The organism is Subtercola vilae (assembly GCF_004923255.1).
Lineage (GTDB): Bacteria > Actinomycetota > Actinomycetes > Actinomycetales > Microbacteriaceae > Subtercola > Subtercola vilae.
In genome coordinates, this window is the sequence record NZ_QYRT01000021.1 from 1 (window position 1) to 57671 (window position 57671).

The 57671-nt window shown below is 66.5% G+C and carries 50 protein-coding genes and 1 pseudogene (1 of these 51 running past the window's edge); 25 read left to right on the forward strand and 26 right to left on the reverse strand.

Annotated features, from left to right (window positions below; translation table 11 throughout):
* The 3 genes and pseudogenes from D4765_RS19215 to cofD all read left to right on the forward strand — a co-directional run.
* Nucleotides 1-305 (forward strand): annotated as a pseudogene (locus tag D4765_RS19215) (hypothetical protein); the annotation flags it as partial.
* A 55-nt stretch (nt 306-360) separates the two neighbouring features.
* On the forward strand, nt 361-1284 hold the full coding sequence (locus D4765_RS11385; RefSeq protein ID WP_201799294.1) for an LLM class flavin-dependent oxidoreductase: 924 nt from the start codon (nt 361-363) through the stop codon (nt 1282-1284).
* 29 nt (nt 1285-1313) lie between these two features.
* Nucleotides 1314-2351 (forward strand): 2-phospho-L-lactate transferase, encoded by a 1038-nt coding sequence (gene cofD, locus D4765_RS11390; protein ID WP_136642426.1) that lies wholly within the window; start codon nt 1314-1316, stop codon nt 2349-2351.
* Nucleotides 2352-2394: 43 nt separating this feature from the next.
* On the opposite strand, the gene D4765_RS11395 is transcribed toward cofD, so the two are convergent.
* Nucleotides 2395-3429, reverse strand: a complete 1035-nt coding sequence (locus tag D4765_RS11395; RefSeq protein ID WP_136642427.1) for an alpha/beta fold hydrolase — start codon at nt 3427-3429, stop codon at nt 2395-2397.
* Nucleotides 3430-3546: 117 nt separating this feature from the next.
* Here D4765_RS11395 and D4765_RS19470 point away from each other — a divergent pair, with 117 nt between their 5' ends.
* Complete coding sequence (locus D4765_RS19470; protein ID WP_201799295.1) at nt 3547-4473, forward strand: hypothetical protein; 927 nt, start codon at nt 3547-3549, stop codon at nt 4471-4473.
* A gap of 24 nt (nt 4474-4497) precedes the next feature.
* Here D4765_RS19470 and D4765_RS11405 read toward each other — a convergent pair whose 3' ends face one another.
* From D4765_RS11405 to D4765_RS11425, 5 genes are all read right to left on the reverse strand, one after another.
* Nucleotides 4498-5325: a CofC family guanylyltransferase gene (locus tag D4765_RS11405; protein WP_161580427.1), complete on the reverse strand. Its 828-nt coding sequence runs from the start codon at nt 5323-5325 to the stop codon at nt 4498-4500.
* Nucleotides 5322-6116, reverse strand: coding sequence for a coenzyme F420-0:L-glutamate ligase (cofE, locus tag D4765_RS11410; RefSeq protein WP_136642429.1), 795 nt, complete (start codon nt 6114-6116; stop codon nt 5322-5324). The genes D4765_RS11405 and cofE overlap by 4 nt, the downstream gene beginning before the upstream one ends.
* Nucleotides 6116-7117: a TIGR03557 family F420-dependent LLM class oxidoreductase gene (locus D4765_RS11415; protein WP_136642430.1), complete on the reverse strand. Its 1002-nt coding sequence runs from the start codon at nt 7115-7117 to the stop codon at nt 6116-6118. Before D4765_RS11415 ends, cofE begins: the two co-directional genes overlap by 1 nt.
* Nucleotides 7118-7218: 101 nt before the next feature.
* Nucleotides 7219-7704, reverse strand: coding sequence for a pantetheine-phosphate adenylyltransferase (coaD, locus tag D4765_RS11420; protein ID WP_136642431.1), 486 nt, complete (start codon nt 7702-7704; stop codon nt 7219-7221).
* Between the two features lie 29 nt (nt 7705-7733).
* A complete protein-coding gene (locus D4765_RS11425) occupies nt 7734-9959 on the reverse strand; it encodes an ATP-dependent DNA helicase RecG (protein ID WP_136642432.1) in 2226 nt (741 codons plus the stop codon).
* Nucleotides 9960-10086: 127 nt separating this feature from the next.
* On the opposite strand from D4765_RS11425, the gene D4765_RS11430 reads away from it, so the two are divergent.
* From D4765_RS11430 to D4765_RS11440, 3 genes are all read left to right on the forward strand, one after another.
* A complete protein-coding gene (locus D4765_RS11430) occupies nt 10087-10716 on the forward strand; it encodes an RsmD family RNA methyltransferase (protein ID WP_136642433.1) in 630 nt (209 codons plus the stop codon).
* Nucleotides 10717-10867: 151 nt separating this feature from the next.
* Nucleotides 10868-11515 carry a TetR/AcrR family transcriptional regulator gene (locus D4765_RS11435; RefSeq protein WP_136642434.1) on the forward strand — a complete coding sequence of 216 codons (648 nt, stop codon included), beginning with the start codon at nt 10868-10870 and terminating at the stop codon, nt 11513-11515.
* The gene (locus tag D4765_RS11440) at nt 11512-13107 is read left to right on the forward strand and encodes an MDR family MFS transporter (protein ID WP_136642435.1); all 1596 of its coding nucleotides are present in this window, start codon (nt 11512-11514) and stop codon (nt 13105-13107) included. The genes D4765_RS11435 and D4765_RS11440 overlap by 4 nt, the downstream gene beginning before the upstream one ends.
* A gap of 99 nt (nt 13108-13206) precedes the next feature.
* Here D4765_RS11440 and D4765_RS11445 read toward each other — a convergent pair whose 3' ends face one another.
* Both D4765_RS11445 and D4765_RS11450 read right to left on the reverse strand, forming a co-directional pair.
* Nucleotides 13207-13536 carry a DUF7882 family protein gene (locus tag D4765_RS11445; protein ID WP_323512213.1) on the reverse strand — a complete coding sequence of 110 codons (330 nt, stop codon included), beginning with the start codon at nt 13534-13536 and terminating at the stop codon, nt 13207-13209.
* 150 nt (nt 13537-13686) lie between these two features.
* Nucleotides 13687-14814, reverse strand: coding sequence for a thiamine-phosphate kinase (locus D4765_RS11450; protein WP_136642436.1), 1128 nt, complete (start codon nt 14812-14814; stop codon nt 13687-13689).
* 23 nt (nt 14815-14837) lie between these two features.
* On the opposite strand from D4765_RS11450, the gene D4765_RS11455 reads away from it, so the two are divergent.
* Together D4765_RS11455 and D4765_RS11460 are read left to right on the forward strand one after the other, a co-directional pair.
* A complete protein-coding gene (locus D4765_RS11455; protein ID WP_136642437.1) occupies nt 14838-15503 on the forward strand; it encodes a DUF3515 family protein in 666 nt (221 codons plus the stop codon).
* A gap of 29 nt (nt 15504-15532) precedes the next feature.
* Nucleotides 15533-16057 carry a DUF2809 domain-containing protein gene (locus D4765_RS11460; protein ID WP_201799296.1) on the forward strand — a complete coding sequence of 175 codons (525 nt, stop codon included), beginning with the start codon at nt 15533-15535 and terminating at the stop codon, nt 16055-16057.
* Nucleotides 16058-16143: 86 nt separating this feature from the next.
* On the opposite strand, the gene D4765_RS11465 is transcribed toward D4765_RS11460, so the two are convergent.
* Nucleotides 16144-18183, reverse strand: coding sequence for a M3 family metallopeptidase (locus D4765_RS11465; protein ID WP_136642438.1), 2040 nt, complete (start codon nt 18181-18183; stop codon nt 16144-16146).
* Between the two features lie 142 nt (nt 18184-18325).
* On the opposite strand from D4765_RS11465, the gene D4765_RS11470 reads away from it, so the two are divergent.
* Entirely contained in the window at nt 18326-19159 is an 834-nt protein-coding gene (locus D4765_RS11470) for an aldo/keto reductase (RefSeq protein WP_136642439.1), read from the forward strand.
* Between the two features lie 82 nt (nt 19160-19241).
* Here the strand turns inward: D4765_RS11470 and D4765_RS11475 are convergent, their stop codons facing one another.
* From D4765_RS11475 to D4765_RS11510, 8 genes are all read right to left on the reverse strand, one after another.
* Nucleotides 19242-20327: a D-alanine--D-alanine ligase family protein gene (locus tag D4765_RS11475; RefSeq protein WP_136642440.1), complete on the reverse strand. Its 1086-nt coding sequence runs from the start codon at nt 20325-20327 to the stop codon at nt 19242-19244.
* Entirely contained in the window at nt 20230-21399 is a 1170-nt protein-coding gene (locus D4765_RS11480) for an NAD(P)H-dependent glycerol-3-phosphate dehydrogenase (protein ID WP_136642441.1), read from the reverse strand. The genes D4765_RS11475 and D4765_RS11480 overlap by 98 nt, the downstream gene beginning before the upstream one ends.
* Nucleotides 21399-22127, reverse strand: a complete 729-nt coding sequence (locus D4765_RS11485) for a lysophospholipid acyltransferase family protein (RefSeq protein WP_136642442.1) — start codon at nt 22125-22127, stop codon at nt 21399-21401. The genes D4765_RS11480 and D4765_RS11485 overlap by 1 nt, the downstream gene beginning before the upstream one ends.
* A 10-nt stretch (nt 22128-22137) precedes the next feature.
* The gene (gene murA / locus D4765_RS11490; RefSeq protein WP_136642443.1) at nt 22138-23538 is read right to left on the reverse strand and encodes a UDP-N-acetylglucosamine 1-carboxyvinyltransferase; all 1401 of its coding nucleotides are present in this window, start codon (nt 23536-23538) and stop codon (nt 22138-22140) included.
* An 11-nt stretch (nt 23539-23549) separates the two neighbouring features.
* Nucleotides 23550-24146, reverse strand: a complete 597-nt coding sequence (gene leuD, locus D4765_RS11495; RefSeq protein ID WP_136642444.1) for a 3-isopropylmalate dehydratase small subunit — start codon at nt 24144-24146, stop codon at nt 23550-23552.
* Nucleotides 24147-24149: 3 nt separating this feature from the next.
* On the reverse strand, nt 24150-25655 hold the full coding sequence (leuC, locus tag D4765_RS11500; protein WP_136642445.1) for a 3-isopropylmalate dehydratase large subunit: 1506 nt from the start codon (nt 25653-25655) through the stop codon (nt 24150-24152).
* A gap of 120 nt (nt 25656-25775) precedes the next feature.
* Nucleotides 25776-26474 (reverse strand): PadR family transcriptional regulator, encoded by a 699-nt coding sequence (locus tag D4765_RS11505; RefSeq protein ID WP_136642446.1) that lies wholly within the window; start codon nt 26472-26474, stop codon nt 25776-25778.
* Entirely contained in the window at nt 26471-27349 is an 879-nt protein-coding gene (locus D4765_RS11510; protein WP_237280398.1) for a DUF4097 family beta strand repeat-containing protein, read from the reverse strand. The genes D4765_RS11505 and D4765_RS11510 overlap by 4 nt, the downstream gene beginning before the upstream one ends.
* Nucleotides 27350-27681: 332 nt before the next feature.
* Here D4765_RS11510 and D4765_RS11515 point away from each other — a divergent pair, with 332 nt between their 5' ends.
* The 4 genes from D4765_RS11515 (at nt 27682) to D4765_RS11530 (ending at nt 32476) form a co-directional block, all read left to right on the forward strand.
* Nucleotides 27682-29022 (forward strand): LPXTG cell wall anchor domain-containing protein, encoded by a 1341-nt coding sequence (locus tag D4765_RS11515; protein ID WP_136642448.1) that lies wholly within the window; start codon nt 27682-27684, stop codon nt 29020-29022.
* A 45-nt stretch (nt 29023-29067) separates the two neighbouring features.
* Nucleotides 29068-29997: a ferritin-like domain-containing protein gene (locus D4765_RS11520; protein WP_136642449.1), complete on the forward strand. Its 930-nt coding sequence runs from the start codon at nt 29068-29070 to the stop codon at nt 29995-29997.
* A gap of 105 nt (nt 29998-30102) precedes the next feature.
* On the forward strand, nt 30103-31155 hold the full coding sequence (locus D4765_RS11525) for an ATP-dependent DNA ligase (protein WP_136642450.1): 1053 nt from the start codon (nt 30103-30105) through the stop codon (nt 31153-31155).
* Between the two features lie 49 nt (nt 31156-31204).
* On the forward strand, nt 31205-32476 hold the full coding sequence (locus D4765_RS11530; RefSeq protein WP_136642451.1) for an acyltransferase family protein: 1272 nt from the start codon (nt 31205-31207) through the stop codon (nt 32474-32476).
* A 16-nt stretch (nt 32477-32492) separates the two neighbouring features.
* On the opposite strand, the gene ligD is transcribed toward D4765_RS11530, so the two are convergent.
* A complete protein-coding gene (gene ligD / locus D4765_RS11535) occupies nt 32493-33524 on the reverse strand; it encodes a non-homologous end-joining DNA ligase (RefSeq protein WP_136642452.1) in 1032 nt (343 codons plus the stop codon).
* Between the two features lie 195 nt (nt 33525-33719).
* Nucleotides 33720-38324: an ExeM/NucH family extracellular endonuclease gene (locus D4765_RS11540; RefSeq protein ID WP_136642453.1), complete on the reverse strand. Its 4605-nt coding sequence runs from the start codon at nt 38322-38324 to the stop codon at nt 33720-33722.
* A 393-nt stretch (nt 38325-38717) separates the two neighbouring features.
* Here D4765_RS11540 and D4765_RS11545 point away from each other — a divergent pair, with 393 nt between their 5' ends.
* Nucleotides 38718-39659: a helix-turn-helix transcriptional regulator gene (locus tag D4765_RS11545; RefSeq protein ID WP_136642454.1), complete on the forward strand. Its 942-nt coding sequence runs from the start codon at nt 38718-38720 to the stop codon at nt 39657-39659.
* Here the strand turns inward: D4765_RS11545 and D4765_RS11550 are convergent.
* A complete protein-coding gene (locus D4765_RS11550) occupies nt 39601-39939 on the reverse strand; it encodes a hypothetical protein (RefSeq protein ID WP_161580428.1) in 339 nt (112 codons plus the stop codon). The genes D4765_RS11545 and D4765_RS11550 overlap by 59 nt on opposite strands.
* Before the next feature lie 391 nt (nt 39940-40330).
* Between D4765_RS11550 and D4765_RS11555 the strand changes: the two genes are divergently transcribed.
* Entirely contained in the window at nt 40331-41083 is a 753-nt protein-coding gene (locus tag D4765_RS11555) for an HAD family hydrolase (protein WP_136642456.1), read from the forward strand.
* On the opposite strand, the gene D4765_RS11560 is transcribed toward D4765_RS11555, so the two are convergent.
* Together D4765_RS11560 and D4765_RS11565 are read right to left on the reverse strand one after the other, a co-directional pair.
* The gene (locus D4765_RS11560; protein WP_136642457.1) at nt 41041-42075 is read right to left on the reverse strand and encodes an ABC transporter ATP-binding protein; all 1035 of its coding nucleotides are present in this window, start codon (nt 42073-42075) and stop codon (nt 41041-41043) included. The genes D4765_RS11555 and D4765_RS11560 overlap by 43 nt on opposite strands.
* Nucleotides 42059-43066, reverse strand: coding sequence for an ABC transporter ATP-binding protein (locus D4765_RS11565; RefSeq protein ID WP_136642458.1), 1008 nt, complete (start codon nt 43064-43066; stop codon nt 42059-42061). Before D4765_RS11565 ends, D4765_RS11560 begins: the two co-directional genes overlap by 17 nt.
* A gap of 149 nt (nt 43067-43215) precedes the next feature.
* Between D4765_RS11565 and D4765_RS11570 the strand changes: the two genes are divergently transcribed.
* From D4765_RS11570 to D4765_RS11600, 7 genes are read left to right on the forward strand one after another with little or no spacing between them, the layout of a single operon-like run.
* Nucleotides 43216-44424 (forward strand): dipeptidase, encoded by a 1209-nt coding sequence (locus tag D4765_RS11570; protein WP_136642459.1) that lies wholly within the window; start codon nt 43216-43218, stop codon nt 44422-44424.
* Nucleotides 44424-46040, forward strand: a complete 1617-nt coding sequence (locus D4765_RS11575) for an ABC transporter substrate-binding protein (protein WP_136642460.1) — start codon at nt 44424-44426, stop codon at nt 46038-46040. The genes D4765_RS11570 and D4765_RS11575 overlap by 1 nt, the downstream gene beginning before the upstream one ends.
* A gap of 41 nt (nt 46041-46081) precedes the next feature.
* Nucleotides 46082-47044: an ABC transporter permease gene (locus D4765_RS11580; RefSeq protein WP_136642461.1), complete on the forward strand. Its 963-nt coding sequence runs from the start codon at nt 46082-46084 to the stop codon at nt 47042-47044.
* Entirely contained in the window at nt 47041-47955 is a 915-nt protein-coding gene (locus D4765_RS11585; protein WP_136642462.1) for an ABC transporter permease, read from the forward strand. Before D4765_RS11580 ends, D4765_RS11585 begins: the two co-directional genes overlap by 4 nt.
* Nucleotides 47956-47984: 29 nt before the next feature.
* Nucleotides 47985-49196: a M24 family metallopeptidase gene (locus tag D4765_RS11590; protein WP_136642463.1), complete on the forward strand. Its 1212-nt coding sequence runs from the start codon at nt 47985-47987 to the stop codon at nt 49194-49196.
* 50 nt (nt 49197-49246) lie between these two features.
* Complete coding sequence (locus D4765_RS11595; RefSeq protein ID WP_136642464.1) at nt 49247-50164, forward strand: alpha/beta fold hydrolase; 918 nt, start codon at nt 49247-49249, stop codon at nt 50162-50164.
* A gap of 2 nt (nt 50165-50166) precedes the next feature.
* Nucleotides 50167-51240 (forward strand): Lrp/AsnC family transcriptional regulator, encoded by a 1074-nt coding sequence (locus D4765_RS11600; protein WP_237280399.1) that lies wholly within the window; start codon nt 50167-50169, stop codon nt 51238-51240.
* 18 nt (nt 51241-51258) lie between these two features.
* Here the strand turns inward: D4765_RS11600 and D4765_RS11605 are convergent, their stop codons facing one another.
* The 4 genes from D4765_RS11605 to D4765_RS11620 form a co-directional block, all read right to left on the reverse strand.
* Nucleotides 51259-52266: an adenosine deaminase gene (locus D4765_RS11605; RefSeq protein WP_136642465.1), complete on the reverse strand. Its 1008-nt coding sequence runs from the start codon at nt 52264-52266 to the stop codon at nt 51259-51261.
* A 10-nt stretch (nt 52267-52276) separates the two neighbouring features.
* Nucleotides 52277-53701 (reverse strand): amidohydrolase family protein, encoded by a 1425-nt coding sequence (locus D4765_RS11610; protein WP_201799297.1) that lies wholly within the window; start codon nt 53699-53701, stop codon nt 52277-52279.
* A complete protein-coding gene (locus D4765_RS11615; protein ID WP_136642466.1) occupies nt 53698-55095 on the reverse strand; it encodes an NtaA/DmoA family FMN-dependent monooxygenase in 1398 nt (465 codons plus the stop codon). The genes D4765_RS11610 and D4765_RS11615 overlap by 4 nt, the downstream gene beginning before the upstream one ends.
* Before the next feature lie 82 nt (nt 55096-55177).
* The gene (locus D4765_RS11620; RefSeq protein WP_161580429.1) at nt 55178-55780 is read right to left on the reverse strand and encodes a TetR/AcrR family transcriptional regulator; all 603 of its coding nucleotides are present in this window, start codon (nt 55778-55780) and stop codon (nt 55178-55180) included.
* A gap of 167 nt (nt 55781-55947) precedes the next feature.
* Here D4765_RS11620 and D4765_RS11625 point away from each other — a divergent pair, with 167 nt between their 5' ends.
* On the forward strand, nt 55948-57090 hold the full coding sequence (locus D4765_RS11625) for an ABC transporter substrate-binding protein (protein ID WP_136642468.1): 1143 nt from the start codon (nt 55948-55950) through the stop codon (nt 57088-57090).
* A 45-nt stretch (nt 57091-57135) separates the two neighbouring features.
* Nucleotides 57136-57671, forward strand: the 5' portion of a protein-coding gene (locus D4765_RS11630) for an ABC transporter ATP-binding protein (protein WP_136642469.1). The gene runs 307 nt beyond the window's last position; only the first 536 of its 843 coding nucleotides appear in the window; it begins with the start codon at nt 57136-57138; its stop codon lies off the right edge, out of view.

Below are 57671 nucleotides of genomic sequence, written 5' to 3' on the forward strand. Positions count from 1 at the left end.
GGATGGGCGGGGCTGCAGAATTCGCCGCCGGTGGCGCGAGCGCAGTGGCACCCGGGGTCGGGGCAGAAAATGTTGTGCCCGACGGCATCAACCTGTGGATGCCCGTGGCCGACGAGCGCGCGGCGATGGTGGCTCTGGCGGCGAGCGGTATTCGGGTGGCGGCGGGGTCGTCGTTTCGGGCCGGGCCGAGCGATGACGGGCACTCAGAACTGGGACAGCAGTATGTGAGGATCACGGCCGGTGCCGTGCGCGGCGATGTCGAGGAGGTCGCGGCGCTGCTCGCGGCGGCCTCGCGGCAGGCGTAAGCGCTGGCGGAAGCAGGCCGGGCGCGATGTCGCACCCCCGACCTATGCTGTGAGCATGCGTTACGGAATCGTCATCCTCCCCCAAGACCGCTGGGCCGACGGGCGCCGCAAATGGGTTGAGGCCGAGCAATTGGGCTTCGACCACGCGTTCACGTACGACCACTTGTCGTGGCGCTCGCTGGCTGGCGAGCCCTGGGGTTCAACGATTGTCACGCTCACTGCCGCTGCGGTGGTGACCGAGCGCATTCGGCTTGGCACCTTTGTCTCGTCGCCGAACTTTCGGCATCCGGTGCCCTTCGCGAAAGACGTGGCGTCGCTCGACGATGTGTCGGGCGGCCGGTTCACGCTCGGTTTCGGCTCGGGCGGCACCGGGTTCGACGCATTCGTGCTCGGCCAGCAGGCCCTCAGTGCGCGGCAACGCCACGAGCGGTTCGCCGAATTCGTCGAGTTGCTCGATGCGCTGCTGCGCTTCGAGGCTCCGGATGCCCGGGCGGGCGAAACTCGGGGCGCCGACGTCGAACCCCCGTACGGCATCAGCTTCGATGGCACCTGGTACACCGCACACGAGGCCCGCATGGTGGGGCGTGCGGCGCAGCAGCCGCGGGTTCCGCTGGTGTTGGCGGCGAATGGCCCGAAGGGGCTCGGGCTGGTGGCGCAGTTCGGGCAGGGCTGGGTCACAACGGGGGCCGAGGGGGCGACGGGCGAGGAGTGGTGGCGGTCGGTCGAGTCGCTCTCCGGCCGTCTCGACGACGCCGCGGAGGCCGCCGGGCGTGACCCCGGCAGCATCGACCGGTACCTGTCGGTCGACTCGGGCGGGCAGTACGCCCTGCAGAGTGTGGGGGCGTTCGAGGAGATCGTGGGGCGGGCCTCCGGTGCCGGGTTCACCGACGTGATCACCCACTGGCCGCGGGCCGACGGCATCTACGCGGGATCGGAAGATGTGCTGAGCGAGGTGGCGTCGAGGTTCGTGCGCAGCTGACACCCGCGGTGGGGTGCGAAAATTACAGTGTGAAGATAACTGTTCTGGCCGGTGGCGTCGGTGGCGCCAAATTCCTTCGAGGTTTGCGGGAGCATCTTCGGGCAACCCTGCCTGACGGGCAGGGCGGCACGACAGCCGAGATCACGGCCATCGTCAACACGGGCGACGACCTGTGGCTCACGGGCCTCCGCGTCTGCCCCGACCTCGACTCGATCATGTACACGCTCGGCGGCGCGAACGACGAAGAGCGCGGCTGGGGCCGTCACGGCGAATCGGAGCGGGTCAGCACCGAACTCACCGAATACGGGGTCGGATGGCCGTGGTTCACCCTCGGCGACCTCGACCTCGGCACCCACATCACCCGATCGCACCTGCTGCGCGAGGGCCGCACGCTGTCAGAGGCCACTGCGCATGTGGCTGCGCGGTGGAACCTCGGTATCACGCTGCTGCCGATGAGCGATCAGCCGGTGGAGACGCATGTGGTGGTGGCGGGCGAGGGTGCTGGCGACGGCGGTGCGGCCGGCGGTGCAGGCGCTGGTGCTGAGCGCAGCATGCACTTCGAGGAGTGGTGGGTGCGGTACCGCGCCGGGCTGCCGGCGGTGCGGTTCGAGCAGCGGGGGCTCGAGGAATCCGTGGCTGCGCCGGGGGTGGTCGAAGCGATACTCGGGGGCGACGTGGTGCTGGTGGCACCGTCGAATCCAGTGGTCTCGATCGGAACGATTCTGACAGTGCCGGGCATCCGGAGCGCCCTCGAAAACACAGCGGCTCCGATTGTGGGGGTCTCGCCGATCATCTCGGGGGCGGCTGTGCGCGGCATGGCGCATGCGTGCCTGAGCGCCATTGGGGTGGCAACGGCGGCCGACGCGGTGGGGCTACACTACGGGGCGCGGGCGAGCGGAGGGTTGCTCGATGCATGGTTGGTCGACGAGAGCGATTCGGGGCTGCTGCCGGGGCTAGCTGAGGCGGGGCTCCGGGTGGTGGCGGTTCCGTTGTGGATGAACTCGGTCGAGCACGCGGCGGCGCTTGCTGGTGCCGCTCTGGCGGAGGCGGCTCTGCTGCGCGCGTGACGGCGGCGGGTGCGACGCCGAAGTGATGGCGGCGCTGAAGGGTTCAGCGCATTCCCGCTGCCTTGGTTGGGAGGGATGCTGGAGCGAAGAAGTCCTCCAGCACGGCGTCGGGGCGCTCGATATGGCCGAAGTGGCCAGCGCCTTCGACGGTGTGGGCCGTGAAGTCCGGAATCACAGCATCCAGAAGCGCGTCGTCTGAGTCGGCGACGAAGACGTCTGCGCTGCCGTGCAGGGCGAGAACGGGGCACCGGATGCCCGCCCACACCCGCGCGGCGTCATACTGCCCCGCCCGGGCGGAGGCCTCGGCGAACGACCTCGGGCGGGCCTCTTCGGCGAGTGCCTGCATCACGGTCGCGTCGACGGAGTGCGGGTGAGCGAACAGCGGACTCATGACGAGGCGAAAGAGCCGCGTGTCGCCGGTCGCGTTCACCAGCCGAGTGCCTGAGCGGCCGAGCGCCGCCAGAGTGCGCATGACGAAGAGCATTCCGATGTACGCCGGCAGCCCTCGAAAACGGCGGATCGGATGCCGCACACTCTCGATGACCGAGAAGGTGGTCGCGGAAACCAGCAGAACCTTCTCGGTTGCCCGCGGCTCGTGCGCGGCGAGGTCGAGTGCGACGAAGCCGCCGAGCGAATGGCCGAGGAGCACCCAACTGTCGTAGCCGAGCGCTCGAGTCACCTCGGCGACCGAACTGGAGATGGCCTCGATCGTGCGCTGGTTGGGATCTGCTGGCAGAGCGGTGTCGCCCCAGCCGGGCAGGTCGGGGATGACGAGGTCGCCGAGATCGAGCCCGGCGCGGCGGGCGGCCTGCAGCAGCGGGGTGAAGGTCGACCAGGATCCGGCGGCTCCGTGCAGCAGCACGAGGGCGGTTCGCGGCAGCGCGGCGGGCGGCAGCGAGGTGGGCGGTGCGGGAAGGCTGGGCGCGACAGATCCGGTACGAGGTACCAGAGTCGCAGGTGTCGCGGTGTGCCGCACCGTGACAGCGCCAGCACCGGTGGCGATGACGGAGGTCTTGAGGCCGAAACATCCGGGGTCGGCCACAATACCGAATGGCGCGTACCCCCTGTCGCCCGTCATCACTGTCACTCCCTCTCTTCGCAGCGGAAACCTCTTGGGTTTGCCTTTCCCGCCCCGCCTTACAGTCGCGCGCCCATCGAGGGGGCGGCTGGTGAGGTGGGTTCGTACGATGGGAGGGTGAGCGAAGCAGAGCGGTTCCAAGAGGCCGTGCAGTTGGAGGAACGGGCGCAGTTGGAGGAACGGGCGCAGTTCGAGCAGAGGGTGCGGCGGGCATCCGGAGACCTGACGGGCGCCGGGAGCGCGGCGGAAGCCGAGCGAGTGCTCCGGGAACTGCTGCCCGATCTGGTGCGCGAGCTTCAGTTCGACCGCGCGGCCGGGAGTTTCGGGGCGTGGGGGCTGTCGACGGTGATCGACGAGAACCTCGGGGTGCCCGTGATCGGGCGGGCGCTGTTCGAGGCGCTGCACGCGCTGGCCGGGGTGGGTGCAGCGTGGCCGGTGGGCAACGCCGGGCTGCTGCACGTGTACGGGTACCTGCTGTCGACGGTTCAGACTCCGTACGGGTTGAAGCGCGAGCGGTGGCTGAGCGTCGAGCTGGGGCGGGCGCTCGGGCAGCCGGGCGGGTTTCTGGGGCCTCTCACTGCATCGGCAGACACGAATACGACGCTGCCGTCGGTCGGTGCGAGTGCGGGTGCAGGTGCGGGTGCAGCTGAGAGTGCAGGTGCTGGGAAGAGTGCGACGGCGGGCGGGGTGGATGCTCCGCGGGGGCTCGTGGCCGGCATAACATCGGCCGTGCATCCGGTGCTCACGGCTCCCGGGCACCAGTCTGCAGCACAAGCGTTCATCGACGAGCTGGCCGGCGAGGAGCGCGAGGATGTGGCGCGGGCCGTTCTCGTATCGGCGGCCGGATGCCAAGCGGTGGTCTACGGCATCACGACGGGGTCGACGATGCGAGTGATCACGGCGTTTCCGATCGCGGCTTCGACGTCGGTCGCTGAGTGGATCGAGCGATTCACCGCAGAACCTCCGCGCCTGCGGTTCAACGCAGTGGGCCACGAGCTGCCGGCGCGCTCGGCGCTTGCCGAACGGGTCGTGACGCGCCTCTGATCAGAAACTGCAGCGGGGCGCGGGTCAGAGGGCCGCATCGGTCACGCGACCGAGCAGCTCGGCCGTGCGGGGCCCAAGTGCACCCGACGCCACAGCGGCCACGTCGGCCGGGGTGTCGACGTCGCGGCGGAGGCTCGACGTGAGTGGCACGTCGAGCGGCACGAGCCCAGCCGCCGAATGACGGGCCGCCGAGGCGCCACCGAACAGAGGCCGCAGTGGTTCGCCCGGGCGAGCCGCAATCGTGGTGGTTCCGGTGCCGTCGGCGTCGGCGACGAAGGAGCGCGGATGCCCGGCCGCGCGACCGAGCGCGTCGACGACGTCGGCCGTGTCGAGCGTGGGCAGGTCGGCGGTCATCACGGCGACCCCGGCCGCGGGCCAGCTCCCTCGAGCGAAACGCAGTCCGTCGGCGATGGCGGCGTTGAGACCCGAACCAGCGTCGGGAATCACCTCGACGCGCAGAGGGGACTCTTCAGCGCCCCGACCGAACGCCCCGCCGGCATCGCGCGCACCGGCGCGAAGCGGAAGAGGTATTGCGTCGATCACGGCGCCACGGCCGAGCGCCTTGGCCGAGCCGGACTCGGCGTCGCGCCCGCTGCCCTTACCACCGCCACGCACGGGCGCCGCGTCGAGCCCCGCCAGGGCCGCCGCCGAGGCGGGGTCGTTCGTGACGATGACGACGGCGAGAACATCCGGGGCCCGCAGAATGGCGTCGACAGTGTCGAGCGCAAAGGCGAGCGCCAGGTCACGGCGCTCTGCGACGCTAAGGGGAAAGCTTGCGAGGCGCGACTTCGACTCGTTCGAGCCTTTGACGGGCACGACGACGACCCAGCGGAGGGCAGCGAAGGCTGTCACTGGCTCGCGGCCAGCCCGGCGAGGTATCCGGCCTCGTAGCCGTCGGCGAAGCCCTGCGCGAGGGCTTCGTCGGTGCCGAGCCGAAACATGTCGGTGGGCCCGGTGCGGTTCAGGGCGCGCGCCGGGGTGTCGAGCGACTCGGTGACGAAGTGCGCGAGCCCACGCACGAGCGCCACGGGAACACCCGTCGCCTTGCCCTTGACGAGGTCTGCGGCGGCCGCGATCTCGTCGCCGACAGCCATCTGGGTCACCTGCAGCGTCTGGCCGAAAGTGTCGACGCCGCCACGCAGGTCGTCGACCACCGAGACCCCGGCCGAGCCGATGGCGGCGTCGGTCTGGCCTTCTCGCCAGGCGCGGCCCAAGGTGTCAGAGACGACGATTCCGAGGCGCACGCCGAACCTCTGGCGAAGAGCGGTGGCGAGGCGACGGGCCGACGCGTCGGGGTCGATGGGCAGCAGCAGCACGGTTCCCGCGGGGGTGTTGCTGGCGTCGACTCCGGCCGCGGCCTGAACGATGCCCTGGCGATTCTCGACGATGCGGGTGATGCCGCCCGGATGCTCGCGGGTGGCCACCACGCGCACGGTTTCGGCGGTGATGGCGTCTTCGCGGTCATCCGCTCGCACAGACCTGCCCTCGGCCTTGGAGACGATCTTGCTGGTCACGACAAGAATGTCGCCGTCGGCTGGAGCAACGTCGCCCGCTGCCACGGCATCGCCGATGATGACGTCGAGCGCGTCTCCCGCGCTGATCTCGTCTATGCCCTCAACGGCATATATCGATACCGAGCCCATCAACGCACCACCTTCGGCAGTACGTCGCGCCCGAAGGTCTCGATCCATTCTGCTTGGTTGCGCCCCACATTATGCAGGTAGATGCGATCGAACCCGAGGTCGGCGAATCGCTGGATGTACGCCCTGTGCTCATCGGGTTCACTCGACACCAGCAGCCGCCCCTCGAAGTCTTCGGGGCGAACCATCTTGGCCATCTGCTCGAACTCGAACGGTGAACGGATGTCGGCCTTCGCGAACCGCATGCCGCCATTCGGCCACTCGACCAGCGCGTTCGTGAGCGCTTCTTCATAGGTGGGCGCCCACGAGAGGTGCAACTGGAGCACCTTCGGCATACCGGCGGGGTCTTTGCCCACCTCGCGAGCGCCGTCGGCGAACCGGCTGAACAGCCCGGCGATCTTCTCGATGGGTGCGCCGACGGTGATGAGGCCGTCTGCGTGACGACCGGCTCGGCGCGCCGTCACCGGGCCCGAGGTTGCGACGAGAATCTCGGGAGCGACGAGCGGCATGGTCCAGAGCCGGGTCGACTCGAGAGTGAAGTAGTCGCCGCGGTGTTTGACGTCGCGGCCGGCGAGCGAGGCAGTGAACAGTTTGCTGATGATGTCGACGGCCTCGAACATCCGGTTGATGCGTTCGGGGGCCTCTGGCCAGTACTGGCCGACGATGTGCTCGTTCAGCGCTTCTCCCGAGCCGAGGCCGAGCCAGTGCCGGCCGGGGTACATCGCGCCCATCGTCGCACTCGCCTGCGCGATCATCGCCGGGTGCCAGCGAAACGTCGGAGCAGTGACTCCGGGGCCGAAATCGCCTGACGTTCGCTCGCCGAGCGCGGTGAGAACGTTCCAGACGAATGAGCTCTGGCCCTGCTGGGGCACCCACGGTTGAAAGTGATCGGTCGCCATGGTGCCCGAGAAACCGTGCTTCTCGGCGAGAGCGGCGAGCGCCACGGCCTCTGTCGGGTGAAACTGTTCGAGCATGGCGGCGTAGCCGATCGACAGTTCACTCATACGTCAATCCTGCCATCCCGTCGCACAGTGACGCCCCGGCAGCCCTACAGCACTGCAACCTGCCAGCCCCGCCTCGCGGCAGCATGGAAACCGATCCGCCCTCAGGCGTGCGACGCCAGAAACTCAGCGACCGCAGCGGGAACGTACGGCGACACGTCTCCGCCGAGCCCCGCCACCTGCCGCACCAACGAACTCGACACGTGCGCGTGCGCCGGGTCGGGCAGCAGAAACACGGTCTCAACCCCGGCGAGGTTACGGTTCACGATCGCCATCGGTGTCTCGTACGCCACATCGACCTGCGAGCGAATGCCCTTGACCAGCACTGTCGCCCCCACCTCGACGCAGTAGTCGACCAGCAGCCCCATGCTCCATGACGTGACGACGATGTTCGACGGCAACCCCCCGTCGGCGATGGCCTTCTGAATGAGCACCACCCGCTGGGCAATAGGCAGCAGCGCGGTCTTCCCGGGGTTGTGCACCACGACCACGTGCACCTCGTCGAAGATGCCGGCTGCGCGGGCAATCACATCGAGGTGCCCGAGGGTCACCGGATCGAAGGAACCTGGGACAACCGCAATGGTGCTCATGCCCTCAGGCTACCAACCCCGGCCGACCACTAACTCTTCGCGAGAAACGCACGGTCACTCTCATCGAGGCGTCGCGCCAGTGCGGCACGCAGCTCCGGATGCCCGGCCAACCCCGTGTCGTCTGCGAGTACCTCTGCTGCCGCCTGCCTCGCCTCACCGATGAGGTCGCCGTCGCTCACCACACGAAGCAGCCGCAGCGACGACCGCCCGCCCGATTGGCTGCTGCCGAGCACATCGCCCTCGCGGCGAAGTTCGAGGTCGATCTGCGCGAGCTCGAACCCATCGAGCGTCGACGCCACGGCTTCGACCCGCTCGCGGGCGAGCGTCTCGGGTTCGGCGTAGGTCACGAGCAGGCAGAGCCCCGGAACACCGCCGCGACCGACCCGGCCCCGCAGCTGGTGCAGTTGCGAGACGCCGAAGCGGTCAGCATCCATCACCACCATCGTCGACGCATTGGGCACGTCGACACCGACCTCGATGACAGTCGTTGCCACCAGAACGTCGATCTCACCGGCGGCGAAGGCGAGCATGGTGTGCTCTTTCTCCTCGCTCGTCATGCGGCCGTGCAGTGGCTCGATGCGACGGCCGGCCAGCATGGGGTTGGCGCGGATCTCGGTGAGCATTCCGAGCACCGTGGTCAGCGGCCGGGCGGGGCCCTCTTCGCCGTCGACCGGCTCGAGCTCGTCGGCCGGCTCGGCGACGCTCGGCTCGATGGCCGGGCACACCACGAAGGCCTGCCGGCCCTGCTCGAGCTCTTCGGCGGTTCGCTGCCAGATCCGATTCACCCAGCCGGGCTTGTCTGTGAGCGGCACGACGAAGCTCGAGATGCCCTGGCGACCGGCGGGCAGCTCGCTGATGGTACTGATGTCGAGGTCGCCGAACACCGTCATCGCCACCGTGCGCGGGATGGGCGTGGCCGTGAGCACCAACACGTGCGGCGGCTGAGCGCCCTTCGCCCGCAGCGCCTCGCGCTGTTCGACACCGAATCGGTGCTGCTCATCGACGACGACCAGCCCGAGATCGTAGAACTGAACGTTGTCGCTCAGCAGCGCGTGTGTTCCGACGACGATCTTCGCCTGCCCCGACACCATACGAAGAAGCGCCTTGCGGCGCTGGGCCACCGGCGACTGGCCGGTGTGCAGCGTGGGAACCAGCTCGGCCGCGAGGTCGGGGCCCAGCACCTTCACGATGGAGCGGAGGTGCTGCGAGGCGAGCACCTCCGTCGGCGCGAGCAACGCCGACTGGCCGCCCGAGTCGGCTACCGCGAGCATCGCCCGCAGCGCCACGAGTGTCTTGCCCGAGCCCACCTCACCCTGCACCAGCCGGTTCATCGGCTCGGGCTTCGCGAGGTCGGCCGTGATCTCGCTGCCGACCAGCGACTGGTCGCCAGTGAGGGTGAACGCGAGAGCGCGATCGAACCGCTCGAGGTAGCCACCCTTCTTCGCGACCCGTGGCAACGCCTTCTGGGCGTGGGCGGCCTGGCGCTGCTGAAGCAGCGCCGTCTGCAGAACGAACGCCTCCTGAAACTTCAGGGCGTCTCTCGCACGCCGCCAATCGCTGTCTTTCTCCGGCCGATGGATGCCCTCCAGCGCGGCCTCGAACGACTCGAGCCCGCGCTCTGCCCTGACTGCTGCGGGCACCGGATCTCCGATGTCGCCGAGCGCATCGAGCACCAGCGCCATCGACTTCTGGATCTGCCAGCTCGCCATCGACCCGCTCGCCGGGTAGATGGGAATGGGCATCTCCGCGAACTTCTTGGCCTCTGCAGTGCCAGTGTCGAGCGACAAGTCGTTGAAGAGCTCGTAGTCGGGGTGAGCCAGCTGCAGGGCGCCGCGGTACTCCCCCACCTTGCCGGTGAAGATGCCCCGCACGCCCGGCCGGAGCTCGTTCGAGCGCCACGCCTGGTTGAAGAAGGTGAGCGTGAGAATGCCGTGGCCGTCGGAGATCGACACCTCGAGAATCGACCCACGCCGCGCCTTCATGGGCCTCTCCCGCACGGTGCGCACCTCGGCCACGATGGTGACCGATTCGTTCAGGGGCAGTTCGCCGAGCGCGGTGAGCTCGCCCCGGCGGGCGTACCGGCGCGGGTAGTGCGCGAGCATGTCGGCGACGGTGACGATGCCGAAGGCCTTCTGCAGAGCACCCGCCGTGCGGCCGCCGAGCACGCCCGCGACTTTGGCGTCGAGCGGTGAACCCGCGCCGGTGCCGATGATGACGACCGGGCGGCTCGTCGAAGGCACGGGAGACGCGTTCATATGCCCGATTGTAGGCGCGGGCACTGACACCGCGCAGGCGGTGGCCGAGCATCCATCGCCTGACAGCACGCTAGGGTGCTGGAATGCGCACAACGACCACTCCCCTTCTCGCCGCCGGGGTCACCCGATGACCCGCATCATCGCCGGGTTCGCCGGCTCGCAGCGGCTGGCCGTGCCGCCCGCCGGCACGCGCCCCACCAGCGATCGTGTGCGGGAGGCCGTCTTCTCGGCGCTCGACTCCCGCGGCATTCTCGGGGGCTCGTCGGTGCTCGACCTGTACGCCGGCTCTGGCGCGCTCGCGCTCGAAGCCGTGAGCCGGGGCGCCGCCGAAGCATCGATCGTCGAGCGAGCGCCCGCGGCTGTTCGCGTGATCAAGGCGAACGTGGCGCTGGTTCAGAAGGCCGCGATGGCCACGCGGCCCACTCCGCGCGGCGGCCCGAACGCGCCGGCCAAGCGCGGCGTCGGCAGGCCGCCGAGCGCGAGCCCGCGCATCCATGTGGCAACCCAGTCGGTGGTGGCCTTTCTCGGCCAGACCGTCTCGACGTTCGACGTGGTCTTCATCGACCCGCCCTACGACCTCAGCGAGGCGGAGATCACCGAGGCGCTCACGCTGCTCGCTCCGCACCTGACACCCGGTGCCGATGTGGTGCTCGAGCGCAGCTCCCGCTCGCCCGAGCCGGCGCTGCCGGCGAGCCTGATTCTCGACCGCCGCAAAGACTACGGGGAGACGGTGCTGTACTGGATCACGCCCAGCTGAGTCGAACAGCCGGGAATGGTGGGCGTGCCGGGCCTGCAATCGCGCCGAGTTTTCGGTGAAATTGCAGGCTAAGCAAAATTACATTGTCGCAAATTTGCAGTACAGCAACATTGCAGTTGCGAAACTTTGCACATTGCGCAACAATTGACCCATGACAGTATCTCCCCCGTTGGGCCTTCGCGACAAGAAGCGCGCAGAGACACGGGCCAACCTCGAGCGGGCCGCCGTCGAGCTCGTCGCACGCGACGGCCTCGCTGCCGCAACGGTCGACGCCATCAGCGAAGCGGCCGACGTGTCGTCGCGCACCTTCTTCAACTACTTCGACAGCAAAGAAGACGCCATTCTCGGCCTTCGCGATGCTGTGCTGACCGAAGAAGTCGTCGCTCTGCACATCGCCCGCTACGACGGGGCCGACCTCGTCGAGTCGATCATGAAGCTGGTGTTCGGGGTCATCGGCCCCACGATTGCCAACTCCGACCTGCACGCCATGCGAATGGAGATCGTTCAGGCGCACCCCGAACTCCTCGGCCGTCACATCGCGCAGTTCACCCGCATGGCCGGTCAGATGACGGCGGCCATCCAGACACTCGTGAGGGCCGACAAGACATTCGCTTCCGACGTCGAATCGGCCGCCGATGCCGATCTCGCCGCCTCAGCCGAGCTGCTGCTCGCGCTCTGCAGCGGGGCGGCCCGCGTCGTGATCAAAGAGTGGGTGGCTGCCGGCAGCACGGCAGACCCAGAACAGATTGAAACACGAGCGATCTCGCTCGTCAGAGAGGTAACGAAGAAAATCCAATGACCACCACAATTTCGCCCAAAGCCGTGGCAACTCCTGCGGCCGACCCGGCAGCCAAACGCAACATCCTGCTGGTTTTCGCCGGCCTGATGGTGACGATGCTTCTGGCATCGCTGGATCAGACCATCTTCAGCACCGCGCTGCCGACGATCGTCGGCGAGCTCAACGGGGTTCAGTACATGCTGTGGGTCACCACCGCGTACATCCTCGCGTCGACGATCATGTTGCCGGTGTACGGCAAGCTCGGCGACCTCATCGGCCGCAAGGGCCTGTTCATCGCCGCGATCAGCCTCTTCATCGTCGGCTCTGTCGTGGGCGGCCTGGCACCCGACATGGGCCAGCTCATCGTTGGTCGCGCCATTCAGGGCCTGGGCGGCGGTGGCCTCATGATTCTGTCGCAGGCCATCATCGCTGACGTCGTACCGGCCCGCGAGCGCGGCAAGTACATGGGCATCATGGGCGGCGTGTTCGCACTCTCATCGGTTGCCGGCCCCCTTCTCGGTGGATGGTTCACCGAAGGGCCCGGGTGGCGTTGGGGCTTCTTGATGAACATTCCCCTGGGCATCCTCGCTATCCTCTCGGCAGTCATGTTTCTGCACCTGCCGAAAGGTGGGCAGCAGAAACCGCGCATCGACTTCCCCGGAATGGTGCTGCTCGCACTCGCGTCGACCGGCCTCGTGCTGACCACGACCTGGGGCGGAAACACCTACGCCTGGGATTCGCCCACCATCATCGGCCTCATCGCCGGCACTGTGGTGGCCGCGATCGCCTTCATCATGGTCGAGCGCCGGGCCGTAGAACCGATCATGCCGCCGCACCTGTTCAAAGACCGTAACTTCAACCTCACCACGATCGCCGGTCTCATCATCGGTATCGCGATGTTCGGTGCCCTCGCCTACCTGCCGACCTACATGCAGATGGTCACCGGCGCCACGGCCACCCAGGCCGGGCTGCTGCTCATCCCGCTGATGGCGGGACTGTTGATCACCTCGATCGGCTCGGGCCAGCTGGTGAGCCGCACCGGTCACTACAAGTTCCTGCCCATCGTCGGAACGATCATCACCGCGGTGGCCCTCGGGTTGCTGTCGACCATGACCGCTGGAATGCCGGTCTGGATCATCTGCGCCTACCTTGCCATCATGGGCATCGGGCTCGGTATGTGCATGCAGATTCTGATTCTCATCGTTCAGAACTCGTTCCCGCAGCGTGAAGTGGGTACGGCGACCGCGTCGAACAACTATTTTCGACAGATCGGGGCCTCGCTCGGTTCGGCCGTTGTCGGTTCGCTGTTCGTCGCCAAGTTGACGTCGCTGCTGAGCGAGCGGATGCCCGCCGGAGCCGGCAACGCAGGTGGCAGCAACTCGTTCACGCCTGACCTCGTTCGAGGCCTGCCGTCGGCTGTGCGGGACATCATCGTGGGTTCCTACAACGATGCTCTGACGCCGGTGTTCCTCTACATGGTTCCGCTGGTGCTGGTGGCGACCGTGCTGCTGGTGTTCGTGAAAGAGAAGCCGCTGGCCACGACCATCGAGCGCGACCCGGTGCCACTGGCACAGTCGCTCGAGTTCGACGGCGTCGGTTCAGCAGAGCGGTAACGCAGTACCTCGTGTGGGGGCGGCAGGCTTTCGGGCCGGCTGCCCCCTCACGCGCGTTGGCCGCACTGGAAGAGGTGCGTGCTGGGGTCTCGCTCGGAGTCAGTGCTGGGGGTCTGGCTCGGGCAGCAGTTGCAGGCCGACCGTCGTGCTGGCGCCGAGCATGAGCGCCTCTATCCATGCACGGTTCAGCGAGGGCTCTTTGCTGCCGTAGAACCTGAACTGCAGCGGAATCGAAGGATGCATCCACAGCGAGCCGTGCCCGGCACCCGAATCGAGGCCGGAGGCGTACTGCATGGTGAACGATTCGCCGCGCCGGAGTTTCGTCACGATGACAACACGGAGGTGAGCGAGAACTCGGTCGTCGAAGTCGATGTCGGTTCCGGGGCTCCCGTAGATCAGCTTGCCCATCGTGCGTGTGGCTCCGTTCACCTGCGTCGATGCTGCGACGGTCTTGCGCTTCGTTCGCGCGGCATCCAGAAATTGTAGCGGGCACGCTGGCTGGTTGTCGCGCTGTGGTGGGGGTAGCCTCAGGCGCTCCGGAGCATGGGCAGCGGCGCTCAGGCCCGTAGGCGGTGGCGCTCAGCCGGTGGCGCCGTTCCAGTCGCTGAACGGATCCCACCCGCCGGGCCGCACATACGCCTCGCCGCCAACAGTGACAAGTGGATGCCCAGGTGCGCGCTCGGTGACCACACCGATCATCCGGAAGCCTTCTGGCAGGGCCGCGCCGGATGAGAACGTCGCGAGCATGGCGTGGTCTTCTCCTCCACAGAGCACAAAGTCACGCGCTTGTGCACCGACCACGGGGTCGAGCGCACGAAGTGACTCTGCTTCGGCTTCGATGGCGTCATGCAGAAACTCAATCGACACCCCACTGGCCAGCGCGATGCGCCCCGCGTCGAGAATCAGGCCGTCAGACACATCGAGCATCGCGGTCGCCCCGGCGGTTCCCGCGCGGCGCCCGGCGTCGAGGGGCGAGGTGGGCGCGAGCTGGGCCTCCACCAGTTCGGGGTGCTGCTCGCGCAGCTTCCGTCCGAGTTCGGCATCTGGCTGACCCTCGGGTTCGGGCAATTGCTCAGATGCTGGCGCGGCCGTTTTGTCGGGGCGCGTGGGGAGCACGCTCGTGCCCTCGGCGAACAGCAACCAGATGCCCGCGCCGGCACGGCCGAGTTCGCCGGCGACCGCCACCGTATCCCCCACGGCGGCTCCCGATCGCACAACAGGCTTACGGCCCTCAAGCGAACCGAAGGCGGTGACGGCCAGCGTCAGCGTGTTCGACACCGAGAGATCACCACCCACCACGCCGGTGCCCGGCGCGTGCGCCGCGCAGGCATCTCGGAGGCCGTCAGCGATACCTTCGAGCGTGGCGACAGGGGTGTCGAGCGGGGCCGCGATCGCAACGACGAGGGCAGAGGGAACGGCTCCCATCGCCGCAACATCGGCGAGATTGGTGATCGCCGCCTTCCAGCCCAGGTCGTGCGGGGTCGACCACGCGAGGCGAAAGTCGGGCCCGTGAATCATCATGTCAGTGGTGACGACGAACCGGGCATCCGGTGCCGCCACGACCGCGGCATCGTCACCCGGGCCGAGCAGAGCGCCCGAAGACGCGGGCAACCGCGGGAAGATGCGCTTCAAGGCCTCAACCTCGCCGACCGACGAGAGAGTATCGGTCGGCGGTGAAAGCTGAAGGTCTGCCCCGTGAGTACTCATTTCTAAACGGTAGCCTGTCGGTGATGTTCACCCGCAAACGCCTCCTGGTTCCCGGCGCCCTTCTGGCCGGTCTTCTCGCCGTCGTGGTCACCGGCTGCACACCCACCGTCGCGCTCGACCCGGCGGCCAATGCCACCGATCCGGGCTGCGCCGAAGTGATGGTGCGCCTGCCCGACTCGGTCGCGAGCGAGAGCCTCCGCCAGACGAACGCGCAGGCGACAGCCGCGTGGGGCTCGCCCGCCTCGATACTCCTGCGCTGCGGGGTGCAACCGTATGGCCCCACAACGCTGCCCTGCGACACCATCTCGGGCATCGACTGGATCGAAGACGACTCGCAGGCCCCGTCGTACACCTTCACCACGTTCGGTCGCACACCCGCGACGCAGGTCATCGTCGACTCCAACGCCGTCTCGGCTGTGACGGCCCTCGTCGATCTGCAGAGCGCCTTCGCGGCCACCCCCCAGACCAATAAGTGCGTCGACGCCAACGACGTGCTCGGCGCCGGCGGCACCCCCATCGGCTCCTCCACCGGCACTGCGGCGCCCACCCCGGCTCCGACCGCCGGCAGCACAGGCACTGGCACTGGCACTGGCACTGGCACTGGCACCACAACAGTGCCCACCCCGGCGCCCACCGACACGACAGCGCCCTTCATCATCGAGACCACGCCCCCGGCCGCTGCGGGCTGATCCTGCACACTCGACCGCCGAGGCGGAGGATGCGTCGCACCGCGCTTGCCATTGCCGCCGCGGCCACTGTCGCCGCGGGACTCATCATGCATTACAACGCCGCGGAATGGCTCGCATCGGGGTCGCTCGGTTCGGGGTCGCTCGGTTCGGGCTGGTTCGGTTCGGGCTGGTTCGGTTCGGGCTGGTTCGGCAGCGGCTGGATCGGCGGTAGATCGAGCACGTGGGCGTGGATCCTCGACGCCAGCGGTGATGCACTTTACGCAGCGCTCATCTACTTGCTCCTCGCGCTGATCCTGACCGTCAGACAGAGCCCGAGGCTTCTCGCCGCAGGTCTCGCCCTGGCATTCTGCTGGATCATCGAGTTTCTGCAGCTCACCGACCTACCGGCGCGAATCGACGCCGCCTTCCCGCCCGCCGCACTCGTGCTCGGCAGCACCTTCGCGCCGACCGACCTCGCCGCCTACGCCGTCGGCGTCACCCTCGCCCTGCTCGCCGATGTCGCCGTCTCAACCCTGGCCGGGCATCCTCTCCTCCACGCACGCCGCCCCCACTGACACCGCCTCACCGCCCCGCCGCATCCATCGGCGATCGGCCATCGAGAGGGCAGGGCGGCGAGCGGCGGGCGGGAGAGGTGAGGACGTCAGGGGGTCAGGCCTCGACGGGCGAGGAGGGGCGCGATGTCGGCGTCGCGTCCGCGGAAGTCGCGGTAGGCCTCAAGCGGGTCGCGGGAGCCGCCGACGCCGAGCAGGCGCTGACGGAAGCGGTCACCGTTGGCGCGCGTGAGGCCGCCGTTCTCGGTGAACCACTCCACAGTGTCGGCGTCGAGCACCTCGCTCCAGATGTAGGAATAGTAGCCGGCGTCGTATCCGCCTGAGAACGTGTGCGCGAAGTATGTGCTCGAGTACCGCGGCGGAACAGCCGGGTTGCCGAGCCCGAAACCGGCAAGCGCCGCAGCCTCGAAGGCCGCCACATCCTCGACCGCATCGCCCGCCCCGAGCCGGTGCCACGCCTGGTCGAGCAGCGCCGCAGCGAGGTACTCAGAGGTGGCGAACCCCTCATTGAACCCCGCCGACGCCTGCACCTTCGCCACGAGTTCGGCCGGCATGGGCTCGCCGGTGAGGTGGTGCACCGCGTAGTTCGCCAGAACCTCGGGCCAGAGCATCCACATCTCATTGACCTGGCTCGGAAACTCGACGAAATCGCGAAACACGCTTGTTCCCGAGAACTTCGGGTAGGTCACGCGTGCGAACAACCCGTGCAGAGCGTGCCCGAACTCGTGGAAGAACGTGTTCACCTCGTCGAACGTGAGCAGCGTGGGTGTGCCCTCGGCGGGCTTGGGAACATTGAGGTTGTTGGTGACGATCACCGGATGCCCGAGCAGGGCACTCTGCGACACCAACGAGTTCATCCAGGCCCCGCCGCGCTTCGAGTCGCGCGTGTAGAGGTCGAGCACGTAGAGCCCCACCGCCGAACCGCCTTCGTCGTGCACCTCGAACACGCGCGCCTCGGGGTGGTACGCCCGCAGGTCGGCGCGTTCGGTGAAGGTCACTCCGTAGAGCCTGTTCGCCGCGAAGAAGACCCCGTCGCGGAGCACCCGCTCGGCCTCGAAGTAGGGCCGCATCTCGGCGGTGTCGACGTCGAACCGCGCCTTGCGCACCTTCTCGGTGAGGTACGCCCAATCCCACGCCTCGACAACGTATTCGCCACCGAATAGGCGCTGTAGCGCGGCCTGCTCGACACGGGTATTGCGGGCCGCCGGCGGTGCGAGCCGGCGCAGCAGGGCATCCACAGCCGCAGGCGTTGCGGCCGTCTCATCTGACGTAACGAAGGCCGCGTGCGATTCGAAACCGAGCAGGCCCGCCCGCAGAGCGCGCAGCCGGGTGATTTCGAGCACCAGGTCGCGGTTGTCGAACTCACCCCCGCGGTTACCCCGCGACCGTGACGCGGTGAAGAGTCGTTCGCGCACACGTCTGTCGGTGAGTGACGCGAGGTACGGATGCCCGGTCGGCAGCACGAGCGTCACCACCCACTTGCCCGGCAGCCCCCGCTCTGCCGCAGCCTCCGCAGCAGCGGAGATCTCGCCCGCACCGAGCCCCTCGAGCTCGGTCACGTCGTCGATGACCAGGGCCAGCGCGTTGGTCTCGGCCAGCAGGTTCTTCTCGAACTTCGTCGTGAGCTCAGAGAGCCGCCGGTTGTACTCCCGCAGCTGCTGTTTCTGGGCGTCGCCCAACCCGGCGCCGGCTTGCGTGAACTCAGCGAGGTAACGCTCGACGAGGTACCGCGACTCTGCGTCGAGGCCGCCGGCACCACCGAACTCCGCTGACGCCCGCACCGCCTTGATGCGCGCGAACAGCCGCGAGTCGAGTCGCAGCGCGTCTGCGTGGGCGGCGAGCTTCGGCGCCAACTCTTCTTCGAGTGCGTTCGTCGTGTCGTTGCTGTCGGCCGACGCCTTATTGAAGAACACGGTCGCGACGCGTGACAGCATCTGGCCGCTCCGCTCGAGCGGAATCAGCGTATTGGCGAAGGTGGGGGCATCCGGTGCCGTCACTATCGCCTCGACCTCGGCGAGATGCTCGGCCATGCCCCGCTCGAACGCAGGCCGGTAGTGTTCATCGGTGATCGCCCCGAAATCGGGCAGTTGGTAGAGCAGAGTGCTCGGCTCGAAGAACGGGTTCGTCATGGGCCCAGCCTATGGCCGAGCACAGCAGAGGATATGGCTGCCGGGTTGCACAGCCCTGGCTGCGAGTTCCCCGCCTCGGGCCGAATTCGCAAGCCCCGCGCCGCAGTTCGTGTCGACGGCCGACAGGGAATAGCGTTGACGTATGACAGTTCCCAACGTGACCCTCAACAACGGCGTGCAGATTCCCCAGCTCGGGTTCGGCGTCTTTCAGATCAAACCCGACGAGACGAAGGCTGCGACCCTGGCGGCGCTCGAAGTTGGCTACCGCCACATCGACACCGCCGAGATGTACGGCAACGAGAAAGAGGTCGGCGAGGCCGTTGCGGCCTCCGGCATTGCGCGCGAAGACATCTTCGTCACGAGCAAGCTCAACAACGGCTTCCACGAGCGCGACGCTGCGCTGAAAGCGTTCGACGGCACCCTCGAGGCGCTCGGTTTCGACTACCTCGACCTGTTCCTCATCCACTGGCCGCTACCCGCCGTGGGTGACTACGTCGAAACGTGGAAGGCCATGCAGGAGATGCTCGCCAGCGGCCGCGTCAAGTCAGTCGGTGTCTCGAACTTTCAGCAGCACCATCTCGAGCGCCTCTTCGCCGAGACCGACATCGTTCCTGTTGTGAACCAGATCGAAGTGCACCCGTACCTGACACAGGATGCCCTGCGCGAGTTCGGCGTTGCAAACGGTATCGCCACCGAAGCCTGGTCGCCCATCGCCCAGGGCAAGGTGCTCGACGACCCCGCCATCGTGGCCATCGCCGACCGCATCGGCAAGTCGACCGCCCAGGTCACCCTGCGCTGGCACATCCAGCGCGGCGACATCGTCTTTCCGAAGTCGGTGACTCGTTCACGCGTCGAAGAGAACTTCGCCCTGTTCGACTTCGAGCTCACCGAAGCCGACATCTCCGCCATCACCGCTCTGAACCGCGACGAGCGCACGGGCCCCAACCCCGACGAGTTCAACTACATCCCCAGCTGACCTCGCCGTACGCTCCCCCTGCCCGCCCCTCGCTCCCCTTCCACCTCATCGTGGCCGGGGGCAGGAGGGGCAGCGGGGCGGGCTACTCGAGGGCCAGTGCGATGAGCTCGTCGATGATCTCGGGGTAGGTGACGCCCGAGGCGATCCAGCACGCGGGAAACATCGAGATCGGGGTGAACCCCGGCATCGTGTTGATCTCGTTCACCACGAACCCGGTGGGCGTCAGAAAGAAGTCGACCCGCGCGAGCCCCGCGCCGCCGATCGCGTCGAACGCCCGCACGGCCAGTGACTGCATCTCGCCGAGCTCCTCTGCCGTGAGGTCGGCCGGGCACACCAATTCGATGCCCGCTGCTCCCAGGTATTTCGCGTCGAAGTCGTAGAACTCGCGGCCCGTCATGACCACCTCGCCGGCAACGGATGCCCGGGCAGGCCCCCCGGCGCGGCCCCCCAGTACCCCGCACTCGACTTCACGCCCGACGATGCCCTCTTCGATCAGCACGCGGTCGTCTTCGGTCAGCGCCCCCGCCATGGCAGCCGAGAGCTCTGACCAGTCTTTGACCTTGCTCACACCGACCGACGACCCCGCGCGGGCCGGTTTCACGAACACGGGCAGGGTGAGCTCGCTCACGAGCTCGGAGACAGCAGCGGGCGCCGAAGCCCACTGCCTGGCCGTCACCGTGTGCCACGGAGCAACGGCAATACCGGCCTGGGCGAGAACCGTCTTGGTGAAGTGTTTGTCCATGCCGAGCGCCGACGCGAGCACTCCGTCGCCCACATACGGCAGCCCCACGAGTTCGAGCAGCCCCTGAATGGTTCCGTCTTCTCCGTACGGGCCGTGCAGGATGGGGAACACCACGTCGACCTGGCCGAGCGAGCGCGACTGGCCCCGGGCATCCAGAACCGTGAGCTCACGCGACGAAGCACTCTCGGGCCACCGCACGCGCGAACCGTTGTCGAGCACCACGGGCAGCTTCTGCGGGTCGAGTGCGAACTTCGCCGCGTTGTCGTCTTCGAGCACGAACGCGCCGTCGGCCGTGATGCCGATGGGAATCACGTCGTACCGCGACCGGTCAATCGCTTGGAGAACCCCGCCGGCCGTTGCGCAGCTGATCGAATGCTCGCTGGAACGGCCGCCGAAGAGCAGAGCCACCACGGTTTTGTCTGCCATCGTTCGGCCTTTCGCCCTGGGGTTCGAGTGAGTCTGTTGTGAGATGAGGTGCAATATCTCGCGGGTTCAGCGTACCGGCAAGCACTTGGCTGACCTGTTGCACGATGGGCATGTCGACCCCGCGCGCTGCCGCGAGGGTGAGAATCGGCGCGACAGACGACAGGCCCTCCGCGGTCTGGTGCATGCGCTCGACCACGTCGCTGAAGCTGTAGCCCTGGCCGAGCAGCCGCCCGGCGGTGTTGTTGCGTGACAGCGGCGAGCTCGCGGTCGCGATGAGGTCGCCGAGCCCGGCCAGCCCCGACATCGTCTCGGGCCGCCCGCCGTACGCTACAGCGAAATCGGTCATCTCGGCGAGGCCGCGCGTGATGATCGAGGCCTTTGTGTTCTCGCCATAGCCCACGCCGTCGACGATTCCGATGGCCACCGCGATGAGGTTCTTCAGCACTCCCCCGAACTCGGTGCCGATGACGTCGGTGTTGACGAACGAACGAAAGTAGCGATTGCTCGCGACCATGGCGACCGACTCGGCCGTGCCGAGACTCGCCGACGACACTACGGCGGCCGTGGGCTGTTCCCGGGCGATCTCGAGTGCGAGGTTGGGGCCGGATGCCACGGCGAGCCGGTCGCGATCGATACCGAGGCCCAGCTCGAGCACCTCACTCATGCGGAGGCCTGTGCCCTTCTCTACGCCCTTCATCAGGCTCACCACCACGGTGTTCGGCCCGATCAGCGGCGCCAGAGCAGCGAGGTTCGAGCGCAGCGTCTGGCTCGGAATCGACACGAACACCATCGACGACTGCCCCACCGCATCGGCGAGGTCGGCGGTCGCCCGGATGCTCTGCGGCAGGTTCACGCCCGGCAGGTAGTCGCTGTTGCGCTTGCCCTCGGTTATCTCGCGGGCGAGTTCGGGGCGGCGTGCCCACAGTGTGACGTCGCTGCCCCCGTCGGCCAGGATCTTGGCGAACGTCGTACCCCAACTCCCCGCCCCCAGAACGGTGACGGCGCGCGTCGGAACAGCGACGAGCCCCCGCTTGCCCCGCGCCACGCGGGCAACTCGTTCCGTGCGTGCCATTACAGTGCCCCGTACTCGGTCTGCGAATGCTCTGCCGGGTTCCACCGCTCGGCCGGCGCGGTTTCGCCGCGCAGGTCTTCGAGTAGCTTCGTGATGGCATCCATCACGAGCCCGGTCGCTTCGAGCAGCGCGGCCTGGCTGAGCGCACCACCGCGAAATCGGTCGAGGTCGACGGCGGGGCCGTACTTGATGTGAATCGTCTTGCGCGGAAACAGGCTGATCTTCTTGCTCCATCGCGGCAGCACCGCCTGCGTGCCCCAGTGGGCGACAGGGATGATCGGCAACTCGTTCTCGAGCGCAATACGCACCGCGCCGCTCTTGCCGCGCATGGGCCAGAGCCCGGGGTCGCGCGTCAGAGTGCCCTCGGGGTACACGATGACGCCCTCACCCATCGCCGTGAGGTCGTGGGCCGCCGTCAGCGGGTTGTTACCGTGCGTGCGCCCGGAACGCTCGACCGGGATCTGTCGAATCTGCCGCAGGGCCCAGCCGAGCACGGGCACGCTGAACAGCGATGCCTTCGCGAGAAACCGGGGCACCCGCCCCAGCCGCCACACCGACCAGCCGATGACGACCGGGTCGATGTCGCTGTAATGGTTGGGGGTCAGCACAAACGACCCGGTGCGGGGCAGGTGGTGGGCATCCTGAACCTCAAGCCGACAGAGCGCCGCGATCACCGGAATCACCGGTGCGGCGAGCAGCCGAAACGACAGTGTCTTTTCTGAAGGCACCGTGTGGCCGTTACGCCGCGAAGGAGAAGTCGGCTCCCAGCTTCTGCAGTTTGCCGGCGAAGTCGCCGTAGCCACGGCTGATGAGGCCCACGTTGCTGACCCGCGACTGACCTTGGGCGGTGAGTGCCGCGATGAGGTGGCTGAAGCCACCGCGCAGGTCGGGAACCTCGATGTCGGCACCGTGCAGCTTGGTGGGGCCCGTGATGACCGCCGCCTGCTCGAGCGCGCGGCGAGGTACCCGGCGGTAGCCGCCTTCGAGGCCGTTCTTGTGCACCTCGATGTCGGCGCCCATCTCAACGAGCGCCTCGGTGAAGCCGAAGCGGTCTTCGTAGACCGTCTCGTGCACGATGGAGGTGCCCACGGCCTGCGTGAGCGCGACGATAAGCGGCTGCTGCCAGTCGGTCATGAAGCCCGGGTGAACGTCGGTCTCGATGACGACGGGCTTGAGGTCGCCGCCCGGGTGGTAGAAGCGAATGCCGTCTTCTTCGATGTCGAACGCCCCGCCGATCTTGCGGAACACGTTCAGAAACGTCATCATCTCCTGCTGCTTGGCACCCACGCAGAAAATGTCGCCCTTGGTCGCGAGGGCAGCGGATGCCCAGCTCGCGGCCTCGTTACGGTCGAACAGCGCCCGGTGGTCGTAGCCCTTCAGGCTGTCGACACCTTCGATGAGAATGACACGGTTGGGCTCGATTGAGATGATCGCACCCATCTTCTGCAGAACAGCGATGAGATCCATGATCTCGGGCTCGATGGCCGCGTTCTTCAGCTCGGTGATGCCTTTTGCGCGAACCCCGGTGAGCAGAACCTGCTCGGTGGCTCCGACGCTCGGGTAGGGCAGCTCGATGTTGGCACCGGTCAGGCCGTTGGGAGCGGTGATGTTGATGCCGCTCGGCAGCTTGTCGACCACGGCACCGAAGGCGCGAAGCGCGTCGAGGTGAAAGTCGATGGGGCGGTCGCCGATGCGGCAACCGCCGAGGTCGGGAATGAACGCGTGGCCGAGGCGGTGCAGCAGCGGCCCGCAGAACAGGATGGGGATGCGGCTCGAACCCGACAGCGCGTCGATCTCGGCGCTCTGGGCGATGGCCACATTGGCGGGGTCGAACACGAGGATGCCCGATTCGGGGCTGCCCGTGATCTCGACGCCGTGAATCTCGAGCAGTCGCGACACCACGTGCACGTCGCTGATGTCGGGCACGTCGCGGAGCACGCTTTTCGTATCGCCGAGCAACGACGCGACCATGGCTTTGGTGACCAGGTTCTTCGCTCCGCGCACGTCGATACGGCCGCGGAGCGGCCGGCCACCGTTCACGATGATCGTGTCGGAGAGGAGGCCGACGTGAGCCGCTGCCTTCTGGGCATCGAGCTTCTGGGCTTCGTGCTTCTGAGTATCTTGGAGGATGGTGTTCATAGAGGTGCTGCCTACTTCACTGGGAGGGTCTTCGGCCGCCAACTGTGCCTGCGGCTTTCGAATTCTGTGATCTGCGCTTCACTTCGCAGTGTGAGCCCGATGTCGTCGAGACCTTCGAGCAGCCTCCACCGAGTGTAATCGTCGATCTCGAAAGGCAGCGTGAGGTCGCCGATCGAAACGGTCTTGGTCGTCAGGTCGACACTGATGTCACGGCCCGGCTCGGCGTCGATGACCGCCCAGACCTTCTCGATGTCGGCCTCGGTGAGTTCGGCCGCGAGCAGGCCCTGCTTGCCTGAGTTGCCGCGAAAGATGTCGCCGAACCGAGAGCTCAGAACCGCCTGGAACCCGTAGTCGCGAAGCGCCCACACGGCGTGTTCGCGCGACGAGCCGGTACCGAAGTCGGGGCCTGCCACCAACACTTTCGCGCCGACGAATTCGGGCGCGTTGAGCACGAAATCGGGGTCTTGGCGCCATCCGTAGAACAGGGCGTCTTCGAAGCCCGTCTTGGTGACACGCTTCAGGAAGACGGCCGGGATGATCTGGTCGGTGTCGACGTTCGACCGCGCGAGCGGCATGGCGACCCCGGTGATGATCGATACTGCGTGCATGATTCAGACCGCCTTTGAAGTGGTTGCAGAACCGGCTGCGGCGAGTTCGCCGGCTGAAAGTTCGCCGGCCGCGAGTTCGCCGCCGGGTTCACCCTGCTCGAGATCCCACGGGCTCGACAGCGTGCCGCGAATTGCCGTGGCCGCAGCGACCAGCGGCGACACCAGGTGGGTGCGCCCGCCCTTGCCCTGGCGGCCCTCGAAGTTGCGGTTCGATGTGGATGCACACCTCTCGCCCGGCGCGAGCTGGTCGGGGTTCATTCCGAGGCACATCGAGCACCCGGCGAAGCGCCACTCGGCCCCGAACGCTTCGACGATCTTGTCGATGCCCTCGGCTTCGGCCTCGATGCGTACCCGCGCGGAGCCCGGAACCACCATGACCCGCACATTCTCGGCCTTCTTCTGGCCCTTGATGACCGAGGCGAACGCGCGCAGGTCTTCGATGCGACTGTTGGTGCACGAGCCCATGAACACCGCGTCGACCGCGATCTCTTTCATGGGCGTATTGGCCGTGAGCGCCATGTACTCGAGCGCGCGCTCGGCAGTGGCGCGGTCATTGGCATCGACGATCAGCGACGGGTCGGGCACGTTCTCGCTGAGCGAGACACCCTGGCCCGGGTTGGTGCCCCAGGTCACGAACGGCTCGAGCTCGTCGGCGTTCAAGAAGACCTCGGCGTCGAACACCGCGGTGTCGTCGGTCTCGAGCGTCTTCCAGTACTCGAGCGCCTCGACCCAGTCGTCGCCGGCAGGCGCGTGCGGCCGACCCTCGAGGTAGTCGAACGTGATCTGGTCGGGCGCCACCATTCCCGCACGGGCACCGGCCTCGATCGACATGTTGCAGATGGTCATACGCCCCTCCATGGAGAGAGCCCGGATGGCCGACCCACGGTACTCGAGCACGTAGCCCTGCCCGCCACCGGTGCCGATCTTCGCGATCACCGCGAGAATGATGTCTTTGGCCGTGACGCCCGGGCGAAGCGTGCCCTCGACGGTGATGGCCATGGTCTTGAACGGCTTCAACGGCAGAGTCTGCGTGGCGAGAACGTGCTCAACCTCGCTGGTGCCGATGCCGAATGCCATGGCACCGAAAGCGCCGTGGGTGGAGGTGTGTGAGTCGCCGCAGACCACGGTGATACCGGGCATGGTGAGACCGAGCTGAGGGCCCACCACGTGAACGATGCCCTGCTCCACGTCGCCCAGGGAATGCAGCCGAATTCCGAACTCTTTCGCGTTCGTACGCAGCGTGTCGATCTGTGTACGGCTCGTCAGGTCGGCGATCGGCCTGTTGATGGCAAGAGTGGGGGTGTTGTGATCTTCGGTGGCGATGGTGAGGTCGGGGCGGCGAACCGGGCGCCCGGCCACCCTCAAGCCGTCGAAGGCCTGGGGGCTGGTGACCTCGTGCACGAGGTGGAGGTCGATGTAGAGAAGGTCAGGGGTGCCGTCTTCGCCTTTGACGACCAGATGGTCGTCCCACACCTTCTCGGCAAGGGTTCGGCCCCTGGGTTCTGACATGTTTCCACCTTTGAAATGCTCGGGTAACTATCCGCTCATTCTAACCGCGTGGCTTCGAATTGATTCCCGTGCACACACAGACGCACCTTTTCACACGACTGCGCTCGAGACGGGGCGGGCTCAGCCGCCCAGGTTCGAGCGCAGTGTGGCGCGGGCGTGCCGCAGGTCTTCGGTGAAGGCGCGCACGGCCTCGGCGGAGACGGAACCGGTGGCCGCGTGGGTGCGCAGGTCGGTGCGCACCGCGGAACGGAATGCAGTGAGCGCGACTTCTGCCTCTCGCACCGCGTCACCGCTGGCGCTGCGCCGCTGCTCGGCAGTGGGTGCTGCTGCGGGGGTGCCGGTCGCCGCCGGCGCAGCCTCTTCGCCTGAGCTTGTATCGGTCTGACCCTCGGTCGACTCCGTGTTGCCCGTGGTGTGGCCACTCCGGGGGTCTGCGGAGTCGCGCGCAGCCGACGCAAGGTCGGCCCGCAGGCTCTTCATGGCCGCCGTGACGCCGGCACGAACGCCGTCGGCGAGCAGGCGCACCGAATCGGTGACGCTGTCTTCGATCGAATCGAGTTCGGCCCGGCGAGCAGCGAGCTCGGCGCGCCCTGCATCAGTGATGACGTACGTGGTCTTGCGGCCGTCAGACGACTTGGTGACCAAGCCTTCTTCTTCGAGCTTCGACAGCCGCGGGTAGATGGTGCCGGCGCTCGGGCTGTAGGTGCCGCCGAAGCGTTCGCTCAGCGACTGCATCAGTTCGTAGCCGTGAAACGGATGCTCGCTCAGCAGATTCAGGATGTACAGCCGAAGGTGTCCGTGGCCGAAGACGGGGTTCACGCGGAGGCCTCCGATTCGGCAGGCGCGGTGCTTTCGGCAGGCGCGGCGTTCTCGGCGGGAACGTCAGACGCTGCGGCGCCGCCAGAGTCGGCCTGGGCATCCGCACGCCTGATGGTGGTGATGTCACCCGACACCGAATTGGCGCGCACCTCGACGAATCGGCCGTCGAGCGAGCCGGTCGTGAAGTTGTTGCCGCGGCCGCGGGTGGAACGAAATGTCGAGCCGTCGAGGTTCAGTACGCCCGAAACCGTGTTGACGTTGAAGCGAGCGCCGAAGCCGGGGTCGAGCCGCACCGTGAAGTCACCCGACACGGTGTTGTTGGTCAGCACATCTACCTCACCGTCGAGGTCGAGAAAGACCGCGGCCGAAACACCATCGGCCGAGAACGTGGGAACCGTTCCGCTCACCGTGATGTCGCCGGTCACTGTGCGCGCCGCCACTGAACCCCTGTGCCCGCTCACCGACAGCTCGCCGTTCACCGAGTTGAGTTCGAGCGAACCCGTCATCGAGTCGACCACGACATCGCCCGACACCGTGCTGATGCGGGCGTCGGTGGTGAGACCCGAGACCAGTGCTGAGGCAGACACGACACCCATCTTCACCGCAACGTCACGCGGAACGAGGAGGCTGATGTCAGCCTGGGCCGAGCCGCGGAAGGAGGCGAAGACGTCGATGAAGTTGTCCCATCGCAACTGCGGATGATCGATTTCGAGCTGATCACCCGTGATCGACACCTTGAGGTCTTTGCCTGAAACGCCGTGTACCTCCACACGCGCACCCGGCTCATCGTGGCCGATGATGTCGATCTTGCCCGCGATGAGGCTGATCTTCACCGAGCGCACGAGTTCGAGATCGATGATTTTGGGCCCGTTCACGAGCCATTTCTCCAGCGCCATGCCGATTCCTCTCGATGCCCGCGCCGCCTGTTGCATGTCGCACGGTGCCGTTCGCGATATATCGCGTCTGACACTGATGACGTTACGCTCGCGCGATGCTCTCTGTCAAGCTATATCGCGTTTGAGTAGGGCCACAAGCTGCTCACAAGCCAGACAGTGGTGCAACATCGGGCGCAGCATAGCGCATACCGACAGAAGCTTGGCTGCAGAAAAAACACGTGACATGTGAATACGCTGTGCGCTACATTCATCTCGATGCCGCCGTCGCAGGGGGCGCTTCTTCCTTTGTCGCTTACAAACCAGGAGCCCCCATGCGAGGTAATTCCCTACCCCAGCGCGCCACAACACGCGCCAGAGCACGAACGGTCGGCCAGCGATTGGCGATCTTCGGCACGGCAGCAGCCGTCGTCGTCGCTCCCGCGCTCGCACTGGCACCGGCCGCTTTTGCGGCAGACCCGTTCGTCGTCACGTCGCCGACCAACGGCCAGATCAACGTCGCCATCAGTGGCTCGACCGTCACCTTCACTGGCACCGGCCTTGCCGACGGCGACACCGTGCAGGTGTTGTACGCCGCCGCCGGCAGCGCGACCCTCGACACCCCGGCGGTCAACTCGGGCACCATGGCCGGCGACAACCCCGGCGACTGGAGTGCGAACGCAAACTTCGAGAAGTACGCGCCCAACGTCAGCACAATCAATGTGATCGTCGAAGAGGTCACTGACAACGACGCGGCAACGGTGGTCGCATCCGTGCCACTGACCTTCACCACCAAGACCGCGCCGGTCACCGTCGTGCCAGCCTTCACGGTCACCTCCCCCACGGTTGGCGAGACCGTCACCACCTCCACCCCCACCTTCAAGGGCACCGGCACACCGGGCAGCCTCGTCGAGATCGACTACAACGGCCGCGGCGGTAAAGACGCGGTTGCCGGAACCGGCACCATCGATGCGCTGGGCACGTTCTCGATCGTCACCGATTTCAGCCAGCTGGAGCCCGGTGCAGGAACCGCCACCTCTGACGGCGTCAACACCGGAGTTCGGGTGCTCGTGTTCAACACCGACGCCCAGGGCAAGCCGATTCCCGGTGCTGGTCGCCAGGCCGTGGTGTTCTTCTTCGCGACCGCACCGGTACCGCTGATTCCGTTGAGCATCGTGCTCAATCCGAGCACTGAGACGGTCAGCCAGAGCGCTGCTGCCGGTGTGAGCGTTGCCGCAACCGGTTTCAACACGTCAGAAGAAGTGACCGTCGCGGTCACCGACCCGTCGGGTGCCCCCGTCGTGCTCGGCGGAACCCGTGCCGACCACCTCTTCGCCAGTGACACCGACGGCAGCTACACCGACACCCTGGTACTGGCCGCGAATGCCCCCACCGGCGTCTACTCGGTCGTTCTGACGGGTGCGCTCACCGGCCGTACGATCACGGGCACCTTCACTGCGACGGCTGACCCGGTGGCAACTCCCACCCCCACCGCCACGGCTCCTGCTGTGTCGACCGGTTCGAACAGCAGCTCGACCGGCACCGGCACATCGACTGGCACCGGCACCCTCGCCAACACCGGTCTTGACGGTATTGGTATCGGCTCGCTCGCCGGCGTGCTCCTCCTTGTGGGTGGCGGCCTTGTGTTGGCTCGTCGTCGCAAAGCAACCATCTAGTCACCTCGCACGTTCACCTGCAACGAAAATACTCTGGAGCTGAAAATGTTCGACGAATCATTCATCAAAAACGCCATCGCCCGAAGCGCTGAGACCAAACTCGACCGGCGCAAGCTGCTGGCGGCTGCCGGTATCGGCGGACTCGGACTCGGGGCCTCGCTTCTGGCCCCCACGGCGGCCAACGCGGCTGCGTCAACCGGCATCAGCGACGGCACCATCTTGAACTTCGCGCTGAACCTCGAATACCTCGAGGCCGAGTTCTACCTGCGCGCCGTGACCGGTTCGGGCCTGCCGAACAGCCTCACCGGCGGCAAGGGCACTCTCGGCGGCGTCAGCGGCGGCCGCGCCGTCGACTTCAAGATTCCGGCCGTGGCCGCCTACGCCAAGGAGATCGCTGCCGATGAGAAGGCTCACGTCGCCTTTCTTCGCGGTGCGCTCGGCTCAGCTGCTGTCGCCCGCCCCGCGATCGACATCAACGCTGCATTCACGGCTGCGGCAACCGCTGCCGGCGTGATCACCGCAGGCCAGACGTTCGACCCGTACGCAAGCGACATCAACTTTCTGATCGGCGCATTCGTCTTCGAAGACGTCGGAGTCACGGCATACAAGGGTGCGGCACCGCTCATCACCAACGCGACGTACCTCGAAGCCGCGGCCGGCATCCTCTCGGTCGAGGCCTACCACGCCGGCATCATCCGCACCTCGCTCTACAACCAGGGCGTCGACGTTCAGGGCATCGTGAACAAGATCTCGGCCGCTCGCGACAGCCTCGATGGCCCCACGAGCGACGACCAGGGCATCACTGTGAACGGTGTTGCGAACCTGGTGCCGACCGACAAGAACGGCATCACGTACAGCCGCACGCCCGGCCAGGTTCTCAACATCGTCTACCTGAACTCGGCATCGGTCAACAAGGGCGGGTTCTTCCCGGCCGGGCTGAACGGCGACCTCACCACGAGTGCGGCGTCGAACTAGGGCTCACAACCAACTGATCGAAAGGCCCTCGCCTCACGGCGGGGGCCTTTCCTCTGCCTGGTCACACCCCTGTTGCGCCGCGTTCTGCTGCGGCATGATCGATGCATGATGCCCTCCGCTGCCGACCCCATCGCCCCCATGCTCGCCAAAGCCGTCGACGCCGTGCCCGAGCAGGGCGGCAAGCTGGGCGCCCTCAACTACGAACCGAAGTGGGACGGGTTCAGGGCCATCGTCTACTTCGACGGCGAGACGGTCGAGATCGGCAGTCGCGGGTCGAAGATGCTCACCCGGTACTTTCCCGAACTCGTCGAGGCCTTCACCCGGCTGCTGCCGGGGCCGTGCGTGCTCGACGGCGAGATCGTGGTGCGCTCGGGCGAACAGGGGCACGAGAAGCTCGACTGGGAGGCGTTGTCGCAGCGCATCCATCCTGCTGCGAGCCGGGTCGCGACGCTCTCGGTGGCGACTCCGGCGATGTTCGTGGCGTTCGACCTGCTCGGCGCGGGTGACGAGAGCTACCTCGAGCGACCGTTCGGCGAGCGCCGGGCCGCACTCGACGAGCTGGTGGGTGGGCTCGGGCATCCGGTGCACCTCAGCCAGACCACCACCGACCCGGCACTCGCTGCCCGCTGGCTGGTCGAATTCGAGGGCGCGGGCCTTGACGGCGTGGTGGCGAAGCCGCTCGCCGCAGCGTACGCGCCCAACAAGCGGGTGATGCTCAAAGTGAAGCACCACCGAACCGCCGACGTGGTGGTGCTGGGCTACCGGATGCACACCAGCGGTACTGGCGTCGGCTCACTGCTGCTCGGGCTGTACACCGCCGACGGCGCCCTGGCGAACGTGGGCGGAATCTCGGCATTCACCGACGTGCGCCGCCGCGAGCTCATCGACGAGCTCGCGCCACTCGTCACGCGCGATGCGAAGGGCGACCCGGTGCGCGGCGCGACCGAGCGCAGCCGCTTCTCCGGCAGCAAAGACGTGTCGTTCGTGCGACTCGACCCGACGCTCGTGGTGGAGGTGCGCTACGACCAGTTGGAAGGGCAGCGATTTCGGCACACGGCCCAGTTCGACCGCTGGCGGCCCGACCGCGACGCCCGCTCGTGCACCTTCGAGCAGCTCGAGCGCCCGGTGAGCTACGACCTCAACGAGGTGCTGGCCTGAGCGCGAGTTCCTTTCTCTGACAGTTGCTCACTGACGATAAGATCGGCGCATGAGTTCTGCCACAACGACGACGTCGTCGATCGACCTCTCGAAGCGCGACCTGACGCTCGACATCGCGCGGGTGTTCTGCGTTCTGTTGGTGGTCGTCATCCATCTGCTCATGGTGGGTGTGGGCTTCGGCCCGGGTGGCGACCTGATCGTGTCGCGCCCCCTCGAAGACCAGGCGTGGTTCGCGCCGGTCACGTGGGCCGGCCAGATCATGCCGCTCTTCTTCGTGGTGGGCGGGTTCGCGAGCCTCACGGCGTGGCGCAGCTTGCAGCGGCGCGGCGGCACTGCCGCCGACTACGTGCGCACCCGGGTGCTGCGGCTGGCCCAGCCGGCGTTGCCGCTGTTCCTCTTCTATGTGGTGGTGATCGCCGGCGCCCGCGCCATCGGCATCGACCCGCAGCTGCTCGACGTGGTCGTTGTCGGCGCCGGCCTGCCGCTCTGGTTTCTCGCCGCCTACACGCTCTGCCAGGCACTCGTACCCACGATGGCGGGCCTGCACGCCCGCGCACCGGGGCGCACACTCGTGGTACTGCTCGCCGGCGCCGTGCTGGTGGATGCCCTGCGGTACACCCTGCACGCCGACGGAGTCGGCCTGGTCAACCTCGTGTTCGTCTGGCTGCTGGTTCAGCAGCTGGGCTTCTGGTACGCCGACGGGTGGTTCAGGGCGCGCCGCGCCTGGCAGTTGATCGCTATTGCAGCGCTCAGCTACGCGGCACTCGTTCCGCTCACGCAGCTCGGCCCGTACAGCACCGACATGCTCACGAACCTGAACCCGCCCACGCTGCCACTGGTTCTGCTCGCGCTGGGGCAGGCGTGCATCCTGTGCCTGATTCGCCCGGCACTCGCGGCGCTCATGAACACGCACGCTGCCCGCGCCTTCGTGTTCGTGATCGGGTCGCGGTTGATGACCATCTACCTGTGGCACCTGCCGCTGATCATCGCACTGTCGGGGGTGACGCTGCTCATCCCGGGTGCCAGCCCGCCGCCAGGCAGCACGGCGTGGTGGTGGTCGCGGCCCGTGTTCTTCGTCATCGTGATGCTGGCGCTCATCGGGCTGTCGTTCATCGTGGGGCGGTGGGAGGTACCACGCGAGGTGGGGGCACGGCCGCCCGGCACCGTGGTGGCGCTGGCCGCCGCGCTGACGTTCGTGCCGGCGTTCGGCGTCATGCAGTGGTCACTCGACCTGCCGTTCGCGGTACTCGGGGCCGTGTTCTTCGGGGCGGCAGTGCTGATGCTCGGCCGCTGGCCGGGCCGGGTGAGGGCGGCGTTGTAAGCCCCAGAGGGGCGGGTCAGGCGGGCGACGCGGGCTTCTTCGCGCGGCTCGGCTGCACGCGGGGCGGCTCGCCGGGCATCTTCGGGAAGTCGGGCGGGAAGGGCAGCTCGCCGAGACCGGCGTCGAGGTCGCGCTGCCACCAGCCGAGCAACACGTCGAGGGTGCCGGGGTGCGCGTGCATGTCGGCCCAGGGGTCGCCGAGCATCCGGAGCCGTTCGGGAACAGTTCGAATGGTGAACGCGGTGGGGTCGGCGCTCTCGAGTTCGGTCCAGTCGAGCGGCGTCGACACGGCAGCATTCGGCAGGGCGCGCGGGCTGTACGCGCCGGCCATGGTGCGGTCGCGGTTGGCTTGGTTGAAGTCGACGAAGATGCGGGTGCCGCGCTCCTCTTTCCACCACGCCGTGGTCACCCGGTCGGGCATGCGCCGCTCGAGTTCGCGGGCCGCCGCGATGACCGCGTGCCGCACCTCGAGAAACTCGTGCGTGGGCGCGATGGGCGCGAACACGTGCAGCCCGCGGTTTCCGGATGTCTTCACGAACGCCTCGAGACCGGCCTCGGCGAGCACCTTCCGCAGTTCGATCGCGGGCCCGACGGCATCGCCGAAGTCGGTTCCCGGCTGGGGGTCGAGGTCGATGCGCAACTGGTCGGGAAAGTCGCTGGTCTCGGCCCGCGACGCCCACGGATGAAACACCACAGTGTTCATCTGCACCGCCCACACCGCGGCGGCGGGCTCGTCGATGACGAGCTGCGGATGCGTGCGCGCACTCGGGTAGACAACCATCACCGAGCGCACAAAATCTGGCGCCCCCTTGGGCGGGTTCTTCGAGAAGAACTGTTCGCCGTCGATGCCCTCGGGGAAGCGTTGCAGCGAAACCGGACGATCGCCGTTCGCCCGAACAAAGGCCTCCCCCACGTCGATGATGTATCGCGCGAGGTCGAGCTTGGTGAGGCCGAGGTCGGACCAGAGCACGCGGCTCGGGCTCGAGAGCCGTACCGAACGCTCGCCGTCGGGGCCGTCGACGGTGAGAACGGTTGCTTCGCTTGCCACGGCGGCTGCCTCATCTCAGGTTGGTCTTCGATCGGAACGTTTGGGGTCTGCATTGGCGTCTGACGACCCATCCTAGGCAGAGCCCCTTCGTGCGTCTACGGCTTGCCGAGACGCGCGAAGCGCCGACCCCCGAGAAGGAGGCCGGCGCTTCGCTGGTGCCGCAAGCGGCGGGGTGCTACCGGAGGCGGTCAGCCCCTACTCGGAGTCGACGCTCTCGGTAGCGCTCCGCCGACGGCGAGCGAGAACCAGGCCCGCGCCCGCGAGCAACAGCAGCGCGCTCAGCAGCAGGGCCGGAAGCGCCGCGTTACCCGTGTTCGCCAGATCGGAACCCGAACCAGACCCGGGGGTGCCCGCGCCGGGAAGTGCCGCACCCGGCTGCCCGGGCGCCGGCGTCTCGGGCGTGGTCGGCGTGGTCGGGTCGGGCGTCACCACGGCACCGACCGTGATCGGCACCCGCACGGTGGTTCCCGACTCGGCCGCGACGATCACGAGGGTCGCATCGGCCGGCACGTCGCTCGGCACGGCGAAGGCTACCGTCGAGACGCCGCCGGAGACCGGCGAGACCACCGGCGCGGCAGCACTCCCCTCGAACGACGCGCTCACAGAGGTGTTCAGCGGGCTGCCGAGCGAGGTCAGGTCGAGCTTCGAGAGGGTGAGCGCTGCGGTCGTTCCCGCGGCCAGGGCCGAGGTGGGAACGTCGGTCACTGACACACCGCGGCGGTCGAACGCCGGTGAGACCGGGCTCTGGGTGGTGAGGTAGTTGATCCACGCATCACGGTCGATGAGGCCCGAGTCACGGGTGTTCGCACCGGCGGTGAACTCTCGAAAGTTGTCGCCGCCCTGCAGCAGGAAGCTGAACGAACCGATGCGATACCCCTTCGCGGGGTCGATCGGCACGCCGCCGACGGTGATTCCCGTGATGTGGTCTCCCTGGGCCCGCGCGGCGTCGTAGGTGTAGTCGACGTTGTTGCTGAGACCCAGCGCCAGGTACGGCCGCGAAGGTACCGCACCCGCCGCGTCGGTCTGCCACTGCTGCTCGAGAATCGTCTTGAACTGGGCGCCTGTGAGCGTCGTCGTCCAGAGGTTGTTCACGAACGGCAGCACCGCATTGGCCTCGGCGTAGGTGACCACGCCGTTGCCCTCGCCCACCGGAGATGAGGCGTAGAGCAGGTCGCTGCGGAGCCCGCCCGGGTTGACCACGCCGATCTCGGCGCCGCCGAAGGTGGGGTCGCTGAGGCTCGACACGAGTGAATCGGCCACGAGGTTGCCGAGCGTCGATTCGGAGCCCCGGTCATCCCGAGTCGTACCGTTCGTGTACGCGGTGGTGATGTCAGCCGTGATGGTGCCGATGGGCTGGTTGCCGATGACCGCGGCCTTCGTCAGCGCCGCATCGACGATGCTCTTCACCTCGGCGACCCGCGGGTAGGCAGCGACGAGATCGGCATCGGCCGTGGTCACTCGCGGCACGTTCTTCGCCGTGTACGTCACCACCGCGTCACTGGTCTTGTCGACACTCAGGATGATCTGGCCGATGTTCTCGCCGTAGCTGCCGGTCTGCAGCACGGGGCGGGTCGCGGCGGCCGAACCGGGCACCGCCGCATCCCATGCGTACTGCTTGTGGGTGTGGCCCGTGAAGATGGCGGCCACGTCGGGAGTCGTCTGGGTGACGATCTTTGCAAAAGCGGTGTCGGTAAGCGCCAGCTCTTGTGCCAGCGTCGCTCCGTCGGGCGTACCCGCAGAAGCACCCTCGTGGTACTCGGCGATGAAGACGTCGGCCGCGTCAGCTGCTTTCAGCTGGGTGACGACACGGTTCACCGCGTCGACGGGGTCACCGAAGTCGAGCGTCGAGATGCCGCCAGGCGACACCAGGGTGGGGGTCTCTTCGGTGACGGCACCGATGACGGCAACACGCACGCCGTTCACGGTGAACACCTTGTACTGCTGCAGTGCGGGGGTCGTGGTTCCTTTCAGGTACACGTTCGCACCGAGGTAGTCCCAGTCGGCCGCGTCGGTGACGCGCCCGGTCAGGTCGGCGAAGCCCTGGTCGAATTCGTGGTTGCCCACGGCCGAGGCCGTGAGCCCCAGGGTGTTCAGCACGTCGATGGTCGGCTGGTCTTTCTGCGACGACGAGGCGAACAGCGAGGCACCGATGTTGTCGCCGTCAGAGAGGAACAGCGTACTGGCGTCGCCCTGCTCTGCCTTCAGCTTCTCTATCGTGCCCGCGAACTTCACCGTATTGCTGTCGATGCGCCCGTGAAAGTCGTTGATGTTCAGCAGGTTGATGTCGACCACGTTCGAACCCGTGAGGTTCAGGCCCACCAGAAGCGGGTCGTGGTCGCTCGAGCGGTACGCGTTCGGCTGGTAGAAGTCGGTTGCGTTGTAGTTGAAACGGCTGTACTCGAGGGCGATCGATTCGACAGAGTTGATGTTCCACACGTCGACGCCGGTCACCGCGGCGGTGGCGGCGCTTGACGCGAAGATGTGGTCGAGTGAGCCCGTGGCCCCATCGAACGCATACGTCTGCTTGCCGGTGGTGCTGCCGAGGTCGGTGTAGCCGGCCTCGGTCAGAACCGCGATCGGGTCTTCTTTCAGGTAGGCATTGAAATCACCGTCGAGAAGTACACGGTCGATTCCGGTTGAGGCCTTCAGGGTGTCGGCAAAGCCGACGAGCGCCGTCGCCTGCTTCACGCGTGAGGCGTTGGATGCCCCCTGCCCATCACCCGTATCGGCATCGGCCCCCGTGCCAGAGCCCTTCGACTTGAAGTGGTTCACGACGGCGAGAAAACGTGACTCGTCTGCGCCGGAGACGAGCGTGAACGCCTGCGCGAGCGGCTGGCGCGCGTTGGCGAACGCCGGGTCGTCGAGGATCACCGACGACCCGACGGTCGACACGACCGCGGGCTTGTAGATGAACGCTGTGCGAATGACGTCTTCGCTCGCGGGCACGGCGGCCGGCGAAGCGACGAACGCCCAGGTGCCCGCACCGGCGGCGCTGTTCAGCGCTGCGGTGAGCGTCGACAGAGCGGCGTCACGGTTCTCACCGAAACGAGCCGAGTTCTCGATCTCCTCGAGCGAGACGACATCGGCACCCAGAGCGTTGATCGCCGAGACGATCTTGGCCTGCTGGCGAGCGAGGTCGTCGGCGTTCGCGGCGCCTCGCGCGTCGCATCCACTGTTCACCGTGGTGGGGTTGCCATCACGGTCGGTGTAATAGGTGCAGCCTGTCAGCGAATCGCCCGTAGTAGTGAAGTAGTTCAGCACGTTGAACGACGCCATGGTCACGTCTCCGCCTACGTCGGCGGGCGAAGCGGTGCGGGTGTTCGTGAAGGTCGCGGGCTGAACCGTGGCCTGATTCGCGGCGGTGAGTTGCTCAGTGGGCTGAAGGTTCCAGGTGCCGAACCGGTAGTCGAGCACAACCGGTGCCGTGAAGTTCACCCCGGCGCCGATGCGAACCGGGTTCGTCACCGACAGGTACGGCAGGGAAAGCGACTTGTTGGCGGCCGAGTTGAAGTTGAGGCTTGCTCCGTCGTCGAGCGTGATACTGCGGGCGAGGTTCGAGGCGACGAGAGCGGTGTACTCGGCACTGCCGGGAGCCACGACCGCGGTGGGCGTCTCGAGCGGCGACGTGCCGCCGACGAGCACAACCGAACCGTAGTAGTTCGTGTCGTAGTTGTCGGTGATCGTGTAGTCGCCTGCCGGTGCGATGAGCATGCCCTCGAGCGACTCACGCTGGGCGGCGTCTGTCGGTACGGCGACGGCCGCGGGGGTGGGAGCCGTGACGGTGTCGCTCAGAACGCTGAGTCCGCCCGCAGCGACGTTCAGCTCGGTGAGGCCGGAGAACTCGGCGACAGTGCCGGTCACCTCGACGAACGAGCCCACGGCGGCGGCAGCCACGGTCGCTGAGGAGAACACGAAGAGCCCGTCAGAACGGGTGTGCGTCGACAGGTCGACGGCTCCCCCGGTGCCCGGAGTCTGAATGTAGTAGCCGTTGAACCCGCCGGTGGGGTAGCTGGCCGTCACGACGCCGCGCGCGGTGACCGTCTGGCCGACGAGCGGGCTGGTGTCGGTGCTGCCCTGAATGTCGGCGATCGCGACGGGCACGCCCGGTACCACCGGGGGCACAGGGTCGGGGTCTGGAACGCCAGTCGTGCCGCCGTCGGAGGCCGCGTTCTGCGGGGTGGGCGCGCCGTCCGTGAAGTCGGCTCTGTTGTTGTCGGTGTCGACACCGTTCGTGCGGGCGATCGAGGTGGTCACGGATGCCGCAACCGATGCCTGGCCCTCGAAGGTGTTCGACGTACCGTAGCCGAGCACGTCGACCACAGCCGCGTCTGCCGCGACGGCGCCGGTGGCCGGTGTCGGCAACGCGGTGGTCTGGGCTGCGAGAAAGAGGGTTCCGCCACCGCCGGCGAACGACACTCCGAACGTGGCATCGGGCGCGGGAAGCGCCTGGCCGTTGGCCGCATTCGCTGTGCCACCGATGAGGTAGTGCCCCTTCGCCGCGATGCTGCCCGTCAGCGGGAGAACACCGGTGGGGTTCGCAGTGCCCGTCGCCGAACGATATTGCAGCGACATCGTCGAGAGATCGACAGCCGCGCCGGTGGGGTTGTAGAGCTCGACGAACTTGTTGAGGTAGCTCGCTCCTGAACTGCCGCCATTGAGGTACGCCTCACTGATGACAACGCGTGTTGCAGAGGTGTTCGCTGTGGCCGGGGCCACAACGAACGGTGCCACCACGACAGTGGAGGCCGCAAGAAGCGAAACGAACGCGAGTCGGGCTCGTTTTCGGAGGGTCTGGTGCATGAAAGAGATCTCCTCGAGTGCGATGGGTCGACGCGCCACCTGCGCACCAACGACACCAAGCCTGCAAAAGTTATGTGAAGCGCAGGTTACGAAATGAGATTTCTCGAACATTTTGCTCCCGAACGGGGGGTAATGAACTTTATGTACGCAAACTAAAAGCCCAGATCAAACCTGATTCTGGAGCAATTTTGCCCGCCTTGATAACGATTTGGTCTCAATGAGAACTTTCACAGACTACGAGGCGCGGCGGACTCAGTGTTTCGTCGGTATAACGAATGCGTTTCTCCCCCGAACGAGTCGTTCGAGAACGCACAAGGGTGCGTTATATTGGCGACATACTCGGTTGCCCCGGACCTCGGCCACCTCCGCTTTCATCGCACAGACGGAACCGACATGGCTGCTGCAACCCGTTCCACGTGGGCCCTCTCGGGCACCGCGGCGCTCGACGGCACTGAGAGCGCTCTCACTGCCGACAGACCGAGTGAGTTTCGCTCGCGTGGGCTCAAGCAGGTGTACGGCGATGTGATCGTCTGCCATTCGCTGCTCACACCCTTCACCATGGCAGCGCGGGCCGACGACTCGGTCGGCGACCAGCACTACGTGAGCGTCGTTTTCGTGCATGCCGGGCACTACGTTCTGCGCGGCCCCGACACTGAGTTGCACTTCGAAGCCGGTTCGGCCGGGTACATGTCGGGCTGGACACGAGTGGCGGCCGACAACCTTGCCACATCGCGGGTCACGCGCGTCTCGGTGCGCCGCGAACAGCTGAGCGCTGCTGGCATCACCGTTGCGGGCGAATTCGGGGCGTTCGAGCAGCCGCTGTCGATGCAGGCCCCCACACTATCGTTCGTCATGGCCCTGCTCCGCTCCCCCGCGGTCGATGACGACGACTCTGCCACGCCGATCGAAACCGTTCTCACCCAGCTCATCATCGGCATGTTCTCTGAGAGCCAGCGCATCTCCCTGAACTCCGAACAATTTCAACTGAGCCTTCGCACCCGGGCCATTTCGCTCATCTACAACCAGTCGTCTGACCCATCGCTGACTCCTGCCGGAGTCGCCGCCCAACTCAATGTGTCGCTGAGGCACCTGCAACGCTGTTTCACCGGCACGAACCAGACCATCTCAGAGACCATCCGGGCGAGGAGACTGCAGGTCGCGCTGGCAGAGCTCGCCGCCAACCCACTTCGCAGCATCTCGATGAGTGAGATCGCACGCCAGGCGGGCTTCTCGAGCATGAAGGAGTTTCGCTACGCCGTGAAGACCCGCTCGGGGGTCACACCCCGCGAGCTGAGGGCGGCAGGGTCGACTCCGGCCCGGATGCAGCAGGGTTGAGTACAACCGAGAGTTCGGAGCCCGCCACACCACTGTCTACGATGGCGACGTCGGCCAGCAGAATTCGCCCCCGAAGCGCTTCGCGCCACACCTGCAGGCGTATCGAGCGTGCACTACCCGCGGGCAGCGAGCCCGCGTTCACCACAACTTCGTCGTACACCAGCACCACATAAGGGATAACCCTGTTGTCGAATCTCCGCAGCATCAGCCGGGCCTCGATCTCACCGCCCCAGACGCTCTTCTCAGTGAGGATGAGCCGCAGAAGGTCTTGGTGAATCACTGGTCCGAGAACGATCGGGCCACCAACGAGGCGATTCGAAGGTCGAACGCCTCCGTTGCCGCGTGACCGCCTCATTGCGCCCTCGTCCTGACCGCCTCTCGGCATTGGTGTGGGCTGACCACGTCGACGAGCCCCCTGAGTCTGGACCGAAGTTGTGAGCATTTTAGCGGATGACACGCACCAGCCCCGAATAACTTCGCGAATGTGCCCAGATGAACGGATATCTGTCACCGAGCGTCTCTTTCGTTAGGTGTTGCAGGCTGATTCTAAGCCTAGGCGATCAGCTGCACGTCACCCAATTGGGGGGTCTGGGATTAACCGTAAATGGTTTTATCCGACGCTCTGCGGCGTCTCGCGACAGCTCAGGTCACGGTGCGTCAGACTTGTCACCGTGGCTCACTTCTCGCAGATTCTCGTACTCGACTTCGACGGCACCGTATGCCTCGGCGACGGCCCGGTATTCGTTTACGCCCGGCTGATCGACGAAGCTCTGGCCAGCAGCTCCGGCGGGCATCCGGTCGGCCTGGTCGGAGACGTCGTAGCCCGGTTTCTGGGGGCTGGCGAGGAGGCAGACCATGAACCGAACGAAATGGTGTCGGCCGCGCTCGAGCTCGTGGGCACCAGCGCCGACGGCTATTCCGCAGCAGAAAAGTTCGCCCGTTCACTCGGTATCACCGATGCCCAGCTCTCGGCCGCCTACACGGGCAGCCGCCGGGATCTCGCCGCTGGGCTCGTTGAAACGCACGCACCGGCCGGCCTCGGCGCGCTTCTCGGCTCGCTGCCCGCCCGAGTACAGATCGTGCTGGTCACCAACGCACCCGATGCCGGCGTTCACCAGCAGCTCACCACGCTCGAACTGGCCGAGTACTTCGACGACGTGATCACCTCGGCTGGCAAACCCGCCGGCATGCCTGCCGTGCTCGCCGCCCTTCTCGAAGCGCACCAGCTCACTGACCACCCCGAGCGACTTCTGAGCGTCGGCGACATCTGGCAGAACGACCTCGAGCCGGCCGCACGACTGGGCGCCGAGACGGCGCTCATCGAGCGTCTCGCAGCGCCCGGCGCTCGGCCAACGTATCGGGCCGAGACCATCGAAGAGCTCTACCCTGCCATCACGGCCTGGGCGAGCGCGTCTTCGGCGTGATGGCATGACACGTCTCGCGCGCCCAGCGTGCGAAGCAGCGGCTCGAGCGTTCGACACTCGTCGGTCGCCATCCAACACCGGGGGTTGAACCGGCAGCCCGCCGGTGGGTTGACCGGTGACGGCGGCTCGCCGCCCAGAATGCGCCGGCGGGCGAGCTTGCCGCGGTCTGATCGACTGTGCGAGGGCGTGGCCGAAAGCAATGCCTGGGTGTACGGATGCGCGGGGCTGGAGTAGACCGTGTCGGTGTCGCCGATCTCGGCGATGCGCCCCAGGTACATCACCGCCACCCGGTCGGCGAGATGACGCACCACCGAGAGATCGTGCGCGATGAACAGGATGGCGACGCCCAGCCGCGCCTGCAGGTCTGCAAGCAGGTTGATCACCTGCGCCTGAACCGAGACATCGAGCGCCGAGACAGCCTCGTCGCACACCAGCACGTCGGGGTCGAGCGCGAGCGCCCGGGCGATGCCGATGCGCTGCCGCTGGCCACCCGAGAACTGGTGGGGGTACCGATTCACCATGTCGGGTGCGAGCCCCACCAGGCCGAGCAGCTCGGCCACCCGCGCACGCCGGTCGGCGGCATTCGCCGATCTGGTCGCCGCCATCGGCTCGGCGATGATGTCGCCCACCGTCATGCGTGGGTCAAGCGACGTGTACGGGTCTTGAAAGATCATCTGAACGCCTCGACGCAACAGCCGTCGGTCGCTCATACGACCGCGCGTCACATCGGTGCCGTGGTAGGCGAGGCTCCCTCCGTCGGGCTTTTCGAGCCCGACGAGCATGCGGGCGAGCGTCGACTTGCCGCAGCCCGACTCACCCACGATTCCCAGCACCTCCCCCGCGTGCAGCTGCAGGCTCACCCCGTCGACCGCCGAAACCCGGGTGGGGTGCAGCCTCGAACCTGAGGTGAAGGTGCGGCGCAGGTCGGTTGCTTCGAGCACGAGCCGGCGGGCCTGGCCCGGCACGGCAGCAGTATCAGCTGACGAGTTCATGGAGCATCTCCTCTGAGCGGTGGCAGGCGGAGGCCCGGCCGAGAGCCACCTCGACGAGCGGCGGGCGGGCAGTGCTGCAGATGTCGATGGCCATGTGGCAGCGGGGATTGAACGAGCATCCACTCGGCGTAGTGGCCGGGTTCGGCGGCGAACCGGGAATGGTCAGCAGGCGCTCGCCTTTCACCGCCGCCTCGGGCACGGAGCGCAGCAGCGCCTGGGTGTACGGGTGGGCCGGCAGGTCGAGCACAGTGTCGGCATCGCCCTGTTCGACGATGCGCCCGGCGTACATGACGGCCAGTCGGTCGGCGACCTCCATCACGACGCCGAGGTCGTGGGTGATCAGCAGAATGCCCATGCCGAGCTGGTCGCGAAGTCCCCCGAGCAGATCGAGAATCTGGGCCTGCACCGTGACGTCGAGCGCGGTGGTGGGTTCGTCAGCGATCAGCATCTCGGGCTCGAGGGCGATGGCCATTGCGATGAGAATACGCTGGCGCATACCGCCCGAGAACTGGTGCGGGTAGTCGTCGACCCGGGAGCCCGGCGCCGGAATGCCCACCAGCGCGAGCAATTCGATGGCGCTCGCGCGGGCCTGCTTGCGGGTGGCCTTGCGGTGAACGATGAACAGCTCACCGATCTGCCGGCCGATGGTCATCACCGGGTTCAGGGCCGAGAGCGCGTCTTGCAGCACGAGGCTCATGCGTTCGCCCCGCATCAGCCGCCGCTGTTCTTCGCTGAGGCTCAGGATGTTCGTGCCGCTCACGCTCAGAACGCTGGCGTCGACCCGGGTGTACTCATCGGTCAGCCCCATGATCGCCCGGGCCGTCACCGACTTGCCCGAACCGGACTCGCCCAGCAGGGCGACGAACTCACCGCGGGCCACGTCTAAGTCGATGTTTCGCACCGCCGTCACCTCTCGCCCACCGCCGGTGAAGGTGACAGAGAGGTCGCGCACGGTGAGCGCTGCTGCGAGGGGGTTCACAAGTTTTTCCACGCTTCCATCTTCATCGACGTCGGTTACCGAATTGTTTCAGGCGAAATAAATCTACGCCGAAACACGTCACGTGCATTGACTTTTGTGCCGATATTAAACAGATTGTGATGCAGAACGCCGAACTACCACCACCTATAAGGAGATTTCGCGTGCTAGAACCAGCCCCGGGCTACACCGGTTACACCGCGTACGACTACCTCGAGAAGGGCGTCGACTACCACGCTTTCGAGTACGCCGAGCAGATCGGCCGGGTGCCGGCCTACGCCGGCCTCGACCTGAACGAAGAAGAGAAGCTGCGCACCACCACGCTTCTCGCAAACGAGACGGTCATCTCGCTGCACGATCACGTGCAGGTGTTCCCGAAGAACATGGGCGAGGTGAAAGACAGCATCCGTTTCGGCCGCGAACCCACGGGCTACGCGGGTCTGTCGCGCTCGGGGCTCACCGCCGTGTTCGACAACGGCATGGATGGCACCTGCTGCATCTCGAGCGAAGCCGGCTGGAAGTACCAAGACGTACTGTTCGACCTCGGTGTGCGCATGGCCGACCTCGCTCACCAGGACTACGTGATCAAGGGCGAGACCCTGAAAGACATCCAGTACGCGAAAGACAACGGCAAGATCGCCCACGTCTTCGCTCTCGAGGCCTCGACGATGATCGAGAACGAGGTCGACCGCCTCGACGTGCTGTACGGCTTCGGCGTTCGCCAGATGGGCATCGCCTACTCCGAGGCGAACATGCTGGGTTCGGGGCTGAAAGAGCGCGGCGACGGCGGTCTCACCTTCTTCGGCGAGCGCGCGGTGACTCGCATGAACAAGCTCGGCATCGCCATCGACATTTCGCACAGTGGTGACCGCACCTGCGTCGATACCATCAAGGCATCAACCAAGCCGGTGTTCATCACGCATGCCGGTGCCCGGGGCCTCTGGCCCACGAACCGCATGAAGACCGATGAGACCATCATCGAGTGCGCGAAGCGCGGCGGCGTCATCGGCATCGAAGCGGCACCGCACACCACTCTGTCGCCCGATCACCCCCTGCACTCGCTCGACTCGGTCATGGACCACTTCGAATACTGCGTGAACCTGGTGGGCCTCGAGCACGTCAGCTTCGGCCCCGACACCCTGTTCGGCGACCACGTGGGCCTGCACAACGCGTTCTCGAGCAACCTGTCGCTCGGCCAGGCCCACGGCGGGGTCACCTTCGAGCAGGTCGAGTACGTCGACGGCCTCGAGAACCCGGCAGAAGAGTTCTACAACATCATTGGCTGGCTCGTGAAGCACGGCTACTCAGACGACGAGATCCGCGCCGTCGTCGGGGGCAACACCATGCGGGTCCTAGAGGAGGTATGGGTTTAATGCGTAAACGAAATCTGTCGATCGCGGTGGCTGCAGCGGCTGCCCTGATCGCGCTGAGCGCCTGTGCGCCCTCGGCTCCGCCCGCGTCGACGAGCACCGCCGCCACGGCCGGCAGCGACACGCTCACCATCGCCACGACCACCGACGTGGTCAACTACAACCCCCTGATCGGCAACAGCCGCAGCGACTACTGGGTCACGAACCTGATGTACCCGCACCTGCTGAGCATCGCCGACGACGGAAAAAAGGAGCCGCAGGTCGCCACCAAGTGGGGCTACGTCAACGACACCACGGGGTTCTACGACCTGCGCAGCGACATGAAGTGGAGCGACGGCACCCCGCTGACCGCTGCCGACGTGGCGTGGACCATGAACGCCGTGAAGAAAGACGCGCCCTCCGGCACGTTCTACGGGCAGATGGCCAACTTCGTCTCGGCCACCGCCGTCTCTGACACCCGAGTGGAGATCGCGCTCTCGAAGCCAGACTCCTCGATCGTCGAGGAGATCGGGTTCTGGGGCAACGTGGTACCGAAGCACGTGTTCGAGAAAGCGGCCTCTGTGGCCAAATTCGCGAACGACGGCACCGACGGCGGCTGGGTCAGCGCAGGCCCCTACACCCTGAAGACGGTTCAGGTGGGCCAGAGCTACTCGATGGACAGGGTCGACTCGTACCCGCTCGTCGAGGGCGGCGTGCCCATCGCGGCCAAGGTCGTCTACCGCGTCTTCCCCGACATCAACACCGAGATTCTCGCCCTGCAGAGCGGTGAGGTCGACGCCATCGCGAACGCGCTGCCGCCGGCGCAGGTGGCGCAGCTGAAGAGCTCGTCGGGCATCACGGTCGAAGAGGTCGGCGGCCTCGGCTACGCCCACATGACGTACAACATGAAGAACGCCGACCTGGCGAAGCTGCAGGTGCGCCAGGCACTCGCAGCCTCGGTCGACTACGACGCCATCCGAAAGGTGGTGTTGCAGGACCAGGCCGTGTCGACGGGCTCCAGCCCGCTCATGCCCGTGCTCAGCGACTACTACGACAAATCGCTCACCGAGTACACGTTCGACACCGACAAGGCACGGCAGCTGATGCAACAGGCCGGCTACACCGCCGACTCGAGCGGCAACTTCCCTGTGGCGTTCAAGTTCATCTACTCGCTGCAAGACAGCGTGACCAGCCAGTGGGCGCAGTTGGTGAAAGACGGTGCCGCGAAAGCGGGGATCACGATCAACCTCGTGGGAACCGAGCGCAACACCTACCTCGCCGCCACGGCGAAGGGCGACTACGACATCTACGCGGGCAACTTTGCCATCATGGATGACCCGGTCACCAACTTCACGCTGGCCTACCTGCCCGGTGGCGCGATCAACTACAGCTTGGTCGACGACCCAGCGCTGAACGATCTCATCGCCCAGGGAACCGTGGCGACCGATACCGCGAGCAAGGTGGCCATCATGCAGAAAGCCGCGAAGATCGTGCACGACCAGGTCTACGACAACGTGATGTACACGCAGAACCTGTTCTTCGCGCACAGCTCGAAGTGGGAGGGCTTCGTAACGAAGCCCAGCGAACTGCTGTCGATCGTGAACCCCCTCTCGGTCGCGAGCGCCCACAAGGTCGGCTGACCCTCTCCACCGTTTCACTCACGTACGAAAGGGTCGCCCGCGTGTCTCGACTTTCATTCATCCTCCGGCGCCTCGGCAGAAGTGTCTTCACGATCTGGTTCGCCGTGACCGTGACATTCCTTCTGTTGCGGCTGCTCCCCGGAGACCCGGCGCTGGCCATCGCCAGCCCGAATATGACAGACGACGCGCGGGCGGCCCTGCTCACCCAGTACGGTCTCGACAAACCGCTGATCGCGCAGTACGGCATCTACCTGTTCGAACTCGTGCGGGGCAACTTCGGCACCTCGTTCACCCAGTCCATTCCCGTGATGAACGTGCTGCTCCAGCGACTGCCGTGGACCCTGCTGCTGACCTTCACCGCCCTGCTGCTCACGGTGCTGGTCGGTATTCCCCTCGGCGTGCTCGCGGCCTCGAAGAAGGGCCGCTTCATCGACAAGTTCGTGCAGATCGTGGGGGTGACGGGTCAGTCGATCTTCGTTCCGAGCATCGGCGTGCTGCTGCTGTTCGTCTTCGGGCTGAACCTGCGCTGGCTGCCCATCGGCGGCGCGTACGACACCAATGCGTACGGGATGGCGTGGTACGGCAGCGTGATCAGTCATCTCATTCTGCCGGCCGTCTCACTCATGCTCATCCAGCTCGGATCGTACGTGCTCACCATGCGCTCGACCCTCATCGAGGCGCTCGGCGAAGACTACGTCACGCTCGCCAGGGCGAACGGGCTGCCCTACCGGCGTATTCTCTGGAAGCACGCGCTCAGGAACGCTCTGCTGCCCACCACCACCCTCATCGGGCTGCAGCTCGGCTTTCTGGTGGGCGGCGCCGTGCTCACCGAGACCGTCTTCGCGTACCCCGGCATCGGCCGCGGAATCTACGAGGCGGTCACCCAGCTCGACTTCCCCGTTCTGCAGGGCGCCTTTCTGCTGCTCGCCGTCACCGTCGTGGTGGCGAACATGCTCACCGACATCGTCTACGGCTTTCTCGACCCCCGGGTGAAAACATCATGACCTCTCTTGATCCTCTGCTGGCCGGCGCCACAACGGGCACGGCCGTACTCGCTGAACCGATCGCCGACAGCAACGGCCGGGCCAGCCGGGCGACCTGGCGGGTGTTCCGGCGGGATCCGCTCGGGATGGGCTCGATGGTCATCCTCGCCCTGCTGGTACTCGTGGCTCTCGCCGCGCCCCTCATCGCCACGTACCCGGCGAGCTACGGCACCGACGTACTGAAAGCACCGAGCCTCACCAACCTGTTCGGTACCGACTCCCTCGGCCGCGACGTGTTCGGCGAGGTGATCTGGGGCACTCAGCAGAGCCTTCTGGTCGCCGTCTCCGCCTCGTTCATCGCCATCGTGGTGGGCACCCTCGTGGCCGTTCTCGGCGCCTACTTTCGCCGACTCGACGGCTTCATCAGCATCATCGTCGACCTCACGCTCTCGCTGCCGGTGCTGCCACTGATGATTCTCATCGCGGCTCTCATCGGCCCCAGTACCACCACCATCATCGGTGTCGTCGCCGCGTTCTCCTGGCCAGAGGTCACCCGGCTCGTGCGGTCGCAGGCGCTCACTGTCGTGAATCTGCCCTATGTCGACGCGGCCCGGCTGATGACCACCTCGCCGTTCTGGATCATCTCCCGCCACATCGTTCCCGCGGTCGCCCCGGTGATCGTGGTGTCGGTGGTGGTCACCGCTTCGCGCGCTGTGCTGTCGGCGGCCGGCCTCGCCTTTCTCGGGCTCGGCGACCCGACGGTGTGGTCGTGGGGGCGCATCCTCTACGAGGCACAGCAGTCGGGTGCCATGTCGAGCGCCTGGTGGCTCACCCTGATTCCCTCCATCGCCATTCTGCTGCTGGTGCTCTCGGCCACGCTGCTCTCGATCGCGTACAACGACGCCCGCAACCCGCGCAACCGCGCCCGGTAGAACCGCACGCGAGCAAGAAACGGATGCCCATGACCCTCACCAACGCCTCCCCCAGCCGCACCCCCTTCGCTGCGCGCCTCGCCCCCGAGTTCTTCGACCGGGTGCAGGCGCGCCTGCTGCCGTCTCTCGAGGCCGAATCTCTCGACGCCGTGCTCACCGACGACCCCGAAGACGTGGCGTATCTCACCGGTTTCTTCCACCACCCGTGCGAACGACCGGTGGCCGTGTGGCTGGCCGCCGACGGCGAGAGCATTCTCATGACACCGATGCTCGAACGGGAGAACGCAGAACGCCAGCAGGCACGGGCCGACCAGCTCGTCTCGTATGCCGAGTTTCCCGGCGTCGAGGCTCCGTTCACGTCGCTCGCCCGGGCCGTCGTCGGCGCTCCCCGCCGGGTCGGATTCAGTACCCACATGACCCACGAGCGCCTCACCGCGGCCATGCTGGCGCTGCCCGGCTGCGAGTTCGTGCCCACGACGCTCATCACCGTGGCGCGGTACGTGAAGTTCGACGAAGAGATCGCCCTGCACCGCGAGGCCGCCCGCATCACCGACGTGATGCTCGAGGCCGGTGTCGAGCATCTGACGGAGGCGATCAGTCGCCGGGGCACCCTGCCGAGCGAGGCCGAACTCGCCGCCCACGTCACCTCGACCGGAGTGAAGACGATGTACCGCGAACACGATGACGTGGTCGTCGTCTCTCCCCTCGCGGGCGGCCTCGTCTATGCCGGTGCGAACTCGGCGTTCCCGCACGGACTGCCTTCCGGCTACCGGCTGCGGCCCGGCGACACCTTCATGCTGTCGCTCGGCTGCGCGGTGGGCGGCCGCTTCGTCGAGGGTGAGCGCACCTTCGTACTCGGAGAGCCGACGGATGACCAGAGGCGCTACCACGACACCGTTCGCCGGGCGCAGAAGATCGGCGGCGAGGCCATCAGGCCGGGGGCACAGTGTCGCGCGGCCAACACGACCTGCCTGGCTGTCATCGAAGACGCGGGCCTCGGCCGATACCTGCGGCACCGCCAGGGGCACGGAATCGGCCTCGGCATGCACGAGCCGCCGTGGCTCGAGGCCGGTGACGCGACCCTGCTCGAACCCGGCATGGTGGTGTCGAACGAACCCGGCATCTACATTCCGGGTCACGCCGGCTACCGCATCAGCGACAGCATGCTTGTCACCGAACACGGATCAGAGCCCCTCACCTCGTTCGGGCGCGACCTGGAGCACTGCACCATCGCCCTGTGACCACCCGACCCACACGCTTCGCCTGCACCAAACGTAAGGAAAGAGCATCCATGACCGACCAGAACGTCTCGCCCGAATTCGCGAAGGCGACCACCACTGCCCAGCGGGTTCTCATCAACGGCAACGAACTCGCCGTCGAGGTTCTCGGCCCTGAGGGCGCGCCCGTCATCATCACCCATCACGGAGCTCCCGGGCTCGGGTCGCGCGCAGAGCCCCGCGCCAGCTTCGGCCGGCTCGCCGACGAGTACCGGGTCGTGGTGTTCGATGCACGCGGGTCGGGCGAGAGCGAGGGCAGTGGCGAGTTCAGCCATGAACAGTGGGCGGCCGACATCGACGCGCTGCGGCAGTGGGTGGGCGCCGAGAAGATCGTGATGGCCGGCGGTTCGTACGGCGGTTTCATGTCGATGGAGTACGCCGTGCGCTACCCCGAGCACGTTACAGCGGTGGTGCTGCGCGATACCTCGCCCGACAATGGCAACGCCCATCTGGCCCGCGAGAATGCCCTCGCCAGCGACCGGGTGAGCGTCGACATGGAGAAGTTCGACCGCATCGACGAGGGCCGCGTGCGAGACAACGACGACCTGTACGACTGCTGGCTCGAGATTCTGCCGCTCTACGATTTCGCCTACGATCCGGCCGCCGCCGCTCGCAAAGCCGCTGCCACGCCATACCGCTACCGGGCCCACAACTATTCGTTCTCACAGAATCTGCCGAACTATGACCTCAAGCCGCAGTTGGCCGAACTCGACGTACCGCTGCTCATTACAGTAGGGAGACACGACTGGATCACTCCGGTGTCGTGCAGCGAGACCATCGCCGGGTTGGTGGCCGGTTCAGAATTGGTGGTGTTCGAGAAATCGGGGCATTCACCGCAGATCGAAGAGGTCGACGAGTGGACGCAGACGGTTCGCGCATTCCTTCACCGAGTGGCGCCTCCGTCGGCGCTGAGAGCGCTGGCCGGAGAATAAGCGTGCTCGACACGCTCGACGACCTCGATCGCCGCATCGTGGTCGCCATGCAGAACGACGGCCGGGCCAGCTGGCGGGCCATTGCCGAAGTCGTCGATTCGTCGACCGCCACGGTGGCCCGGCGCGGCCAGCACCTCATCTCGGCGGGCGTCATCAAAGTGGCGGTAGTACCCTCGCTCGGTGCTACGGGCGATGTCTCGACCTTTCTCATTCGCATCACCTGCCAGCCCGGCATGCAGATTCTGGTGGCGGCCGAACTCGTGACCCATGCCGATGTGCGATTCGTCACGATTGTCACTGGCGGCTACGACATCTTCGCCGAGCTCGCGGTCTCAGGCGGGGCAACCCACTACCCGCAACTCGTCGAAGAACTCCAGTCGATCACCGGCATCGAACGCTGGCGCAGCGACCTCATCATGCACATCTACAAGGTGTCGTTCGACTGGGGGCGGCAGCTGTTCGCCGACACACTGCGGTTACCTGCCGTCGAGCATCCGGCAGACACCCGCACCGCAGGCACCCCAGGCACCCCCAGCACCACCGACCTGCAGATCGTCGAGCCCACGCCCTGCAGCCCCACTCACTTCGACAGCGCCGACTGGAAGATTCTCGACCTGCTGCGCGACGACGGCCGGGTCACCTTTCAGGCCATCGCTGACAGCCTCGGCATGAACGAGTCGAGCGTTCGCCGCCGGTTCGAACGACTGAAGGCGGCCGAGTGCATCGACATTCTCACGCTGGTACCGGCCCCGGCCCTGGGCATGGGCGCCGAGACGCTCATGACCGTGAAGGTCTCACCCGCGCGAATGGATGCCGTGGCCCGAGAACTCGCGCAGCACCCCGCCGTGCGCTACCTGGCTGCGACGCTCGACGAGAATGCCCTGTTCTGCGAAATCATCATGCCGTCGACCAACGACCTGTACACCTTCATCACCTCGACGCTCTCACAGCTCGACGGCGTGGAAGGGTGGACTGCCTCGATGGAACTGCTTTTTCTGAAGCGTGGGTTCATCGAGACGCCCTGGTGGCGCGGGCAGGTCTCGTACCCCGAGCTGGGCGCTGCAGCCAGCGCGTAGCGGGCGAACCTACGACCCCTACGCCCCCTGCGCCGCGCTCCACGCCGCGATCTCGCCGCGCAACTCGGCCTTGCGTTCGTCGCTCGCGAATGACGCCGTGACCGAGTTACCGGCGAGCATCACCATGGTGGACAGGTCGAAGTCGAAGGCCTGCTGCACCGCCACATAGTTGTCGCCGATGTACCCACCGAAGTACGACGGGTCGTCGCTGTTCACGGTGACGAGGAGCCCCGCGTCGAGCATGCGGGGCAGCGGATGCTCGACCATCGTGTCGACTCCCCGCAGCCGCACAGTCGAGAGCGGGCACACTGTCAGCGGAATCTGGCGTTCCCGCAGCGCCTCGACGAGCGCCGGGTCTTCGAGGCTCCGAATGCCGTGGTCGAGCCGCTCGATGCCGAGCACCTCGAGGGCCGGCCACACGTACTCGGGGCCGCCTTCTTCGCCGGCGTGCGCCACCGCGTGAAGGCCCAGCTCGCGCGCCCGGCGGTACACCCGTTCGAACAGCTCGGGCGGGTAGCCGACCTCGGTGGAGTCGAGCCCCACCCCGACGAGGTCACCCGCGCGGTGGGCCACCGACTCGAGAGTCTCGAGGGCCTTCTCGACGGGAAGATCGCGCAAGAAGCAGAGAATCAGCCCGCCCGTGATGCCCCACTCGAGATTCGCCTCGGCGAGCGCGTCACGCAGCCCGTCGATGACGGTGTCGACCGCCACCCCGCGGCTCGTGTGCGCCTGCGGGTCGAAGAACATCTCGACGTGCCGCACCCCCTGCGCGTGGGCTCTGGCGAGGTAGGCCCGTGCGAGGTCGGCGAAGTCGGCCCTCGTTCGCAGCACGATGCTGCACGCGAAGTACAGGTCGAGAAACGACTGCAGATCGGTGAACTCGAGCCGCTCACGAAGCTCGTCGACACTGTCGAACGGAAGCGAGATGCCGTTGCGCTCGGCGAGCGCGAACACCATCTCGGGTTCGAGGGTGCCTTCGATGTGCAGGTGCAGCTCGGTTTTGGGCAGGGCGAGAAGGTCGGGCATGGTCACAGCTTCAGTCTTTCATGCTGGTCGGGGCAGGGGCTGGTGCTGCGGCTTGTGCAGCGAACACGCCGCCGGGTTCATCCACGCCGGCCAGGTACGCCGACCGTCGTTCGAACAGCCCCGGCACCACGGCCCGGGCTCGGTCGATGACGTCTCGCAGGTCTGCCGAGAGTAGCTCGCCTCCCTCGACGACCACCCGGCCGTCGACCATCGTGAGGTCGACATCGCTGCCGCGAACGGCGTGCACCAGGTTGTGGTGCAGGTTCGCATAGATGCCGTCACCGATCAGCGGAGTCATGCGCGGGGTATCGGTGCGCACCGCGATGAGGTCTGCCTTCTTGCCCGGTTCGAGCGATCCGATCTCGTGCGAGAGGCCGAGGGCGCGGGCACCACCGGTGGTGGCCATCTGCAGCACGGCCCAGCTGTCCATCGCCGCAGCATCCATCTTTCGCAGCTTGCCGAGCAGCGACGCCACCTTCATCTCCTCGAACATGTCGAGGTTGTTGTTCTCCTTCTCGCCGTCGGTACCGATGCCCACGGCGACACCGGCCGCCAGGTACTCCGCCACCGGCGCCATGCCGCTCGCCAGCTTCATGTTGCTCACCGGGTTGTGCGACACACCGACACCGCGGCGCGCGATCAGCTCGATCTCACTGTCGTCGAGCCACACCGCGTGCGCCAGCATGGTCTTCGGCACATCGAAGAAGCCGAGCTTCTCGAGGGCGAACATGGGCCTCGACCCATACCGACTGTCGAACTCAGCGAGTTCGATCTCCGACTCACTGCAGTGCGTGTAGAACCCGGTGTTGTATTTCTTCGCCAGAGCGATGGCCCGCTGCTGCCCGGCCTCGTCGGCGTAGAACAGGTGCTCGAGCCCGACCCACGGGTAGATGCGGCCGCCGGCGCCTCCCGACCACTCGTCGAGCATCGCCTCGTTGTCGTCGAGCGTGTCGAAGTAGTCGTGTTGCGGATGCTCGCCCACATAGTTCACCGTCACCAACCGGTTTCCGAGCACCTCGGCCGCCCGCGCGCTGCCCTGCATGTAGCGCCACATGTCGACCACGGTGGTGGTGCCAGAGAGCAGCCCTTCGGCGTAGCAGAGCCACGATGCAGCCTCGGCTTCGGCCGGTTGCAGCACGCGGTGCATCGGGTCGATGTGCAGGCGCAGCCACTCCCACACGGGCAGGTGCTCTGCGGTACCCCGCAGAACCCCGGAGTGGTGGTGCGAGTTCACCAGGCCGGGCATGATGAGCCGGTCATCCAGCCTCGTCACCTCGGCGCCGGGGTACTGGGCCATCAGATCGGATGCCGGGCCCACCGCCTCGATGACCGAACCACGTACGAGCACCGCGCCCTCGGCGATGATCTCGTTTGAGGCGTTCATCGTCACCACGAAGTCGGCGACCAGCAGGCGGTCGCCGGGCTGGCTGATCACTCGGCGCTCGTCACGCTGAACTTCGTACCGGGGTGGTCGGCCGACAGGTGCGCGCCCGGCCGACCCAGAACCTGTTCGCGCAGCGTTCCCGTAGCGGCCGCTGCCGGCATGCGACCGCGCCGACGGAGTTCGGGCACGACGAGCCGCGCGAAGTCTTCGAGGTCGGCGGGCGCGAAGATGGGTTCGAGCAGAAACCCGTCGAGCCCGGTCTCGTCGACGAGGCGCTCGAGTTCGTCGGCCACCTCGATGGGGTCGCCCACGAGCTGCAGGCCACGCGTGCCGCGCCCGCGCAGCTGGTCGAGAATCTCACGCACGGTGAGAGCGGGTTCGCCGTTCTTGCCCATGAAGCGGTCGATGTTGCTCTGGCCCATCTGCCCGATGGGCCCGCCGTCGTCGTGCAGCTGGGTGAGGTCACGGTCGGGGTCGAGCGCGAGCAGGTCGATTCCGGTGTTGCCGGCATAGAGCACGGCCACGACCTCATCGGTCTGCAGATCGTCGAACTCTTTGCGCTGGGCGGCGGCGAGTTCGCTGGTCTCGGCAACCGTCACGGTGAGGCCCACCATGATCTTCACCGACTCGGGGTCGCGCCCAAGGGCGGCCGCCTGGGCACGAATGTCGGCGACGTTCGCCTTCGTGGCCGCGACCGTCGTGCCCTGCACGAACACGCACTCGGCGTTGCGGGCAGCGTACGCCCGGCCCCTGGCCGAGGTGCCGGCCTGAAACAGAACGGGGGTGCGCTGGGGCGACGGGTCGACCGTGAAGTACCCCGTCGAACGAAAGTGCTGGCCCTCGAACGTGATGCGGTGCAGCTTCGAGCGATCGACCAGCACCTGGCTCTCTTTGTCGCCGATGAAGGCGTCGTCTTCCCACGAGCCCTCCCAGAGCGTCATGGCAAGGTCGACGTACTCGTCAGCCTGGTCGTAACGGTCGTCGTGCGCCTTCATCGTGCTGTGGCCGAAGAGCTCGGCCACCGTGTTCGCCGAGGCACCCGTGACAATGTTCCAGCCAATGCGGCCGCCGGTGAGGTGGTCGAGGGTGGCGAAGCGCCGGGCGGTCTGCACCGGATGATCGAGGCCGGTCGACGACGTCACCACGAAGCCGAGGCGTTCGGTCGCCTGCGCCAGCACGGGAATCAGTAGCGCCGGGTCGATGCCGGGAAAGTTGATGCCGCCGCGGGCGGCAAGCTCCGGCAGGTCACCGTCGATCGACGGAAAACCGAAGCCGTCGGCGAAGAACAGAAAGTCGAAACCCGCCTGATCGAGCAGCTGGGCCATGTGGATCCAGAAATCGAGTTCGTGGTACCGCAGCGAATCACTTCGCGGGTGCGGCCAGCTGAGGGTGCCGCCGACCTGAGGGCCAGCGACTTCGAAAACACCTAAGTGGATCTGTTTCATGCTCCCAGTGAACCAAATGGTTCACGGAGCCGCAGGCGACGAAACGAAACTTTTACATGCACGGGCGCGCCGAAACAGATTCTTAATATGCCGCCGGCCTCAGGCGCCCGACCAGGGCCGCGGTCGACTCCCGTGCCGCCCGGTCGACAAGCGCGGCGTCGCCCACGCTGAGCAAGGTGGCCTGCAGCCCCCGCCAGAGCGCAACGATCTCGTGCGCGAAGACGAGCGAGCGCTCGGGGTCGACCCCTTCGTGCTCGAACGCCTTCGCCACGTGGGTGACCCACTCGGTACCGATGTCGCCCAGAAGCTCGGTGAACTGCTGGCGACGAAAGCCGGCCTGGCCGAAGATCTCGAAGAACAGTCGATGAAACGGCAGATTCGCAGGGTCAGAAATCGTGCACCACGCATCGGTCAGACGCTGCTCGAGGGCAATACTGGTGTCGTCGATGGCCGGAATGATGGCACGCATCGTGGGAAAGCGCCGTTCAGCGCCCTCGAGCGCTGCGACGATCACATTCTCGCGAGTGCCGAAGTAGTACAGCAGCATGCGGTTGTTCGAGCCCGCAGCCGCGGCGAGCTCGCGCAAGGTGAGTTGGCTGATCCCATTCTCGAGAACGTGGTCGACCACCCTCACGAGCAGGGCCTCCCGACGGGCCGCATGGCTCGGCTGCGATGGGTCAGTCATACCCATGACGTTACTGATTCGTGCGCCCGGCGACCGAAGGCAACGCCGCCGAAATGCGGCGGTAACATTCGCGAAGTAGCGTTTCGCTTCAGTAGTGAAGTCGACTTCTCACAGCGTTTGGGGTCGACACACTGACATTGCACGCCACCGCAGACTTGGGAGTTCACATGAATGCCTTCACCACCCCGCCCATCCTGAACAAACCGTTCGACAGACGCGGCTTTCTGCGCATCGGCGGCCTGAGTGCGCTGGCCATCGGCGGCACGGCCGTTCTGGCTGCCTGCAGCACCGGTTCTTCGACCTCAGGTTCGACCACCGCTGCCAGCGCCGGCGCCACCGCCGCAGCCGGAAGTCTCGGCACCATCGCTCTGCAGCTCTCGTGGATCAAGAACATCGAGTTCGGCGGCGAGTACTATGCCACCGAGAAGGGCTACTACACCGGTGCAGGATTCGCCGGCGTGACCCTGCTCGCGGGCGGCGGCCAGACCGGCGCAGAAGAGACCCTGCTCTCTGGCCAGTCGCTCGTCGGCCTCTCTGGCCCCTCGATCACCGGCCCCTCGGTTCTGCAGGGCGCACCGCTGAAGATCATCGGCTCGACGTACCAGAAGAACCCGTTCTGCCTGATGTCTCTGGCCGAGAAGACCCCCATCCGCACCATCGCCGACCTCAAGGGCAAGAAGATCGGCGTTCAGTCGGGCGGCAACCAGATCACGTTCGAGGGCTTCTTGAAGGCCAACGGCATGACCACGGCCGACGTGACGCTCGTCACCACGCAGTACGACATCGCTCCGCTCGAGACCGGCGCCTACGACGCCCACATGTCGTACATCACGAATGAGCCCATTCTGGCGAAGAAAGACGGCTTCACGCCCGTCATTCTGGGCTTCGCCGACAACGGCCTGCCGTTCGTCGCCGAGACGTTCACTGTGACGCAAGATTCCATCGACACAAAGCGCGACCTTCTCAAGGCATTCCTCGTCGCCGAGATCAAGGGCTGGAGCGACGCAGTGAAAGACCCCGCCGGTAACGCTGCGTACGCTGTGAACACGTACGGAAAAGACCAGAAGCTCGACCTCGACGAGCAGACTCAAGAGGCCACCGCCCAGAACGGACTGATTCTGACGGCCGATGTCAACAAGAACGGTCTGTTCACCATGACCGACGAGCTGATCGCTGAGAACATCACGTCGCTCGCCGCCATGGGCACGGTCATCACCGCAGACCAGCTCTTCGACATGAGCCTGATCAAAGAGGTCTACGCCGAGCACCCCGAGCTCATCCAGTCCTTCACCATCCCCACCGCGTCTTAGTCGCCGCGCCTTCTGTCGGTCTTCGATAAGAGAAACTAGAACACCATGGTCACTTCCCCTTCGAGCCTGCTCACGGCTGCCACCAGCGACCCGGCCGGAAGGCCGGATCTCGCCACGGGCATCAACATCCAAGGCCTGACCAAGACGTTCCAGCTGGGCCGCAAATCGGTTCAGGCCCTGTCGGAGATCAACCTGGGCACGAAGAAAGACTCGTTCCTCACGCTTCTCGGCCCGTCAGGGTGCGGAAAATCAACGATTCTCCGCATCCTGGCCGGGCTCGAGAAGCCGAGTTCGGGCGTTGTCGTGGTGAACGGTAAGTCGGCAGCCGAGATTCAGCGCGGCCACGAGACCGGCATCGCGTTTCAAGACTCAGCTCTTCTGCCGTGGCGCTCGGTCGCCAAGAACATTCGCCTGCCGCTCGAAGTGGCCGGCATCACCCCCGCACCCGGTCTCATCGACGACCTGATCAAGCTCGTCGGGCTGACCGGCTTCGAGAACGCCAAGCCCGCCCAGCTCTCCGGCGGCATGCGCCAGCGTGTCTCGATCGCCCGCTGCCTCGCAGTGCAACCCACCATCATGCT

Bases quoted from the DNA above. Each gene is read 5' to 3' on its own strand.
- D4765_RS11465 (WP_136642438.1), bottom strand. From the start codon at position 18,183: ATGACGAACCCGTTCTTCGAGCCGAGCACTCTGCTCTACCAACTGCCC.
- D4765_RS11540 (WP_136642453.1), bottom strand. From the start codon at position 38,324: ATGCACCAGACCCTCCGAAAACGAGCCCGACTCGCGTTCGTTTCGCTT.
- leuC (WP_136642445.1), bottom strand. From the start codon at position 25,655: ATGTCAGAACCCAGGGGCCGAACCCTTGCCGAGAAGGTGTGGGACGAC.
- D4765_RS11585 (WP_136642462.1), top strand. From the start codon at position 47,041: ATGACCTCTCTTGATCCTCTGCTGGCCGGCGCCACAACGGGCACGGCC.
- D4765_RS11455 (WP_136642437.1), top strand. From the start codon at position 14,838: ATGTTCACCCGCAAACGCCTCCTGGTTCCCGGCGCCCTTCTGGCCGGT.
- D4765_RS11520 (WP_136642449.1), top strand. From the start codon at position 29,068: ATGTTCGACGAATCATTCATCAAAAACGCCATCGCCCGAAGCGCTGAG.
- D4765_RS11435 (WP_136642434.1), top strand. From the start codon at position 10,868: ATGACAGTATCTCCCCCGTTGGGCCTTCGCGACAAGAAGCGCGCAGAG.
- leuD (WP_136642444.1), bottom strand. From the start codon at position 24,146: ATGCACGCAGTATCGATCATCACCGGGGTCGCCATGCCGCTCGCGCGG.
- D4765_RS11590 (WP_136642463.1), top strand. From the start codon at position 47,985: ATGACCCTCACCAACGCCTCCCCCAGCCGCACCCCCTTCGCTGCGCGC.
- D4765_RS11440 (WP_136642435.1), top strand. From the start codon at position 11,512: ATGACCACCACAATTTCGCCCAAAGCCGTGGCAACTCCTGCGGCCGAC.
- D4765_RS11530 (WP_136642451.1), top strand. From the start codon at position 31,205: ATGAGTTCTGCCACAACGACGACGTCGTCGATCGACCTCTCGAAGCGC.
- D4765_RS11525 (WP_136642450.1), top strand. From the start codon at position 30,103: ATGATGCCCTCCGCTGCCGACCCCATCGCCCCCATGCTCGCCAAAGCC.
- D4765_RS11615 (WP_136642466.1), bottom strand. From the start codon at position 55,095: ATGAAACAGATCCACTTAGGTGTTTTCGAAGTCGCTGGCCCTCAGGTC.
- cofE (WP_136642429.1), bottom strand. From the start codon at position 6,116: ATGGGCTCGGTATCGATATATGCCGTTGAGGGCATAGACGAGATCAGC.
- D4765_RS11545 (WP_136642454.1), top strand. From the start codon at position 38,718: ATGGCTGCTGCAACCCGTTCCACGTGGGCCCTCTCGGGCACCGCGGCG.
- D4765_RS11480 (WP_136642441.1), bottom strand. From the start codon at position 21,399: ATGGCACGCACGGAACGAGTTGCCCGCGTGGCGCGGGGCAAGCGGGGG.
- D4765_RS11625 (WP_136642468.1), top strand. From the start codon at position 55,948: ATGAATGCCTTCACCACCCCGCCCATCCTGAACAAACCGTTCGACAGA.
- D4765_RS11475 (WP_136642440.1), bottom strand. From the start codon at position 20,327: ATGGCAGACAAAACCGTGGTGGCTCTGCTCTTCGGCGGCCGTTCCAGC.
- D4765_RS11575 (WP_136642460.1), top strand. From the start codon at position 44,424: ATGCGTAAACGAAATCTGTCGATCGCGGTGGCTGCAGCGGCTGCCCTG.
- murA (WP_136642443.1), bottom strand. From the start codon at position 23,538: ATGAACACCATCCTCCAAGATACTCAGAAGCACGAAGCCCAGAAGCTC.
- D4765_RS11560 (WP_136642457.1), bottom strand. From the start codon at position 42,075: ATGAACTCGTCAGCTGATACTGCTGCCGTGCCGGGCCAGGCCCGCCGG.
- D4765_RS11425 (WP_136642432.1), bottom strand. From the start codon at position 9,959: ATGAACGCGTCTCCCGTGCCTTCGACGAGCCGCCCGGTCGTCATCATC.
- D4765_RS11620 (WP_161580429.1), bottom strand. From the start codon at position 55,780: ATGACTGACCCATCGCAGCCGAGCCATGCGGCCCGTCGGGAGGCCCTG.
- D4765_RS11595 (WP_136642464.1), top strand. From the start codon at position 49,247: ATGACCGACCAGAACGTCTCGCCCGAATTCGCGAAGGCGACCACCACT.
- D4765_RS11415 (WP_136642430.1), bottom strand. From the start codon at position 7,117: ATGAGTGAACTGTCGATCGGCTACGCCGCCATGCTCGAACAGTTTCAC.
- D4765_RS11385 (WP_201799294.1), top strand. From the start codon at position 361: ATGCGTTACGGAATCGTCATCCTCCCCCAAGACCGCTGGGCCGACGGG.
- coaD (WP_136642431.1), bottom strand. From the start codon at position 7,704: ATGAGCACCATTGCGGTTGTCCCAGGTTCCTTCGATCCGGTGACCCTC.
- D4765_RS11605 (WP_136642465.1), bottom strand. From the start codon at position 52,266: ATGCCCGACCTTCTCGCCCTGCCCAAAACCGAGCTGCACCTGCACATC.
- D4765_RS11515 (WP_136642448.1), top strand. From the start codon at position 27,682: ATGCGAGGTAATTCCCTACCCCAGCGCGCCACAACACGCGCCAGAGCA.
- D4765_RS11430 (WP_136642433.1), top strand. From the start codon at position 10,087: ATGACCCGCATCATCGCCGGGTTCGCCGGCTCGCAGCGGCTGGCCGTG.
- D4765_RS11460 (WP_201799296.1), top strand. From the start codon at position 15,533: ATGCGTCGCACCGCGCTTGCCATTGCCGCCGCGGCCACTGTCGCCGCG.
- D4765_RS11470 (WP_136642439.1), top strand. From the start codon at position 18,326: ATGACAGTTCCCAACGTGACCCTCAACAACGGCGTGCAGATTCCCCAG.
- D4765_RS11395 (WP_136642427.1), bottom strand. From the start codon at position 3,429: ATGACGGGCGACAGGGGGTACGCGCCATTCGGTATTGTGGCCGACCCC.
- D4765_RS11450 (WP_136642436.1), bottom strand. From the start codon at position 14,814: ATGAGTACTCACGGGGCAGACCTTCAGCTTTCACCGCCGACCGATACT.